At 66.4% G+C, this 57671-nt stretch carries 46 protein-coding genes (1 of these 46 running past the window's edge); 29 read left to right on the top strand and 17 right to left on the bottom strand.

From position 1 onward, the window contains the following. The 9 genes from IB243_RS08390 to IB243_RS08430 form a co-directional block, all read left to right on the top strand. Positions 1-1068: the 3' portion of an iron ABC transporter permease gene (locus IB243_RS08390; protein WP_225584847.1), read on the top strand. It extends 6 nt beyond the left edge of the window; only the last 1068 of its 1074 coding nucleotides appear in the window; its start codon lies beyond the left edge, outside the window; the stop codon is at positions 1066-1068. After that, a complete protein-coding gene (locus tag IB243_RS08395) occupies positions 1065-1886 on the top strand; it encodes a heme ABC transporter ATP-binding protein (protein WP_192426240.1) in 822 nt (273 codons plus the stop codon). The genes IB243_RS08390 and IB243_RS08395 overlap by 4 nt, the downstream gene beginning before the upstream one ends. Before the next feature lie 167 nt (positions 1887-2053). Further along, positions 2054-2458 (top strand): hypothetical protein, encoded by a 405-nt coding sequence (locus tag IB243_RS08400; RefSeq protein ID WP_192426242.1) that lies wholly within the window; start codon positions 2054-2056, stop codon positions 2456-2458. A gap of 179 nt (positions 2459-2637) precedes the next feature. Beyond that, positions 2638-3870, top strand: a complete 1233-nt coding sequence (locus IB243_RS08405) for a TolC family protein (RefSeq protein ID WP_192426244.1) — start codon at positions 2638-2640, stop codon at positions 3868-3870. 37 nt (positions 3871-3907) lie between these two features. After that, positions 3908-4465, top strand: coding sequence for a hypothetical protein (locus IB243_RS08410; protein ID WP_192426246.1), 558 nt, complete (start codon positions 3908-3910; stop codon positions 4463-4465). Then, the gene (locus IB243_RS08415; RefSeq protein ID WP_192426248.1) at positions 4462-5583 is read left to right on the top strand and encodes an efflux RND transporter periplasmic adaptor subunit; all 1122 of its coding nucleotides are present in this window, start codon (positions 4462-4464) and stop codon (positions 5581-5583) included. The genes IB243_RS08410 and IB243_RS08415 overlap by 4 nt, the downstream gene beginning before the upstream one ends. Positions 5584-5596: 13 nt before the next feature. After that, a complete protein-coding gene (locus IB243_RS08420; protein ID WP_192426250.1) occupies positions 5597-8716 on the top strand; it encodes an efflux RND transporter permease subunit in 3120 nt (1039 codons plus the stop codon). A 47-nt stretch (positions 8717-8763) separates the two neighbouring features. Continuing rightward, positions 8764-9162: a hypothetical protein gene (locus IB243_RS08425; protein WP_192426252.1), complete on the top strand. Its 399-nt coding sequence runs from the start codon at positions 8764-8766 to the stop codon at positions 9160-9162. A gap of 521 nt (positions 9163-9683) precedes the next feature. After that, a complete protein-coding gene (locus IB243_RS08430) occupies positions 9684-12905 on the top strand; it encodes a WD40 repeat domain-containing protein (RefSeq protein WP_192426253.1) in 3222 nt (1073 codons plus the stop codon). Between the two features lie 135 nt (positions 12906-13040). Here IB243_RS08430 and IB243_RS08435 read toward each other — a convergent pair whose 3' ends face one another. Both IB243_RS08435 and IB243_RS08440 read right to left on the bottom strand, forming a co-directional pair. After that, positions 13041-13262: a hypothetical protein gene (locus tag IB243_RS08435; protein WP_241777007.1), complete on the bottom strand. Its 222-nt coding sequence runs from the start codon at positions 13260-13262 to the stop codon at positions 13041-13043. Between the two features lie 581 nt (positions 13263-13843). Continuing rightward, positions 13844-14665, bottom strand: a complete 822-nt coding sequence (locus IB243_RS08440; RefSeq protein WP_010464085.1) for a pyruvate, water dikinase regulatory protein — start codon at positions 14663-14665, stop codon at positions 13844-13846. Positions 14666-14929: 264 nt separating this feature from the next. Between IB243_RS08440 and ppsA the strand changes: the two genes are divergently transcribed. The 4 genes from ppsA (at position 14930) to IB243_RS08460 (ending at position 20511) form a co-directional block, all read left to right on the top strand. Continuing rightward, entirely contained in the window at positions 14930-17320 is a 2391-nt protein-coding gene (gene ppsA, locus IB243_RS08445) for a phosphoenolpyruvate synthase (RefSeq protein WP_057227076.1), read from the top strand. A 66-nt stretch (positions 17321-17386) separates the two neighbouring features. Further along, a complete protein-coding gene (locus tag IB243_RS08450) occupies positions 17387-17740 on the top strand; it encodes a DUF4212 domain-containing protein (protein ID WP_192426255.1) in 354 nt (117 codons plus the stop codon). Further along, a complete protein-coding gene (locus IB243_RS08455) occupies positions 17733-19823 on the top strand; it encodes a VC_2705 family sodium/solute symporter (protein WP_192426257.1) in 2091 nt (696 codons plus the stop codon). Before IB243_RS08450 ends, IB243_RS08455 begins: the two co-directional genes overlap by 8 nt. 175 nt (positions 19824-19998) lie before the next feature. Beyond that, complete coding sequence (locus IB243_RS08460; RefSeq protein ID WP_192426259.1) at positions 19999-20511, top strand: hypothetical protein; 513 nt, start codon at positions 19999-20001, stop codon at positions 20509-20511. A 119-nt stretch (positions 20512-20630) separates the two neighbouring features. Here IB243_RS08460 and IB243_RS08465 read toward each other — a convergent pair whose 3' ends face one another. The 3 genes from IB243_RS08465 to IB243_RS08475 all read right to left on the bottom strand — a co-directional run bounded on the left by IB243_RS08465 (position 20631) and on the right by IB243_RS08475 (position 22552). Continuing rightward, a complete protein-coding gene (locus tag IB243_RS08465) occupies positions 20631-20990 on the bottom strand; it encodes an FKBP-type peptidyl-prolyl cis-trans isomerase (RefSeq protein WP_010464094.1) in 360 nt (119 codons plus the stop codon). Positions 20991-21135: 145 nt separating this feature from the next. Beyond that, positions 21136-21444, bottom strand: a complete 309-nt coding sequence (locus IB243_RS08470) for a helix-turn-helix domain-containing protein (protein ID WP_010464095.1) — start codon at positions 21442-21444, stop codon at positions 21136-21138. A gap of 202 nt (positions 21445-21646) precedes the next feature. Next, the gene (locus IB243_RS08475; RefSeq protein ID WP_057227082.1) at positions 21647-22552 is read right to left on the bottom strand and encodes a LysR family transcriptional regulator; all 906 of its coding nucleotides are present in this window, start codon (positions 22550-22552) and stop codon (positions 21647-21649) included. A 127-nt stretch (positions 22553-22679) separates the two neighbouring features. Here IB243_RS08475 and IB243_RS08480 point away from each other — a divergent pair, with 127 nt between their 5' ends. From IB243_RS08480 to IB243_RS08490, 3 genes are all read left to right on the top strand, one after another. After that, the gene (locus IB243_RS08480; protein ID WP_370540324.1) at positions 22680-23669 is read left to right on the top strand and encodes a hydroxymethylglutaryl-CoA lyase; all 990 of its coding nucleotides are present in this window, start codon (positions 22680-22682) and stop codon (positions 23667-23669) included. Positions 23670-23691: 22 nt separating this feature from the next. Then, positions 23692-24906 (top strand): CaiB/BaiF CoA-transferase family protein, encoded by a 1215-nt coding sequence (locus IB243_RS08485; protein ID WP_192426261.1) that lies wholly within the window; start codon positions 23692-23694, stop codon positions 24904-24906. An 82-nt stretch (positions 24907-24988) separates the two neighbouring features. Continuing rightward, positions 24989-26023, top strand: a complete 1035-nt coding sequence (locus IB243_RS08490) for a tripartite tricarboxylate transporter substrate binding protein (protein WP_192426263.1) — start codon at positions 24989-24991, stop codon at positions 26021-26023. A gap of 195 nt (positions 26024-26218) precedes the next feature. Here IB243_RS08490 and IB243_RS08495 read toward each other — a convergent pair whose 3' ends face one another. From IB243_RS08495 to dnaG, 4 genes are all read right to left on the bottom strand, one after another. Continuing rightward, on the bottom strand, positions 26219-27799 hold the full coding sequence (locus tag IB243_RS08495) for a methyl-accepting chemotaxis protein (protein WP_010464103.1): 1581 nt from the start codon (positions 27797-27799) through the stop codon (positions 26219-26221). Positions 27800-27871: 72 nt separating this feature from the next. Next, complete coding sequence (locus tag IB243_RS08500; protein WP_192426264.1) at positions 27872-28891, bottom strand: tripartite tricarboxylate transporter substrate binding protein; 1020 nt, start codon at positions 28889-28891, stop codon at positions 27872-27874. A 491-nt stretch (positions 28892-29382) separates the two neighbouring features. Beyond that, positions 29383-31758 (bottom strand): RNA polymerase sigma factor RpoD, encoded by a 2376-nt coding sequence (rpoD, locus tag IB243_RS08505; protein WP_029414108.1) that lies wholly within the window; start codon positions 31756-31758, stop codon positions 29383-29385. A gap of 258 nt (positions 31759-32016) precedes the next feature. Continuing rightward, positions 32017-34086, bottom strand: coding sequence for a DNA primase (gene dnaG, locus IB243_RS08510; RefSeq protein ID WP_192426266.1), 2070 nt, complete (start codon positions 34084-34086; stop codon positions 32017-32019). Positions 34087-34146: 60 nt separating this feature from the next. Here dnaG and IB243_RS08515 point away from each other — a divergent pair, with 60 nt between their 5' ends. From IB243_RS08515 to IB243_RS08525, 3 genes are read left to right on the top strand one after another with little or no spacing between them, the layout of a single operon-like run. Continuing rightward, a complete protein-coding gene (locus IB243_RS08515; RefSeq protein ID WP_192426269.1) occupies positions 34147-35250 on the top strand; it encodes a PotD/PotF family extracellular solute-binding protein in 1104 nt (367 codons plus the stop codon). A gap of 15 nt (positions 35251-35265) precedes the next feature. Next, positions 35266-36924, top strand: coding sequence for a diguanylate cyclase domain-containing protein (locus tag IB243_RS08520; protein WP_192426372.1), 1659 nt, complete (start codon positions 35266-35268; stop codon positions 36922-36924). A 49-nt stretch (positions 36925-36973) separates the two neighbouring features. Further along, positions 36974-38632 (top strand): acyl-CoA synthetase, encoded by a 1659-nt coding sequence (locus IB243_RS08525; RefSeq protein ID WP_192426271.1) that lies wholly within the window; start codon positions 36974-36976, stop codon positions 38630-38632. A 9-nt stretch (positions 38633-38641) separates the two neighbouring features. Here IB243_RS08525 and IB243_RS08530 read toward each other — a convergent pair whose 3' ends face one another. The 3 genes from IB243_RS08530 to IB243_RS08540 all read right to left on the bottom strand — a co-directional run bounded on the left by IB243_RS08530 (position 38642) and on the right by IB243_RS08540 (position 40495). Then, entirely contained in the window at positions 38642-38905 is a 264-nt protein-coding gene (locus IB243_RS08530) for a hypothetical protein (protein ID WP_192426273.1), read from the bottom strand. Beyond that, positions 38902-39027, bottom strand: coding sequence for a hypothetical protein (locus IB243_RS27420; RefSeq protein WP_370540325.1), 126 nt, complete (start codon positions 39025-39027; stop codon positions 38902-38904). The genes IB243_RS08530 and IB243_RS27420 overlap by 4 nt, the downstream gene beginning before the upstream one ends. Positions 39028-39589: 562 nt before the next feature. Continuing rightward, positions 39590-40495: an AraC family transcriptional regulator gene (locus tag IB243_RS08540; RefSeq protein ID WP_192426275.1), complete on the bottom strand. Its 906-nt coding sequence runs from the start codon at positions 40493-40495 to the stop codon at positions 39590-39592. A 149-nt stretch (positions 40496-40644) separates the two neighbouring features. Between IB243_RS08540 and IB243_RS08545 the strand changes: the two genes are divergently transcribed. Further along, positions 40645-41211, top strand: coding sequence for a carboxymuconolactone decarboxylase family protein (locus IB243_RS08545; RefSeq protein WP_192426277.1), 567 nt, complete (start codon positions 40645-40647; stop codon positions 41209-41211). 229 nt (positions 41212-41440) lie between these two features. Continuing rightward, entirely contained in the window at positions 41441-42070 is a 630-nt protein-coding gene (locus IB243_RS08550) for a pyridoxamine 5'-phosphate oxidase family protein (RefSeq protein ID WP_192426279.1), read from the top strand. Positions 42071-42368: 298 nt separating this feature from the next. Here the strand turns inward: IB243_RS08550 and IB243_RS08555 are convergent, their stop codons facing one another. Beyond that, positions 42369-43346, bottom strand: a complete 978-nt coding sequence (locus IB243_RS08555) for a LysR substrate-binding domain-containing protein (RefSeq protein WP_192426281.1) — start codon at positions 43344-43346, stop codon at positions 42369-42371. A 105-nt stretch (positions 43347-43451) separates the two neighbouring features. Between IB243_RS08555 and IB243_RS08560 the strand changes: the two genes are divergently transcribed. Beyond that, positions 43452-44210 (top strand): sulfite exporter TauE/SafE family protein, encoded by a 759-nt coding sequence (locus IB243_RS08560; protein ID WP_192426283.1) that lies wholly within the window; start codon positions 43452-43454, stop codon positions 44208-44210. A gap of 167 nt (positions 44211-44377) precedes the next feature. After that, entirely contained in the window at positions 44378-44818 is a 441-nt protein-coding gene (locus IB243_RS08565; RefSeq protein ID WP_225584801.1) for a cupin domain-containing protein, read from the top strand. Between the two features lie 198 nt (positions 44819-45016). Here IB243_RS08565 and IB243_RS08570 read toward each other — a convergent pair whose 3' ends face one another. From IB243_RS08570 to IB243_RS08585, 4 genes are all read right to left on the bottom strand, one after another. Continuing rightward, entirely contained in the window at positions 45017-46870 is a 1854-nt protein-coding gene (locus IB243_RS08570; RefSeq protein WP_225584802.1) for a gamma-glutamyltransferase family protein, read from the bottom strand. Positions 46871-47042: 172 nt separating this feature from the next. Then, complete coding sequence (locus IB243_RS08575; RefSeq protein WP_192426285.1) at positions 47043-48626, bottom strand: alkaline phosphatase; 1584 nt, start codon at positions 48624-48626, stop codon at positions 47043-47045. Positions 48627-48781: 155 nt separating this feature from the next. Next, positions 48782-50329, bottom strand: coding sequence for a GGDEF domain-containing protein (locus IB243_RS08580; RefSeq protein WP_010464145.1), 1548 nt, complete (start codon positions 50327-50329; stop codon positions 48782-48784). Positions 50330-50519: 190 nt separating this feature from the next. Further along, a complete protein-coding gene (locus IB243_RS08585; RefSeq protein WP_057227112.1) occupies positions 50520-51494 on the bottom strand; it encodes an NADPH:quinone oxidoreductase family protein in 975 nt (324 codons plus the stop codon). A gap of 138 nt (positions 51495-51632) precedes the next feature. Between IB243_RS08585 and surE the strand changes: the two genes are divergently transcribed. From surE to IB243_RS08615, 6 genes are all read left to right on the top strand, one after another. Then, a complete protein-coding gene (gene surE, locus IB243_RS08590) occupies positions 51633-52421 on the top strand; it encodes a 5'/3'-nucleotidase SurE (RefSeq protein WP_192426287.1) in 789 nt (262 codons plus the stop codon). Beyond that, positions 52421-53191: a protein-L-isoaspartate(D-aspartate) O-methyltransferase gene (locus IB243_RS08595; RefSeq protein ID WP_192426289.1), complete on the top strand. Its 771-nt coding sequence runs from the start codon at positions 52421-52423 to the stop codon at positions 53189-53191. The genes surE and IB243_RS08595 overlap by 1 nt, the downstream gene beginning before the upstream one ends. 12 nt (positions 53192-53203) lie before the next feature. Beyond that, on the top strand, positions 53204-54118 hold the full coding sequence (locus tag IB243_RS08600) for a peptidoglycan DD-metalloendopeptidase family protein (RefSeq protein ID WP_192426291.1): 915 nt from the start codon (positions 53204-53206) through the stop codon (positions 54116-54118). 26 nt (positions 54119-54144) lie between these two features. Beyond that, positions 54145-55167, top strand: a complete 1023-nt coding sequence (locus IB243_RS08605; RefSeq protein WP_370540326.1) for an RluA family pseudouridine synthase — start codon at positions 54145-54147, stop codon at positions 55165-55167. Between the two features lie 147 nt (positions 55168-55314). Then, the gene (scpB, locus tag IB243_RS08610) at positions 55315-56052 is read left to right on the top strand and encodes an SMC-Scp complex subunit ScpB (protein ID WP_192426293.1); all 738 of its coding nucleotides are present in this window, start codon (positions 55315-55317) and stop codon (positions 56050-56052) included. After that, positions 56052-57629 carry a pseudouridine synthase gene (locus tag IB243_RS08615; protein WP_192426295.1) on the top strand — a complete coding sequence of 526 codons (1578 nt, stop codon included), beginning with the start codon at positions 56052-56054 and terminating at the stop codon, positions 57627-57629. Before scpB ends, IB243_RS08615 begins: the two co-directional genes overlap by 1 nt. The last annotated feature ends 42 nt before the right edge of the window (positions 57630-57671 follow it).

Raw genomic sequence — 57671 nt, forward strand, 5'->3', positions numbered from 1 at the left:
TTGGCGCAGCCCGGCGCGCGCTGGAACGTGGGGCGCCTGTCGCCCCGCACCGCGTTGGCCATCGGCGCGGCGCTGGTGGTGCTGACTTTTGTCTGGGCCAGCACGCAAGGCGCATACGCCATTGCGCCAGCCCAGCTGTGGCAGGTGTTGCTGCAGGCCGTGGGCGCGGCGCCGTCGGCCGAGCAGGCGCCTGAATATCTGGTGTTCATCAACATCCGGCTGCCCCGGTTGTTGATGGGCGTGGCGGCTGGTGCAGGCCTGGGGCTGGCGGGTGCGCTGATGCAGGGATTGTTCCGCAACCCGCTGGCCGACCCGGGCCTGATCGGGGTCAGCAGCGGGGCCGCGCTGGCCGCTGCGCTCACCATCGTGCTGGGCAGCCACTGGCTGCCCGACCTGCCGCGCACGCTGGGCAGCTGGACGCTGGTGGGCATGGCCTTTGGCGGCGGCCTGCTGGTCACGGCGCTCATCTACGGGCTGGCACAGGCTGATGGCGGCACGCGCATGGGGCTGATGCTGCTGGCCGGCGTGGCGGTCAATGCGCTGGCGCTGGCGGGGCTGGGCTACCTCAACTTCATCTCCACCGACGAGCAACTGCGCAACATCCAGATGTGGCTGCTGGGCAGCCTGGGCGGCGCGCGCTGGAGCGCCGTGGCGCTGGTCGGCACCATCGTGGCCTTGGCCTGCGGGCTGGGCCTGGCGCTGGCGCGCCCGCTCAATGCGATTGCCCTGGGCGAGGCCCAGGCCGCGCTGCTGGGCGTGCCGGTGGAACGCACCAAGCGCCTGGCGGTGCTGGTCACCGCGCTGGCGGTGGGCGCTGTGACTGCGGCCACGGGCATCATCGGTTTCATCGGCCTGGTGGCGCCGCACTGGGTGCGCCTGGTGGCCGGGCCCGACCATCGCGTGGTGCTGCCGGGCTCGGCCCTGCTGGGTGCGGCGCTGGTGCTGGCGGCCGACGTGGTGGCGCGCACCATCGTCAAGCCGGCGGAGCTGCCGCTGGGCGTGCTCACGGCCTTTATCGGTGTGCCCCTGTTTCTGGCCATGCTGCGCCAGTTTCGGAGCAAGGTATGAGTGGCGCCACAATCGATTACCTTGTGTGTGACCAACTGGCCGTGGGCCTGCCCGGCCGACCGCTGCTAGCCGCCGTCCATGCCCGCTTGGCGCCGGGGCGTGTCACGGCCATCCTGGGGCCCAACGGCGCCGGCAAGTCCACCTTGCTGTCGATGCTGTCGGGCCAGCGCGCGCCGCACGCGGGCTCGGTGCGCCTGGCGGGCAGAGCGCTGGGCGACTGGGGAGCCCAGGCCCTGGCGCGGCACCGCGCGGTGTTGCCACAGGACACCGCAGTGGCCTTCGACTTCTCAGCGCAAGAGGTGGTGGAGCTGGGGCGTTTCCCCCACCGGCAGCACCCGAGCCGCCATGAGGGGCGCATCGTGCGCGAGGCCATGGAGTCCACCGGCGTGGCGCATCTGGCCGGGCGCAGTGTCAACACCCTGTCGGGCGGCGAGCGCGCCCGCACCCACCTAGCCCGGGCGCTGGCCCAGATCTGGGAACCTCTTCCAGACGGTGCGGCACGCTGGCTGCTGCTCGATGAGCCCACGGCCGCGCTCGACCTGGCGCACCAGCACCAGGCCATGGCCCTGGTGCGCCGCTGGGCGGTAGAGCAGGGCATTGGTGTGGTCGTCGTGCTGCACGACTTGAATCTGGCGCTGCGCTATGCCCACGACAGCCTGCTGCTCGCCCCGGGCGTGACCAGCGCGCGGGCCGTCGGCGCCACGGCCGACCTGCTGACCCCCGCCACCATCGCGCAGGTGTGGGGTGTGGAAAGCACGCCTGTGAGCGCTGCGGATGGGGTGCGGCAGTACCTTGTGGCCGTGCAGTCCATGGTCTAAATGGCCTGTAGCGCTTTATCAATGTCGATTGTTTGCTATGAAAATAAAAGCATTTGTGCCTTTCCATCACACTACCCGGGCGTGTGGCGGTGGCTGGGCTAAGCCCTGGGTTGCTGAGGGCCATGTGCAGGCGCCGGCTGCGCAGTCTGCTTAGAATCCCGTTGCCCATGCGCCGCTTGCTGCTCACATTCCTGTTGGTGTTCCTGCCGCTCCAGAGCATCTGGGCGGCCGCGTCGCCCTATTGCGGGCATGAGGCCGCGCCGCAGACTTCGCACTTTGGCCACCATGTGCACGAGCACCACGCGGATGCCTTTGGGGAATACGCCGAGTCTTCCGCGTCCCCAGGGGCGGGCGAGGCAATCGACCTCAAGGCCTTGGGCAGCACCGGACCAGGGGACATGGCCGACATCGACTGCCATGCCTGCCACGGTGCTGGCAGCGGCATGGCGTTGAGCACGAATGCCCAGGCCATTGTGGTCACGGTTGCGCACCCTGCGCACCAGGTGCCCCAGGCCTGGGTGCACCCCCCGCTTTCCCGCCCCGAACGCCCCAACTGGCCCGCCCTCGCCTGAGCGGCGAGGCGGGGCTGGGCAGCCCCTCTCCAACGATTGTCACGTTGCTGCACTAAGCGACGGCGGCGTGCGCTTGCGCACATTGCATCGTGCCTTGCCGATTTCAACCCCGTGGCCGCTGGCCACTGCAGAGGAATCGGATGCAACAAACGAGAAGAACCTATACACGACGGCCATCGATGCTCGCCGTGGCCCTGGGATGGGCGCTCGCCGGCAGTGCCGCGCTCGCTCAGCCCACCGCGGCGCCGGCTACCCCACCGCTCACGCTCAAGGCGCTGTTCGACAGGGCCTGGGAGCGCCAGCCCGAGGCGCAGTCCGCAGCCCTGCGGCGCGAGTCGGTGCAGGCCGCGCGCAGCGGTGCATCGTCCCTATTGGCCGACCCTGTCGCGCTGGAGCTGTCCCGCAAGAGCGACCGCCCCGGCAGCAACCAGGGTAGCAGGGAATACGAAGTGGGCATGGCCCTGCCGCTGTGGCTGCCCGGCGAGCGCGCGCGCAAGGCCGCACTGGGCGACGCCGAGATCAAGGCCGTGGAAAGCCGCCGCCTGGCCGCACAGCTGCAACTGGCCGCCACCGTGCGCGAGGCCTGGTGGACCCTGCAGCGCGCGCAGGCGGAACTGGGCCTGGCCCAGGACCGGCTGCAGAACGCGCAGCGCCTGGCGGCCGATGTGGCACGCCGATTCAAGGCGGGCGACATGTCGCGTGCCGACCAGACCCAGGCCGACGGTGCCGTGGCCCAGGCCGAAGCCGCGGTGGCCGAGGCCACGGGCGCACGCGATGTCGCCCAGGCAGCCCTGGCGGCATGGGGCGGCAGCGTGGTGTTGGCCGATGGCGCCGAGCCCGAAGCCGAAGCCGAAGCGCTGCCAGCAGCCGGCCTGCCTGCCGACCACCCGTTGGTGGCGGACTGGAACGACCAGGCCGCAGTGGCCCGCCGCGCCGCCGACCTGGCCGCCGTGCAGACCCGCGCCAACCCCGAGCTGACGGTGGCCGCCACGCGCGGGCGCGAGCAGGCCGGCGACCGCTACCTGCAAAGCTTCACCGTCGGCGTGCGCGTGCCCCTGGGCGGTGGCGACCGTGCCCGCGCCAAGGAGACCGCGGCCCGAGCCGACGCGCTCGACGCCGAGGTGCGTGCCCGCGTCGAGCAGGACCGCCTGGCCGCCGACGTGGCCGCCGCTGCGGCGCGTGTAAAGGCCACGCAGGCCCAGCGCGAGGCCATGGCCCGCCATGCGGCCCTGGCGCGCGACACGCGCGGCTTCATCGACAAGGCATTCCGCCTGGGCGAGGCCGACTGGCCCACGCGCCTGCGCGTGGAGCTCGAAGCCGTGCAGGCCGAGCGCCAGCTGGCACGCGCCCGCATCGATGCCGCCGCCGCCGTCTCCACCCTGCGCCAGACCCTGGGCCTGCTGCCGCAGTGAGCGCGCTGTTTATCCCCACCTCATTTTTGTGATCACCATGCAACTCCTCTCTCTCTTTTCCACACTGGGCCTGGCCCTGGTGCTGGGCCTCGTGTCGCCGGCAGCCTTTGCCGATGCGGGGCATGACCATGGCGAAGCCCCTGCCACTGCAGCCGGCCCTGCCATGCCGCGCTTTGCCGCCACCTCCGACCTGTTCGAACTGGTGGGTGTGCTCGACGGTCAAAAGCTGGCGCTCTACCTCGACCATGCGGGCGACAACAGCCCGGTGAATGAGGCGCAGTTGGAGCTCGACATTGCCGGCACGCGCGTGCCCGTCACCCGCGTGGCGGACGGCGAGTTCCAGGCCGCGCTGGCCGCACCACTGGCCGAGGGCGTGAGCCCCGTCACCGCCACCGTGGTGGCCGGCAAAGACACCGACCTGCTGGCCGGCGAGATCGACATCCATGCCGCAGCGCATGCCCATGCCGAGCCCCCGGGCCGGCGCAGTGCGCTGGTGGCCGGCGCCGTGGCCGCCGTGGTGCTGGCCCTGGCAGCGGTATGGGGCTTGCGGCGTGGCCGCACCGCGCGCACCCAGCGCCTGGGAGGTGCGGCATGAAGCGGCTGACCTCTCTTCATTCCGTGACGGCCCTGTTGATGGCCGCTGCGCTGTGTGCCCCGTTGGTGGCGCGCGCTGGCGAAGGCCATGACCATGGCGATGCTCCCCCCGTTGCCGATGGCAATGGCCCCAAGCGCCAGCCCGATGGCAGCGTGTTCCTGCCCAAGCCCGCGCAGCGCCAGCTGGGCGTGCGCACCCTGGTGACCGCAGAAGGCCAGCACCCCAAGGCCTTCGAGCTGGCCGGCACGGTGGTGATGGACCCCAACGCCGGCGGCAAGGTGCAGGCCGCGCTGGCCGGCCGGCTGGAGGCGGGCACCAAGGGCCTGCCCGGCGTGGGCCAGGCGGTGCGCAAAGGCGAGGTGCTGGCGTATGTGGTGCCGACGGCGGGTGCCATCGAGCGCTCCAACCAACTGGCCCAGCAGGCCGAGCTGCGCGCGGGGCGCGACCTGGCGGCGCGGCGCGTGGTGCGTTTGAAGGACCTGTCGGACACCGTGCCGCGCAAGGAGATCGAGGCGGCCGAGAGCGAGCTGCAAAGCTTCACCCAGCGCCTCGGCGCGGTGGGTGCCGGCCTGTCCACGCGTGAGGCGCTGGTGGCACCGGTCTCTGGCGTGATCGCCTCGGCGAACGCGGTGGCAGGGCAGGTGGTGGATGCGCGCGAACTGGTGTTCGAGGTGGTGGACCCTGCGCGCTTGCGTGTGGAGGCCCTGGCCTACGACACCGCGCAGGCCCACAGCGTGGCCGGTGCCGCGCTGGTCGTGGGTGCGCAGCGCGTGCCGCTGCGCTTTCTGGGCGCGGCGCGCAGCCTGCGCGACCAGGCGCTGCCGCTGCAGTTTGCGGGCGACTCGGCCGTGCTGGGCACTTTGGCTTTGGGTCAGCCGGTGCGCGTGTTCGTGCAATCCACCGAGCAGGCCGCAGGCGTGCAGGTGCCGGTGGCCTCGCTGCTGCGCAACCCCGCCAACCAGACCATCGTCTGGGTCAAGGAGTCGCCGGAGCGCTTTGTGCCGCGCGTGGTCACCTACGTGCCGCTCGACGGTGCCTCGGTGGCCGTGACGTCGGGCCTCAAGGCCGGCGACCGCGTGGCCACGCAGGGCGCCACGCTGATCAACCAGGTCCGCTGAAGGGAGTACCGCAATGTTCAAGTGGCTACTCGAAAGCAGCCTGGCCAACCGGTTGCTGGTGCTCATCGCGGCGGGCGTGCTCATGGCCTATGGGGCCTTCACGCTGTCGCGCACCCCGGTGGACGTGTTCCCCGACCTCAACAAGCCCACCGTCACGCTGATGACCGAGGCCGGCGGCATGGCCGCCGAGGAGGTGGAGCAGCTCATCACCTTCCCGCTGGAGACGACCATGAACGGCCTGCCCGGCGTGGAGAGCGTGCGCTCCACGTCCAGCGCGGGGCTGTCCTTCATCTACGTCACCTTCGACTGGAGCACGGACATCTTCCGCGCCCGGCAGATGGTGTCCGAACGCCTGTCGTCCATGGAGGAGGGCCTGCCCGCGGGCGTGACGCCGCGCATGGGGCCCATCAGCTCCATCATGGGCGAGATCATGCAGGTGGCGATCCCCATCGACGTGCAGCGCACCACGCCCATGGCCGTGCGCGAGTACGCCGACTGGGTGCTGCGCCCGCGCCTGCTGGCGATTGCCGGCGTGGCGCAGGTGATCCCCATCGGCGGCGAGGTGCGCCAGTTCCAGGTGCAGCCCAACACGGCGCGCATGGCCGAACTGGGCATCACGCACGACCAGCTCACAGGGGCGCTCAAGGGCTTCTCGGCCAATACCTCGGGGGGCTTTCTGGAGCTCAATGGGCGGGAGTACCTCATCCGCCACCTGGGCCGCACCTCGCGCCTGGAAGACCTGCAGAACCTGGCCCTTACCGCCAAGAACGGCCAGCCGGTGCTGCTGCGCCAGGTGGCCGAGGTGACCTTCGCCGCCGCGCTCAAGCGCGGCGACGCGGGCTTCGAGGGCAAGCCCGCCGTGATCCTCGGTATCCAGAAGCAGCCCACGGCCGACACGATTGCGCTCACGCGCAGCATCGAGGCGGCACTTGGTGACTTGAAAAAGTCGCTGCCCGCAGGCATGGAGGCGCCGCGCGTCACCTTCCGCCAGGCGAGCTTCATCGAGGCCTCGGTCACCACGCTGCAGGGCAAGCTCATGGGCGCCTCGGTGTTCGTGGCCGTGATCCTGTTCGTGTTCCTCGGCACGCTGCGGCCCACGGTGATCGCGCTCACGGCCATCCCGGTGTCGATCTTCATCACGGCGCTGGTGTTCAAGTACTTCGGCCTGTCGATCAACACCATGACGCTGGGCGGCCTGGCCATCGCCATCGGCGGCCTGGTCGATGACGCCGTGGTGGACGTGGAGAACGTGCTGCGGCGCCTGAAGATGGACCGCGCCAAGCATCCTAACCACCGCCTGCATCCGCTGGAGGTGGTCAAGCTCGCGTCGATGGAGGTGCGCTCGGGCATCCTCTACGCCACGGCCATCATCGTGCTGGTGTTTTTGCCGCTGTTCGCGCTGCCGGGCATCGAGGGTCGGCTGTTCGTGCCGCTGGGCATCGCCTTCATCGTGTCCACGCTGGCCTCGCTGCTGGTGTCGGTCACGGTCACGCCGGTGCTGGCTTTCTACCTGCTGCCGCGCATGAAGAACCTCGACCACGGCGACACGCGCGTGGTGGCCTGGCTCAAGGCGCGCTACCGCAGCGGCCTCACGGGCGTGCTCGCGCGGCCGCGCGTGGCCGTGGCCGTGAGCGCGGTGGCGGTGCTGCTGTCGGTGGCGGCCGTGCCGTTCTTTCCGACCACCTTTTTGCCGCCGTTCAACGAAGGCACGCTGCTCATCGGCATGCGCCTGAACCCGGGCGTGACGCTGGCCGAGTCCACCCTGCTCGCCAGCCAGGCCGAGGTGCTGGTGCGCCAGGTACCCGAGGTCACGCACGTGGGCCGGCGCAGCGGCCGGGCCGAGCTGGACGAACATGCCGAGGGCGTGCACGTGAGCGAGCTGGACGTGGGCCTGCTGCCCGCAGCCGAACTCAAACGCAGCATGGCTGAGGTGCAGGCCGACATCCGCAGCCGGCTCGCGCAGATGCCGGCGGCCATCGCCATCGGCCAGCCCATCTCGCACCGCATCGACCACATGCTCTCGGGCGTGCGCTCGCAGATCGCGATCAAGCTCTTCGGTGAAGACCTCGATACCCTGCGCGGCCAGGCCGATGCGCTGCGCGGGCGCCTGGCCACCATCGACGGACTGGCTGATCTGGAGGTGGAAAAACAGGTGTTGGCGCCGCAGATCACCGTGCGCGTGGACCATGCCGCAGCCGCCCAGTACGGCGTGCCTGCGGCCCAGGTGCTGGCCACGCTGCAAGGCCTGGTGGAGGGCGAGAAGGTCACGCAGATCGTGGAGGGCAGCCGGCGCTTTGCGCTGGTGGTGCGCCTGCCCGAGAGCGCGCGCTCACTCGAAGGCCTGGCGCAGATCATGATCGAGACCCCGCGCGGGCGGGTGCCGCTGTCGCGCCTGGCGAGCATCGAGGACGGCGACGGCCCTAACCAGATCAGCCGCGACGACGGCAAGCGCCGCATCGTGCTCTCTGCCAACGCGCAGGGCCGGGCGCTGTCCGACGTGGTGGCCGACATCCGCAAGGTGGTGGCTGACACGCGCCTGCCGGACGGCTACTTCATCACCCTGGGCGGCCAGTTCCAGGCCCAGGAGGAGGCCAGCCGCCTGGTGGGCATGCTGGCCATCGTCTCGCTGGTGCTGATGTTCGTGGTGCTGTACACGCGCTACCGCTCGGCCACGCTGTCGGCGCTGATCATGGCCAACATCCCGCTGGCGCTGGTGGGGGCCGTGCTGGGGCTGTGGATCTCGGGGCAACCGCTGTCGGTGGCAGCGCTGATCGGCTTCATCACGCTGGCGGGCATCTCGGTGCGCAACGGCATTTTGAAGGTGAGCCACTACCTGAACCTGATGCGCGTGGAGGGCGAGAACTTCGATCACGCCATGATCGTGCGTGGCTCGCTCGAACGCCTCTCCCCCGTGCTCATGACCGCCCTGGTCACCGCTTTCGCGCTGGCCCCGCTGCTGCTGGAAGCCGAGCGCCCCGGCACCGAGATATTGCACCCGGTGGCGGTGGTGATCTTCTCGGGCCTGATCAGCTCGACCCTGCTCGATACCTTCCTCACCCCGGCCCTGTTCTGGCTGTTTGGCCGCCGCGATGCCGAGCGACTGCTCGACGACAAGAACGCCGAGGCGTTCTGATGTTTCGATTCGTCCATGTTTTCCATCCACCCTTTGAAAGGTTCACCATGCAAACCACAACCCGTCTTTGCGCCGCCCTGGCCCTCGCCGTTTCTCTTTCCAGCACCGCCTTCGCCGCAGGCGACCACGCCCATGGCCACGAACACAAGCCGCTGCACGGCGGCATCGTGGTCGAAGCCAATGACATGGACTACGAACTGGTGGCCAAGCCGGACGTGATCACGCTGCACCTGCGCGACCACGGAAAGCCGGCCAAGACCGAAGGCGTGAGTGCCAAGCTCACCTTGCTCAACGGCACCGAAAAATCCGAAGCCATGCTGGTGTCCACAGGCGAGGGCAAACTGGAAGGCAAGGGCGCGTTCAAGGTGGCGGCGGGCACGAAGGTGGTGGCGCTGGTCGCGCTGCCGGGCAAGAAGGCGGCCAACGTGCGGTTTGTGGTGAAGTAAGCGGAACGGATGAAAAGGGGCCTGCCAGCAGCGGTGTGTGTCTGTTTTCACTGCTGCGCTGGGCGCCCCGCACCGTAGTCCTTAAATTTTTTAGAAGAAATACGGCCCTGGCGCTTATCAGGAATGCGCTGATAGCTATCAAAATGGGAGCAAATGCTATTTTGAAAGGAGCCTGCAGGGCCACCGTCTTGAAAGGCTCGACCCCCGGCTTCGGCGGTTGAGGCGCGCAGTGGGGGCAACCGCCGGACGATCCAGCACTGGACGGCGGACTGAGAGCAGTCTCCCCGTGTGCATCGGTCGCTGAAATAACAACAGGTGAGACACACGGTCGCTGTTAGGCTAAGCCAAGCCAGGTCATTCGCCCCACGACCACACAACCGTCCGCGGGCCTGTGCGGGCGGTTGCGGGTGACAAAAACTCTGTGGGCTCCATCCATTCATCAGCGCCTGGCGCCAACGAAGGCCTTCCTCCCGTGAAGGCCTGTTCAACGTTTGTTCGGCGCACAACGCCTTTTCTGCACCATGCCCATCCTGCGTTTTGTCACTTTGGCCGATGTGGCCCATCTGCTCCCCGTTGACGGTCCGATGGCCGAGCTCCAGGGTTCGGAGCCAGATGCCTGGGCCGATGCCACCGTGGCCTGGGTCGCGGGCGACGTGCACTGGTCCGAGCTTTCGCTGGACACCCCCTTGCAAACCGGCGGTGCCATGCGGGCCCTGGCGCAGGCCACCTCTGGCGCAAAAGGACCACCCCCCGGTGGTGTGCGCCTGATCCTCATCGAGGGCAACCTGCAGATCGATGGTGCGCTGACCTCCAGCGACACCTACGGGTCCAGCCACCTCGTCGTGCTTGGCAACGTGCAGGTGGCGCACGCCGTGGTGGGGGGGCAGCTGCTGCACGTGCAGGGTGCGTTGCAGGTCCACGGGTTGCTATGGGGCGATGGCGAGCCGGGGGAGTTGCGGGTGAACGGTGGGTTGTCGGCGCGTGTGGCGCTTTTCACCGAAGCCTATGCCTTGCACCTTGCTGGCGGGGAAGACGTGGAATTTTTGCTCGATGAGGTGCGGGGTGTGCCCAGCCTCGTGGAGTTTTCGAGCGAGGCTGCGGGCCTGGTGTTTGCGCCAGGGTTTTTCAACGGCATCGACGATGGAGAGGACGGCTTGGCAGACCTGTTCGATCGTGATCGTGTGGTGGCCGCCGTGCGCAGCGGCGAGAGCCCTGTGCGCAGCAGCAGTGACATCCACAACGACCTGCCCCTGGCCTCCGATCTGTTTACGGACGAGGCCATCAGCGTGGCTAACATCCTGGCTGCGGTGAACTCTGACGCGCTGGCGCCCGAGGAACACCATGTCCGCGATTGGTTTGGGCAGACCCATTTTTCACTGTGCCGCCGCCACGTGGACGGGGATGGAAACCCGCACGACGACAGGGTGTACATGACGGTGTGGAAGACCTGGGACTTCTACATGGGGGTCGTTCAAGAACCTGCGCCCCCAACCCGGCGGCCAGGGCGGGTGGCTGGCAAGCTGCAGCGCCCCGCGCCAGTGGTGCCAGCGGTGCCAGCGGTGCCAGTGGCCGAGCGCCTGTCTGTGCTGTACCGCCCCTACGACGATGGCGTGGCCGGCGACTGGAGGGGGCTGGACGAAGCCGCCGATCCAGAGGCGCACGAGGCCTGCACCCAGGCCTGGCGCGGCGTGATCGACTATGTGCGCCGGGCCGTGGGCCAGTCGCGCGCGGGCTACCCGCTGTACCGGCGATTGAAGGCAGAGATCACAACAAAGCGCATTGAGCGCTTCACCCAGCTGCCCGTATTCACGGAGGAGTACAACGACTGGTGGGATGCCGACAAGCGCGGCACCTGGTTTGACGACGTGTGGGTGGGCGCGCGCCAGCCTGGCATGCATGAAGGTGAGTTCTGGTGCCGCGCGCTCGATGTGAGCTGGGAGAACGGCGAGGATGCCCCCGGCGACGCGGAGCACGACGCCCATGGCGCTTACCAGATTGATATTGACAGGCCTGGCGAGGGCCGGGAGCCGGTGGAGTTCACCTACAGCCAGCGGCAAAGCGAAAACCGCCCGCCGTTGCCGTGTGGCGCTGCCGACCACATTGCGCGATTGCTGCGCCTGTATGGCATGGTGGAGGCGCCCTTGCTGCAGGCGTATGCCGAACAACTGGCCGAGCAGGCCCAGGAGCGCGCCGCGCAAGCCGAGGCCCGGCGCATAGAGGCTGCGGTGCACCTGCTGGCTACGCCGCCACTGGCCCATGGCTTGCCGGATGCGGCCGTGTTCCCGCCCGAATTGCTGGCACTGTCCGAGCAGTGGCAGGCCGGCGGCCAAGCCTATGTGGCGGCCATCCGCGCCTACCAGCTCGCGGAGCAGGTAGCCGCCGCTGCAGCCGAAGCGGCTGGCTACCAGGCACCAGGTTGGGACAACGATGAAGGCGCCGGGCGGAACGGCCCGAACGACACACTGCCCGACGACCCGCGCAAGGCCAGCGCCGCCACCGTGCTGCAGCTGGCCCGGGTGGTGAACCGCCATGCGGACGATGCCCTTACCGAACGGTTTCGCCAGCGCTTTGCCTTTGCCCCCGATGCCTATGTGCACCTGGCGGCCGACCAGGGGCCGTCCATCGGCCCGGTGTTCTGGCTGCCCGATGGCGATGGTGTGGTGGCGCGCATCGGAGCGGAACACAGCGATGACGCGCGCTGGGTGCGGTTGCAGGGCCCGGCGCTCACGCCGCTGCCCGCGCTCAAGGGCCTGGGCCGCTCGCACGACGGGCGCTGTTTTGCGCTGAGCGACGGCACCCATATCACCACGCACCAGGGCTTTGGCGGGCCACAGATCGCGCAATTGCCGCTGCCGCAAGGCAACGAAGGGCTGCCCGCATCGCTGGGCCTCGCCGCAGGCGAGCTGGGCCAGCGCTGCGATGAAGTCATCCCCTTCAACGACGGCCAGCGCGCTCTGCTGCGCAACCCCACGGGGGTGTACCTGCTCACGCCCGCCGGCGTGCAGCGCATCCACCCGCAGGAGTTCGACGAGGACGGCCCTTACAGCTGGCCCAAGAACCAGATGCAGGAGGTGGGGGAGAGCGACGACGATGACGACAACGAAGATGAGAACGGGGACGGAGACGACGATGGGGACGGCGGCGAGGACGAAAGGGAGAACACCGGCCCCCGCCAGCTGGCGCTGTGCATGCTGCACATGGCGCTCTCGCCCGACGAACGGCACATTGCCCTGGGCGACCAGGACAGCAGGCACATCCTGCTCGACGCCCAGGGCAAGGTGCTGCGTGCGCTGTTCACCGACGACTACCCGCACCACACCCGCTTCTCGCACGACAGCGCGCTGCTGTGGGCCAACTCCTGCCATTTCTACAACGGCTGCACCGTGGCCAGCCGAGTGGACGATGCGCAGGACAGCGAGGGCACGCTGATCGACTCAGAATGGCGCGTCTATGCATCGGCCACCCTGCCGGGCATGGTGATCGTGGGCGATGCCCATGGCTACCTGCATGCCCGCGACGACGCCGGCAAGGCGCTGTGGCGCCACCACATCGGCAGCACGATCAGCGCGGTAGAGGTATCGCCGGATGGCAGCCTGCTGCTCGTGGGAAGTTACGGCGGCTACCTGGTGCTGTTGCAGCGGTCAGAGACGGAGATGGATCGGTATTCCATCGGCAACTCGCCTTATGTGGAGCTGCGCCGCTGGATCTTCTGGGACGCCGAAGCCGCGCCGCTGCGCTGGTGATCTGCGGGCAGGCGGTGGCCCGCTGGGCCGCACCAAGCAAGTCTTGGTGAGGCCATACGGGGGCATGCCACGGATGGGGTTCAATGTCTTTGGATCAGGCTTTTTTTACCTGCCTGCGCGTGCTGCGACTTTGCCCTATTTCCACTGGCGGCCGTTGCCGGTAGCGCACCCGTAGGGCGGTACCGCGTTGGCAAAGCGTTCTTGCAACTGGGCGCAGCCCCAGCGGTTGAGTGGTTCCGGTGCTCTGGAGTTGAGTTCGATGCCCACCTCGTCGTAGGGCGACTTCGCTTTGCTCACATAGTCATACCAGCGCTTGCCGACATACAGGGTCACTACCGTGGCGGCTATCAAGGTCACTAAAACAACTTTGAGTGCTGGCGATTTTTTCAAAAGAAAACTCCGGGTGGGATGAGCGATGGGCGGTGGCCCGATCAAAAGGGGGTGGTGTGCCGTGCCGCCATGTGGCGCGGCCGAGGTGCGGGTGGGAGCCTACGGTGGAGCCTGTTCAAAGACTTGCTCGGCCGCGAAAAGCCCCAGGGGCCAGAAACGACCATGGTCCTGCGGGGCACGCAGTGTCGCACGTGTTGGGGGTTGCCACGCTTCCAGGGCTTGCGATGGGTGAACGCCGACAGGCTGCTGTGGCGCCCGCCGCGGGCCGCAGGTCGAGAGCGCCACCGGCGATGGTTCCCCTGGGGTGACCACCTGCGTGTCGAATCGGCCCACGCAGCACACATGCGCTTCCTTGGCTTGTGCTCGGGGCCATGATGACGAACTGCGGGCGGTCAGCCTCCGCCCTTCATCAGTCATCTTGGATGCAGCGAATTCGGAGTGATTTTGCTCTGCTATTGATAGCTAAAAATGCTCGTGGATAGAGCGCAAGGGGCCATTTTTTCTGAAAATACCAGTCACCTCGCTGCAGGCACCGACCGTCACCGCCCTCAATACACCAGCCGCTCCGGCCGGATCTCCTGGAGGATGGTCGTGGCAATCTCTTCGATGGACTTGGTGGTGGTGGACAACCACCGGATGCCCGCCCGCCGCATCATGGCCTCTGCTTCGGAGACTTCCATGCGGCAGTTCTCCAGGCTGGCGTAGCGGGAGTTGGGGCGGCGCTCGGCGCGGATTTCGGCCAGGCGGTCGGGGCTGATGGTCAGGCCAAAGATCTTGCTGCGGAACGGCACCAGCGCAGGCGGCAACTGGCGGCGCTCGAAATCCTCGGGGATCAGCGGGTAGTTGGCGGCTTTCAGGCCACATTGCATGGCCAGGTACAGGCTGGTGGGCGTCTTGCCGCTGCGGCTCACCCCCACCAGGATCACGTCGGCACCGGCCAGGTCTCGGTTGCTCTGGCCGTCGTCGTGGGCCAGGCTGAAGTTGATGGCCTCGATGCGGTCGGTGTATTCCTTGCTGCGGCTCACGTCGCTGAAGCGGCCCACGCGGTGGTGCGATTTGATCCCCAGTTCTTCTTCCAGCGGGTGGACAAAGGTGCCGAACATGTCCAGCAGCATGCCCTTGCAGCCTTCCTGGATGACCTTGAGCACCTCCATATTGACCAGGGTGGTGAAGACCACAGGCTTTTTGCCCTCGACCTCGCCGGTGTGGTTGATCTGCCGCACGGCCTGGTGGGCCTTGTCCACGGTGTCGATGAAGGGCAGGCGCACATGGCGCGGCTTCATTTCGAACTGGGCCAGGATGGCATTGCCGAAGGTTTCTGCGGTAATGCCGGTGCCGTCAGAGACAAAAAATACGGTGCGCGAGTGCATGGGGCTCCTTTTTTTGGATGCGGCTTGCGCCAGCAGGGTTGCCACCACAAAGAAGTGGTGGTGGCCCGATTTGCGTAAGTCGCGTGAAAGCGTCAGCCCGTTGCCAGATGCGCGGGCCTACAATTGTCACAATTATCCAATTCTCACCATGCACACCGTCGGCCTACAACCACAACGACAAAGCTGCAGCCTGTGCATGGCCGCTCGCCCATCGCTCCAAGGGGGCGGGCGCGCAGACCCGGTTTCAACTTCTGGAGCTTTCCCATGTCTGCACTTTTCAGCCCGACCGCCCTGGTCGTACCGTTTGAAAACCTGAGAATGACCGATGTCGAGGCCGTAGGCGGTAAAAACGCCTCCCTCGGCGAGATGATCTCCCAACTGCCGCAGGGCGTTCGGGTGCCTACGGGCTTTGCCACCACCGCCCACGCGTTCCGCGAGTTCCTGGCCTACGATGGCCTGGCTGACAAGATCAGCGCCAAGCTCAAGAGCCTGGACACTGAAGACGTGCGTGCGCTTGCCGCCGTGGGCGCAGAAATCCGCGCCATGGTCGAGGCCCAGCCTTTCCCGGCCGACCTGCAAAAAGCCATTGCCGACGAATTTGCCAAGTTGAGCGCTGGCAACCCCGCTGCCTCGTTTGCCGTGCGCTCGTCCGCCACGGCCGAGGATTTGCCTGACGCATCGTTCGCTGGCCAGCAGGAGACTTTCCTGAACGTGGTGGGCATCGACGAAGTCATGCACAAGATGAAGGAAGTGTTCGCGTCGCTGTACAACGACCGCGCCATTTCCTACCGCGTGCACAAGGGTTTTGAACACGATGTGGTGGCCCTGTCGGCCGGCGTACAGCGCATGGTGCGCTCTGACCTGGGCGCTGCGGGCGTGATGTTCACCATCGACACCGAGTCCGGCTTCGAAGACGTCGTCTTCATCACCAGCAGCTATGGCCTGGGCGAGACGGTGGTGCAGGGCGCCGTGAACCCCGACGAGTTCTATGTGCACAAGCCCATGCTCCAGGCGGGCAAGAAGGCGTTGATCCGCCGGAATCTGGGTAGCAAGCTGATCCAGATGGTGTTCTCCACGCCCGAAGAAAAGGCTGCCAGTGGCAAGCTCGTCAAGACGGTGGACGTGCCCACTGAACAGCGCAACCGCTACTCGCTGACCGATGCCGACGTGGAGCAGCTGGCGCGCTATGCCCTGGTGATCGAGCAGCACTACGCTCGCCCCATGGACATTGAGTGGGGCAAGGACGGCACCGACGGCCAGCTCTACATCCTGCAGGCCCGCCCTGAAACCGTGAAGAGCCAGGCCAAGGGCCAGGCCGAGCTGCGCTACAAGCTCAAGGGCCAGGGCGCCGTGCTGGCCGAAGGCCGCGCCATTGGCCAGAAGATTGGCACCGGCCCGGTGCGCCTGGTGCACAACATTTCCGAGATGGACAAGGTCCAGCCCGGCGATGTACTGGTGACCGACATGACCGACCCCAACTGGGAACCCGTGATGAAGCGCGCCAGCGCCATCGTCACCAACCGCGGCGGCCGCACCTGCCACGCCGCCATCATTGCACGCGAACTGGGCATTCCGGCCGTGGTGGGCTGCGGTGACGCGACCGAGCTGCTCAAGGACGGCACGCTGGTCACGGTGAGCTGCTCCGAGGGCGACACGGGTCGCATCTATGACGGCCTGCTCGAGACCGAAGTGACGGAAGTGCAGCGCGGCGCCATGCCCCCCATCAAGACCAAGATCATGATGAACGTGGGCAACCCGCAGCTGGCCTTCGACTTCTGCCAGCTGCCCAACGAAGGCGTGGGCCTGGCGCGGCTGGAGTTCATCATCAACAACAACATTGGTGTGCACCCCAAGGCCATCCTCGACTATCCCCAGATCGATGCCGATCTGAAAAAGGCCGTCGAATCCGTGGCCCGTGGCCACGCCAGCCCCCGCGCTTTTTACGTGGACAAGGTGGCCGAAGGTGTGGCCACCATTGCCGCCGCCTTCTGGCCCAAGCCGGTTATCGTGCGCCTCTCGGACTTCAAGTCCAATGAGTACCGCAAGCTGATTGGCGGCAGCCGCTACGAGCCCGAGGAAGAGAACCCGATGCTGGGCTTCCGCGGCGCGGCGCGCTACATCAGTGAAGACTTCGGCGAAGCCTTTGCGATGGAATGCGAGGCCTTGAAGCGCGTGCGCAACGACATGGGCCTGACCAACGTGCAGGTGATGGTGCCCTTCGTGCGCACGCTGGGCCAGGCCGAGCGCGTGACCAAGCTGTTGGCCACCCATGGCCTCTCGCGTGGCAAGGACGACCTCAAGGTCATCATGATGTGCGAGGTGCCGAGCAACGCCATCCTGGCGGATCGCTTCCTGGAGTTCTTCGATGGCTTCTCCATCGGCTCCAACGACCTGACCCAGCTCACCCTGGGCCTGGACCGCGATTCGGGCCTGGAGCTGCTGGCGCAAGACTTCGACGAGCGCGACCCCGCCGTGCAGGCGCTGATCCACCAGGCCATCAAGGCCTGCCTGGCGCAGGGCAAGTACATTGGCATCTGCGGCCAGGGCCCCAGCGACCACCCTGACTTTGCACAGTGGCTGGCCAAGGAGGGGATCTCTTCGATCTCGCTCAACCCGGACAGCGTGATCGCGACCTGGCAGCAACTGGCAGGTTGATGCCCTCGGGGGCTGCCATGCGCCATCCGCACCACTTCCCACAGCGTCCGTGATGCCGTGCCCGTGATGCAAGCGCCACAGCAGCAGCCCCCACGTTCTGCAGATGCCGAAATGGCGGGCCCGTTCCCGCCCGATCTGCACGATGTGCGGCACCTGAAGCTCAAGGCCGGCTTGCTGTTGCTGTGGGCGCTGGTATCGTTTGGTGCCACCTATTTCGCCAGAGACCTGCAGGTGCTGGTTTTTGGGGGCTGGCCTTTGGGCTACTGGATCGCGGCCCAGGGGGCAGTGCTGGTGTTCATCGGTATCGTGGTGGCTTATGGCTGGGCCATGAACCGGTTCGAGCGCCAGGACGCAGAGCACCGTGCAGCCACGGCCGCTGCTGAAGTGGTCCCGGGCGATGCGTCTCGCTCCCATGGCTGACCACAGTTCCTCCGGCGCAGACCGGGCCTATCTGTGGCGGCTGCACCGCATCTTTGCGCTGTACGTAGCGGGGGTGCTGGCCTTCTTGGCACTGATGACCTGGGCGGAGCACCAGGGGCTCTCGCGGCACTGGATCGGCCCTATTTTCCTGTTCCTCACGGTGATGGTCTATGCGGGTATCGGCGTTTATGGCCGCACCACCGACCCGGAGGAATACTACGTGGCTGGCCGGCGCATTCCGCCCATGTACAACGGTATGGCGGCGGCGGCAGACTGGATGAGTGCCGCGTCGTTCATCAGCCTGTCGGGGGCGCTCTACCTTCAGGGCTTTTCCGGCACGCCGGGGCAGGCCGGAGGGCTGGCCTATCTGCTGGGGTGGACGGGTGGTTTCTGTCTGGTGGCGATGCTGATTGCACCGCACTTGCGCGCCATGGGCCTGTACACCGTGCCCGATTTTTTCCATGTGCGCTTTGGCGGCCGGTGGCCGCGCATGATTGCTGCGCTGGCCGCCGTGCTGTGTTCTTTCACGTATGTGGTGGCGCAGATCTATGGCGTTGGGCTGATTGCCTCGCGCCTGACTGGCGTGCAGTTCGAGATCGGCATCATGCTCGGCTTGGGCGGGGTCCTGCTGTGCTCGTTTCTGGGGGGCATGCGCGCCATCACCTGGACACAGGTGGCGCAGTATGTGGTGCTGCTGCTGGCCTTCCTGATCCCGGTGTCCTGGCTGGCTTACAAGCAGCTTGGCAACCCGCTGGCACCGCTGGTTTATGGCGAGCAGATCAGCAAGATCGCTGATCTGGAGGCGCAGTTGCTCGACTCCCCTGCAGAGCACCAGGTGGTGCAGACCTACCTGCGGCGCGCCCAGGATTTCGAGGCCCGGCTGCGTGATGTGGAGGGCGCCCTGGAGCGTGAGCGCGAGAAAGGGCGCGAGCGCATTCGTGCGCTGCGCGCCCAGAACGCCGATGTGGGCCTGATCGTCTCGGCCAGCCGCGAGCTGGCGGCCCTGCCGCGTGATGCTGCTGCGGCCCGCGAACGCTGGACCCGCGAGATGCGCGAGAACTACGAACGCGCCCGTCCCCTGGGCGGCTTGCCCTTGCACAGCCAGGCGTATGTGGGCGACCCGCAAGGCACGCCCGAGGAGCAGCGCGAATACGAGCTGACGCGCCGCAATTTCCTGGCGCTCATGTTCTGCCTGATGGTGGGCACGGCGGGCCTGCCGCACCTGCTCACCCGCTACTACACATCGCCCACTGTGTCGGCGGCGCGCGCGTCGGTGGCATGGTCGCTGTTCTTCATCGCCTTGTTGTACCTTAGCGCGCCGGCGCTGGCGGTGCTGGTGAAGTTCGAGGTCATGCAGAACCTCGTGGGCAGCAGTTTCGAGGCCTTGCCCAACTGGATGGCCCAGTGGGCGCGTGTCGATGCCTCGCTGCTGTCGGTGGAAGATGTGAATGGCGATGGAATCGTGCAGTTTGGCGAGATCCGGCTGGGGGCCGACCTCATCATGCTGGCTACGCCAGAACTGGGGGGGCTGCCTTATGTGGTCTCCGGCCTGGTGGCGGCGGGTGGGTTGGCAGCGGCGCTGTCTACCGCCGATGGGCTTTTGCTCACCATCAGCAATGCCCTGGTCCGCGATCTGTATTTTCAGGATGCCAAACGCGAGGCGTCGCCCGAGCAGCGTGTGATTCTGAGCAAGTTCGCCTTGCTGGCGGTGGCCTTGTCGGCGGCTTTTGTCGCGGCGCTCAAACCCTCCGAGATTCTGCCCATGGTGTCGGCGTCGTTCTCGCTGGCCGCATCGGCTTTTGTGCCGGTGATGGTGCTGGGCATCTTCTGGCGCGGCACCACGCGGCAGGGCGCGGTGGCCGGCATGGTGGCGGGGCTTGGCGTGGCGGTGTATTACATGCTTTCGCATGTGTCCGCCATGCGCGCGCTGCCCAGCTGGATGCTGGCGGACGGGCTCTGGCTTGGCATCCAGCCCATCTCGGCCGGCGTGTTTGGCGTGCCGACCGGGCTGGCGGTGGCCGTGGTGGTGAGCTGGTTGACGCGGCCCGCACCGGATCTGCCGCGCATCCGGTCCGAGATGTAGCGGGCACAAGATCGCGTGATAAACGTGCGCCTTGCGCGCGGGGTCGCCGTGGTTGTGCGTAAACCCTGATGACCAATGGTGTACAAACGTGAGAATCTGGGCTTCCAGGGGCTCGTTGGCCGTAGGGTTGTCCTGCTGCATTCCCCTGTTGTTCCGTTTCAGTTCAAGGAGATTCATGGTTCTCGTCAAAACGCCGGCAGGGCAAGAAGCGCTCAAGGATCGGCGCGGCAGCCTCAGCTCGCGCCAGCGCTCGGCTTTCATTCTTTTTGACGGTAAACGTTCCACGGGCGAGATTCTGGCGGCCACGGCCGCCATGGGCATCACGCAGGACGATGTTCAGGCCATGATTGCCCAGGGGTTGCTGGCGCCGCTGTCGGGGCACTCCTTGCCTGCGTCTGCGGCCAGCCAGCCCGTTTCAGAGGCAGATGCATCGGCAGCGGCTGCCATGGATCTGGGCACGGTGGCATCTCCCGTGGAGGGTTCCGGGCGCACACCGAAAGAGCGTTATGAAGCGGCCTATCCGATTGCCACTGAATTGACGGCGGGCATGGGCTTGCGGGGATTCCGGTTGAATCTGGCCGTGGAAGGGGCGGGTAGTTTCGAGGACCTGGCGGCGCTGGCCCCGAAGATCCGGGAGGCCGTGGGGGATGCGAAGTTCGCACGGCTCGACAAGGCGCTTTTTGATTGATGCGTGGGAGCCGATTGCTGGCGAGGAGGAGGCTTCCCTCCGCCGCACAGCAATGAAAAAGGCGGCTTGGTAGCCGCCTTTTTTGATCCCCTGGCCAAAACTGGCCGGAGCTGCAGGCCTTAGCGGCCGACCTTCAGCAGTTCCACATCGAACTTCAGCGTGGCATTCGGCGGGATCACGCCGCCTGCGCCGCGTGCGCCATAGCCCAGGGCTGCAGGAATGATCAAGGTGCGCTGGCCACCGATCTTCATGCCCTGCACGCCTTCGTCCCAGCCCTTGATGACCATGCCGCCGCCCAGCGAGAACTCGAAGGGGTCGTTGCGGTCGCGGCTGGAGTCGAACTTGGCGCCTTGCTCGCCGTTGTTGTACAGCCAGCCGGTGTAGTGCACCGACACGTTCTGGCCCTTGGTGGCTTCGGCGCCTTCGCCCACGGTGGTGTCTTCGTATTGCAGGCCGGATGCGGTGGTGGTCAATGCCATGGATGAAATTCCTTGTTTGCTATTAAAAATATAGTTATCTGCGCTTGATGGATAAGCGCCAGAAGCATTTTTTACCCCTATTTTAACGAAAGCCCCGCTCGGAGGTCCGGCGGGGCTTTTCCCTGGGTGGAGCAGGGGTGTGGCTTCAGGCCTTTTTGGCGCGGCCAGCGACCCAGCGGGTGGCGAAGGCTTGCACGTCCGACAGGCGCTTGAGCAGGTCGGCGCCCGAAGGGGTGACGGTGTAACCGTCGCTGCCGTGGTCTACAAAACCGGCTTCGCGCAGTTCCTTGATGCGGGTGTTGAGCGTGTTGGGGGTGATGCCCCCCACGCTGTCCTGCAGCAGGCGGAACGTCTGGGGGTGGCCGTCCTTCAGGGCCCACAGCACGCGCAGCGCGTAACGGCATTCGAGCCGCTCGAACAACTGGTTGATGGCGGCATTTTCTTTGGAGCTCATGGACGCTTCTCCTCGCGCAAGTGTTGGATCAAATTTTCATTCGGGTGGGCGAATGCCGGGCCCGCTGATGCGCTGAGACTATAGCGCGGAACCCATTTTGCTACAAGTTTAGTAGCTCAGAACGCACACCACACATGCGCTACGCCCCGAAAAACCCGTGTTACAAGTCAAACTGTTGCAGCAGGGCCACGGTTGGAGTCAGTCATTCCTGGCGGCCCAGCCCCGCCAGGTGGCTGACCAGCAACTGTGCGGCGGGGGCCAGCATCTGGGCGCTGCGGTAGCAGATGGCAAAACGCCGCTGGGCCCATGGATCGCTCAGCGGAATCACCCGAACGGGGGCGGTTTGCGCAAAGGGCAGGGCCACTTCGCGCGGCACGACGCTGATGGCCAGGTTGGCGCGCACCACCCGCAGGGCAGCGTCGAAGTTGGACACCAGCACCCGGTGCGCCAGCATTTTTCCCTCCACGGCTGCAGCGCGCGCCAGCAGCACCTGCACCGCGCTCAGCGCGGGCATGCTGACGAATTCATGGTCCAGCACGTCGGCAAAACGCACGCTCTGGTGCTGGGCCACCGGGTGCAGCGCATGGGCCACCACGGCCAGGTGGTCGGTGCGGTAGGCGCAGGTTTCCAGGCCCGTGAGGTCGGCCGCGTCCCAGCAGATGCCGATGGAGGCGCTGCCGTCGCGGATGCCCTGCACCACGTCCGGGCTCACGCGCTCTTCCAGGCTCACCTGGATGTCGCGGTGCGCCGGGTCTTGCAGAAAAGCAGCCACGTCGTCGGCCAGCGACTCGGCCATGACCGAGGCGGTGACCAGCATGCGCACATGGCCCCGGGTGCCGGTGGCATAGGCGGCCATGTCGCGCTCGATCTGACCCACGCTGGCCAGCATGGTGCGCGCGTGCTCCAGGAGCGTTTCCCCCGCCGGGGTCGGAACCACGCCGCGCCGCTTGCGCACCAGCAGCGCTGTGCCCACCGTGTCCTCCAGCTGGGCCAGCCGCTTGCTGATGGCCGAGCCCACGATGGACTCCTGCTCGGCCACGCGCGCAATGCTGCGCTGCTCGCACACGGCGGCAAAGAGCCGCAGGGTTTGCAGGTCGAGATCGCGCATGACATCCCTTTCGACGGAATGGGTGTGATATTCCGTTTGGGAATCATATGGCTTCCGAGATGTATTTTCTGATTATTTCTGGAATTTCTAGAATGACCCCAAGAACACACCCAGCCGGAGACGACCTGTGAGCACACTCTCTGTTTTTCCCGCGACCCACGCCGCGCCCGATGGCGCCTCTGCTCGGGCCGTGGTGCGCGAAGTGGGCTTGCGCGATGGCCTGCAGAGCATCGCCACCCTGGTGTCCACCGCGCACAAGATCGAATGGATCAACGCTGCCTACGCTGCAGGCCAGCGCGAGATCGAAGTGGGCTCCTTCGTGCCCGCCCGCCTGTTGCCCCAGCTGGCGGACACCGCCGAAGTGCTGGCGCATGCCAAAACCCTGCCGGGCCTGCTGGCCTCGGTGCTGGTGCCCAACTACAAAGGCGCCGAGCGTGCACTCGAATGTGGTGCTGACCTGATGGTGGTGCCCCTGTCTGCCAGCTATGCCCACAGCCTGGCCAACCTGCGCAAGACACCCGATGCGGTGGTGGCCGAGGTGGCCCGCATCCGCGCGCTGCGCGACGCCAGCGGCAGCCGCTGCCTGATCGAGGGGGGCGTGGGCACGGCCTTTGGCTGCACGTTGCAGGGCGAGGTGCCCCAGAGTGAGGTGCTGCGCCTGATGCAGGCCCTGCTGGATGCCGGGGCCGATCGCGTGAGCCTGGCCGACACCGTGGGCTATGCCGACCCGGCCTGGGTGGCCCGCCTGTTCGAGAAGGCCCGCGCGCTGGTGGGCGACCGCCTGTGGTGCGCGCATTTCCACGACACCCGTGGCATGGGGCTGGCCAACGCCTACGCCGCGTGGCAGGTGGGCATCACGCGTTTTGACGCCTGCCTGGCCGGCATTGGCGGCTGCCCGCATGCGCCGGGCGCCAGCGGCAATGTCACCACCGAGGACCTGGTGTTCATGCTGGAGCGCATGGGCGTTGCCACCGGCATCGACGTGGCCGCGCTGCTGGCGCTGCGCCAGCGCGTGGCCGGATGGCTGTCGGGTGAGACCCTGCACGGCACGCTGTGGCAGGCCGGGCTGCCGCAGAATGCCGCACGCACCGCGCTGCGAGAGGCAGCAACGGCCTGATCTTCTTATCCATTCTCCGAACATGAACGACACACCACACGCACCCTCGTCCCCCCGCCTGCCGCTCGAAGGTCTGCGTGTGGTGGAGTTCACCCACATGGTCATGGGCCCCACCTGCGGCATGGTGCTGGCCGACCTGGGCGCCGAGGTCATCAAGGTCGAGCCCGTGGACGGCGACCGCACGCGCCACCTGCTGGGCGCAGGCGCAGGCTTTTTCCCCATGTTCAACCGCAACAAGAAGAGCATCGCACTCGACCTGCGCAGCCCCGAGGGGCTGGAGGTGGCGCGCAAGCTGGCCGCCTCGGCCGACGTGGTGGCGCAGAACTTCAAGCCCGGCGTGATGACCAAGTACGGGCTGGACTACGCGGCCCTGAGCCCGCTGAACCCGCGCCTCATCTATGTGAACCACACCGGTTTTCTGCCTGGCCCGTACGAGCACCGCACGGCGCTCGACGAGGTGGTGCAGATGATGGGCGGCCTGGCCTACATGACCGGGCGGCCGGGCGACCCGCTGCGCGCCGGCAGCAGCGTGAACGACATCATGGGCGGCATGTTCGGTGCCATCGGTGCCATGGCGGCCCTGATGCAGCGTGGCATCACCGGGCGGGGGCAGGAGGTGGACTCCGCCCTGTTCGAGAACAACGTGTTTCTGGTCGGCCAGCACATGATGCAGTACGCAGTCACCGGCAAACCGGCGGCCCCCATGCCCGACCGCATTTCGTCGTGGGCGCTGTACGACGTGTTCAGCGTGAAGGATGGCGAGCAGATTTTCCTGGCTGCGGTGAGCGATGCGCAATGGACCACCTTTTGCGACGCCATGGGGTTTTCCGACCTCAAGGCCCACCCGCAACTGGCCACCAACAACGACCGCGTGCGCGCCCGTGCCACGCTGATGCCCGACCTGCGCCAGCGTCTGGCCGCCTACAGCGCTGCCGAGCTGGCGGCGGTTTTTGAAAAACACGGCCTGCCCTTTGCTCCCATTTCGCGGCCCGAGCAGCTGTTTGACGACCCGCACCTGAACGCCACGGGAGGCCTGGCCGACATCACCCTGCCCGATGGCGAACGGGCTGGGCAGACCGCACGCACCACGCTGTTCCCGCTGCGCATGGACGGCAAGCGGCTGGGCGTGCGCCTGCAGCCGCCGGTGCTGGGGCAGCACACCGCAGCGCTGATGGAAGAGCTGGGCTACACACCCGAAGAGGTGCGGGCCCTGCAAAAAAAGCATGCCGTGGCCTGAGCGGGTTGAAGGACCCGGCATCTCCCTGTGGAGATCTGCGCCTGGCATTCGATGAATGAATACAACGACGGAGACAAACGCCATGCACCACGACAGCCCACTCCCTGCCTTCCTCCCTGCAAGCCCGTTGCAACCCCCGGGTCTGCGGCGGCGCAGCGCGCTGCTGGCTGCCCTGGCCAGCCTCGCCGGTAGCGCAACAGTGCCCTCGGCTGCCTGGGCCCAGGCAGCCGACCGCCCGGTCCGCATGATCCTGCCTGTGAGCGCAGGCTCGGGGGTGGACGGCGTGGCCCGCGCCTTGGGGCCCAGCCTGGGCAAGGCGCTGGGGCGCCCGGTGGTGGTGGAGAACTTTCCCGGCGCGGGGGGCATCACTGGTACGTCGATGATCGTCAAGGGCACCAAGGACGGGTCAGCACTGGGCATGGTGTCCAACAACCACGTGGTCAACCCCAGCGTGTTCAAGAACATTCCCTACGACGCGGTGGACGACATCACGCCCATCACCGTGATTGGCGCCACGCCCTTCGTGCTGGTGGCACATCCCTCGGTGGCCGCGAGGAACGTGCGCGAACTCATCGCGCTGGCCAAGGCGCAGCCCGGGGCTCTCAACTATGGCTCTTCCGGCAACGGGACCATCCTGCACCTTGCTGCGGAAATGTTCGTGCATGAAGCGCAGGTGGACATCAAGCACATTCCCTACCGGGGCATGGGGCCGCTGACGGCCGATGTGCTGGGTGGGCAGATCCAGCTGGCGTTCATCGCGGTGGCCGTGGCCGTGCCACATGTGAAGGCTGGGACGCTCAAGGCCATCGGGCTGTCGTCCACCACGCGCTCAGCGCTGTTGCCCGACCTGCCCACCATCGCCGAACAGGGGCTGGCGCAGTATGCATTGGACGGCTGGGTGGCCGTGGTGGGGCCGGCGGGCTTGTCCAAGGCGGAAACGGAACGGGTGTACCAGGCGGTGCGGGCCACCCTGGCGGTGCCGGAGGCACGAGACGCCTTGCTGGCGCAGGGCTACCAGCTGCAAGGCACTACGCCGGAGGCGACCACGGCCTTCTTTCGGACCGAAGTGGCGCGCATGGCCAAGCTGGTCAAGCAGTCCGGGCTCAAGATAGATTAGAGAACATCCCCATATCTGGGGCGCTGCGCGCCTTTCCCCGCGCTCGCTTCGCTGCGGGGCCCAGGTCCATGGATGGGAGAGATCCTCCGTTTCAGCACTGGAAAACTAAAAAAAATTGGTGCCTAGCGCTTTCTGGGTATCGTTTTGTTGCTATATAAAATGTAGCAACCAGGTTTGTACATCCCTGGTACGCATTCAATGTGCCGCAGGTGGCAGTGCCAGGGTGCGGTGGCTGCCGCGCAGGCGGAACACCTCCACGGCCTCCACCAGCTGGCGGGCCTGGCCGCTCAGGCTGCCGGCTGCGGCAGCACTTTCTTCCACCAGCGCGGCGTTTTGCTGGGTGGTTTCGTCCATGCGCACAATGGCCTGGGTGACGCGCAGCATGTCGGAGGTCTGGGCAGCACTGGCCTGGCTGATCTCGTCCATGAGCGTGCTCACGCCCTGGATCGAGGAAACGACTTCACCCATGGTGCTGCCCGCATTGCGGGCCAGGTCAGAGCCGGCCTGCACGCGCTCCACGCTGGTCTGGATCAGCGCCTTGATCTCGCGCGCGGCGCTGGCGCTGCGGGTGGCCAGGTTGCGCACCTCGCTGGCCACCACGGCAAAGCCGCGCCCCTGCTCGCCTGCGCGCGCAGCCTCTACGGCGGCGTTGAGCGCCAGGATGTTGGTCTGAAACGCGATGCTGTCGATGACGCCAATGATGTCGGAAATGCGGCGCGAGCTGTCCTGGATGCCCTGGACCACCGTCACCATCTGCGTCACCACATCGCCCCCGCGCTGGGCCACCGACGCGCCATTGCGGGCCAGCTCGCTGGCGCGTTGGGCGTTGGAGGCGTTCTGCTGCACGGTGGCCTGCAGCTGCTGCATCGAAGACGTGGTTTCGTCCAGCGACGATGCCTGCTCTTCGGTGCGCATGCTCAGGTCCACGTTCCCTTGGGCAATTTCGGCGCTGGCACTGGCCACGCCCTCGGCGTTGCTGCGCACGCCCGACACCACGTTTTCCAGGTTTTCCTGCATGGTGCGCAGGGCTTCCAGCAGCCGCGCGGGTTCGTCCTTGCCGTCGACCAGAATGGTCGTGGTCAGATCGCCCGCCGCCACCTTGTTGGCCACCGAGACCGCTACCCGCAGCGGGCGCACCACCGACCGCGTGAGCAGCCAGCCCGCGCAGCCGCCCAGGGCGGTGACCAGTGCCAGCGCCACCAGGCTGCTGATGAGTGCACGCCGCGCATTCAGCGCCGCCTGTTCGGCAATGGCCGCACTGCTGGCGGCCACCTGCTCGCTCAGTGCGGTGAGCAGCTTGGCAGGGCCCTGGTCGATGTCGGCCACGTCCGCGTCACCCGCAGAGGGCACGAAGCCGAGCGACTGGAACACTTCAAAACCTTTGCGGTAGCCCTGCGCCATTTGCGCATGGGCCTGGGTGAATTTCTGCAGCGCCGCCTTTTCCTGGGCGTCGGTCAGTTGGGGCTCCAGCGCCTTGGCGGCGTCGGCCACGCGCTTCTCACTGGCCTGGAACGCCGCCCAGTGCAGCTCGCGCTTGCGCGAATCCTCACCCCGCAGCAGGGTGTTTTTCCACTCCTGCACCTGGGTCTTGAACTCATTTTCCATGCGGCTCACCGCGCGTTCCTGGGCTACGCGCTCCTGCACCGTGGTCTCGTAGGTGCCCAGGCTGCGGTACAGGGCCGCGATGCCGAACAGCGCGGCGCCCAGCAGCAGCGCAAGCACCAGGCCCAGCGCGGTCGCCATGCGTGCGCCGATGGAGTGGTTGGACATTTTCATCAGCGGCTCCTTAGAGGCGGAATTCCCCTGGAGTGAACAAGCGCAGCAGCGCGAAGCGACTCAGGGAGTGGTTCAAGCCTTCAGCTTGAGCAGGTACACCATGACGCGCGCCGTGGTGAGGTCCAGTTCCATGAACTCTGCCAAATCCTTGCCCGTCAGCCAAGAGGGTTCCCAACGATTGCTTTTGAGCGTGCGCAGCCAGGATTCATGGGCGGTGGCGGCCTCCACGGCGGCCAGCATCTCGGCCATGCGGGAGGCTGGCACCCCCTTGCCGGTGAGCACGCCCCGCCAGTTGGCCATGGTGGCGTCCAGCCCCTGCTCGCGAAAGGAGGGCAGGCCGAAGGCGCTGCGGCGGGACGACACCCCGATGGCGCGCAGCTTGCCCGCCGCAATCGCATCGCTGAATTCGCTGTAGCCCGACAGCCCCATGGCCGCACTGCCAGACACCAGGGCATCCACTACCTCGGAGCCGCCGGGGAAAGGCTTGTAGACCAGGTCTTCCGGCTTGGCCTTGGATGCTCGGGCCAGCACCCCGGCGAAGATGTGGTCCACCCCGCCAGCCGAGCCGCCGGCCACCGGCAGGGCGCGCAGGTCGGCGCGCATGGCGTCGGCCAGATCCTTGGTGTTCTTGATGGGGGACTTGGCTGCCACGGCTGCCACCAAGTAGTCACTGGTGAGCCGTGCCAGGGGTTGTATGTGGGTCATGTCCACAGCGGGCTTTTGCAGCGCCACTGCGCCCACCATCACCATGCCGCCCATCAGCAGGGTGTTGGCATCGTTGCCGTATTTCTCGGCGTACTTGGCCAGGCCAATGGTTCCGCCCTTACCGCCGATGTTTTCGTACTCAATCTGGTCCGCCGCACCCACGGCGGCGAGGGCTGCGCCCAGCGCCCGGCCCGTCTGGTCCCAGCCACCGCCCGGGTTGGCGGGGATCACGATGCGCAGGGTGCCCGCCAGTTTGGGGGGCTTGGCTGGAGCGGCACGGCCTGCCGTGGTGTTGGCTTGTGACCAGGCGGCCGGGGTGAATGTGGTCCACGCCGTTGCTGCGAGCACAGCGTGGGCGAGTGCCTTGCGGCGGTCAATGGGGGTCATGGTGTACCTCGTGAAAACACAGGGATGGGAAGCATGTCCTTCACGCAACCGGACAGCACGGCCGACTTCGTTGCGCAACCGTTTCCAGGAGCCTGTCGGACTTGGAAATCGTCGGCTGAAAATTGACCGCAGCGGTCCATTTTTCCACCGTCTTTTTGCCCCATAGCCGGGCTATGGGGATGCAAATCCGGCAAAAACTGTCCTCGCTGTGGCCAATTTTGGTGAAACCTACGGTTTTCGCGTTCGACACTCCAAGTCCGACAGACTCCCAGAAGGGGCGGTGGATACTGCTGCATGGAAGTCTCCCCATTCTTGATGGAATGTGATGGCAATGGTCACCATCCAAGCTGTCAGTCTGCTGTCGAGAGTATCAGGGTAAACACGCCCGGCCCGCGTGGCCCGCCATGAAAAACGCCCTGCTCCGCAATGGCGGGGCAGGGCGTCGGGCTGAACGGCTGTATGGATTCAGCGTGTCGTGGGCAGCGCCAGAATTACAGCGAGTCGATGAAGCTGCGCAGCTTGTCCGAGCGCGAGGGGTGCTTCAATTTGCGCAGCGCCTTGGCTTCAATCTGGCGGATGCGTTCGCGGGTCACGTCAAACTGCTTGCCCACTTCTTCCAGCGTGTGGTCGCTGGTCATCTCGATACCGAAGCGCATGCGCAGCACCTTGGCTTCGCGGGGCGTGAGGCCATCCAGGATGTCCTTGACCACGTCGCGCAGGCCGGCCTGCATCGCGGCTTCGATGGGGGCGGTATTGGCACCGTCCTCGATGAAGTCGCCCAGGTGGCTGTCGTCGTCGTCGCCGATCGGCGTTTCCATGGAGATCGGCTCCTTGGCGATCTTCATGATCTTGCGGATCTTGTCTTCCGGGATCTCCATTTTGGCCGCCAGGATGGACGCATCGGGCTCGAAGCCGAACTCTTGCAAGTGCTGGCGGCTGATGCGGTTCATCTTGTTGATCGTCTCGATCATGTGCACCGGGATACGGATGGTGCGCGCCTGGTCGGCGATCGAGCGGGTGATGGCCTGGCGGATCCACCAGGTGGCGTAGGTCGAGAACTTGTAGCCGCGGCGGTATTCGAACTTGTCCACGGCCTTCATCAGGCCGATGTTGCCTTCCTGGATCAGATCGAGGAACTGCAGGCCGCGGTTCGTGTACTTCTTGGCGATGGAGATCACGAGGCGCAGGTTGGCCTCGATCATTTCCTTCTTGGCATCGCGCGAGGTGGCTTCACCTTCGTTCATGCGCTTGTTGATGCCCTTGAGCTCGGTCAGCGGCACCACCACGCGCGACTGCAGGTCCATCAGCTTTTGCTGCAGATCCTGGATGGGCGGGATGTTGCGCGCAATGATGGACGACCAGGGCTTGCCGGCGTTGGCCTGCTTCTCGACCCACTGCAGGTTCAAGAGGTTGGGCGGGAAGTCCTTGATGAAGGTTTCCTGCGGCATGCCGCACTTGTCCACGATGATGCGGCGCAGCTCGCGCTCCTTCTTGCGCACGTCGTCCACCTGGCCGCGCACCATGTCGCACAGCTTCTCGATGGTCTTGGCGGTGAAGCGGATGGTCATCAGCTCGGCGGACAAAGCGGCTTGCGCCTTGACGTAGGCGGGCGTGCCGTAGCCTTCCTTGTCGTACACCTTGTGCACTTTTTCGAACAGCTCGCGCAGCTTGTCAAAGCGCTCCAGCGCCTGCTTCTTGAGTTCTTCGAGCTTCTTGGTCAGCGCCTTGGAGCCGCCCTTGCCGTCGTCGTCATCGGCTTCGTCGAATTCGTCGAAGTCTTCTTCGGCCACATAGTCGTCGGCCTCGTTGGGGTTGGAGAAGCCGTCCACGATGGTCGAGATGACGACCTTTCCCTCGCGGATGTCTTCGCCCATGTTCAGGATCTCGGCGATGGTGGCGGGCGATGCGCTGATCGCCTCCATCATGGCCATCAGCCCGCCTTCGATGCGCTTGGCGATCTCGATTTCGCCTTCGCGGGTCAGCAGCTCCACGGTGCCCATTTCACGCATGTACATGCGAACCGGGTCGGTGGTGCGGCCGAATTCCGAGTCCACGGTGGACAGGGCGGCTTCGGCGGCTTCTTCGGCTTCTTCCTCGGTGGCGCCGGCGGGGGCGTTGTCCGTGATGATCAGCGCTTCGGCGTCGGGCGTCTGCTCGTACACCGCCACACCCAGGTCGTTCAGCGTGGTGATGACGGCTTCGAGGGTTTCGGCGTCGACCAGCTTGTCGGGCAAGTGGTCGTTGATTTCAACGTGCGTGAGGTAGCCGCGGGTCTTGCCCAGCTTGATCAGTGCCTTCAGGCGCGCACGGCGCTTGGCCATGTCTTCTTCGGACAGGACGGTCTCGTCCAGGCCGAATTCCTTCATCAAGGCGCGTTCCTTCGCCTTGCTGATCTTCATGCGCAGGGGCTTGACCTTCTCGACCGTGGCTGCGGTTTCGGTGGTCTCTTCGACTTCACCTTCCAGGTCGGCTTCGATGTCGGACAGGTCGGTATCGTCGCCGCCTTCGTCACCACCAGCAGCCGCAGCCTTGGGCTTGCGGCCACGTTTGGCGGGGGCAGCCTTGGCGTCTGCGGCACCTGCGGCCTTGGCAGGACGGCCGGGGCGCTTCTTGGGGGTCTCGTCGTCGTCCGATGCGGCCGCCTTGGCGGTTGCGGGCTTCTTCTTCAGCAATTCATCAGCAGCTTTTGTCAGCTCGGCAGAACTTTTCACAGGCACAGTTTTCACTTTCTTGGCAACCGGGGCGGGCGCGGCGGCGGCTTTTTTCGGAGCAGCCTTGGCCGGGGCTTTGGCAGCGGTTTTGGAGACAGCCTTTGCGGCAGGGCCTGGAGCAGACTTGGATGGCTTCGCGGACTTTTGAGCGGGCATGGAACAACCTCAGGATCAAAAACGGACACAAAGAAAACGCAAGCGCCTCAGGTCCCGGCGCGGGTGGCAACGCAAAGCTACAAGGGCTTCGCGCTTTGAGGGGAGGCCCTCAGGGGCAAGATGTCTGGGCGATCATTTGGTGTGCAGTCCTTGCGATGGTTGGGCTGGTTGTGCGCGTTTGTCACGGTGGCCCGGTTCGGAGGTGCTGCTGTCGCTCTTGCCGCTAACTAACCCTACATTATACCGCTTGACGGGATTTCAAGCGGCCTTGACAGCCACTCCCAGCAAAACCCTGCGTTTTTGTTCCAGCGCACGGTAGCGCTCCAGGGCGGTCGGGTCCGTGGCGGCTTGCAGCATCAGCAGTTTTTGCTGATCCTCTATGTCTTCGATCTGCATGCGGCTGAGCAGGTCCCGCAGTTCCGTGCGCAGCTCCTGCAGGTCGCCTTCGGTTTGGGCGTGCGAGCCTGTCATCACCTTCACGGCCAGCGCCTCGCACTCGTGCTCGCGCAGGCTCTCGCGTAGCACGGCCCAAGCTAGGGGGCCGTGTTCGTGAAACTGCGCCTCCAGCCAGCCAAAAAGCGGGCCGTGGGGCGGCTGCAGCGCACACAGGGTGGCGTGGTCGTCGTGGGTCAGCTCTTCCAGAAACGCCATATGCGACAGCAGCAGGCGCGCGGCATGGTCGGTGCGGCTGGCGGTGGGCGTGCGTGGCAGGCGTGGCTGGGGTGGCCAGGGGGCGTCCTTGTCCCTTTTTTTCCAGTTGCTCTTCCAGTCGCCGCCCTTGCGGAACGGAGGCTTGTTGCCGTAGCTGCTGCCATGGCCACCGCTCCCGTTGCCACCGCCGCCGTAGCCGCCTTGGTATCCGCCGTCATATCCTCCGCCCGGTTCCCCCTGCGGCGGCCATGTGCCGGCGTCGGGCGGGGCGTCCCAGGACGGCGGCTCGTGATCATAGGAAGCGGGGGCCTGCCGGGCTGGCGCACTACCTGCGCTGGTGTGGCCGGAGTAGGAGGACCGCGGTGCCTCGCGCGCCGTGGCCTGGCCCCACAGGTCTGCCAGGTCCTGCGCCTTGAGCTGGGTCAGGTCCGCCAGTTCGCCCAGCACCTGGCGCTTGAGCACGCCGTCGGGCAGGGCTGACCACAACGGGCGCGCGTTGCTGGCCATGTGGGCGCGGCCCTCGGCCGTGGCCAGGTCGCAGCCGTCGCTTGCCGATTCGACCAGGAAGCGGCTGAGCGGCACAGCCTCGCTCACGTGCCGGGCAAAGGCATCGGTGCCGTGCTCGCGAATGAAGCTGTCCGGGTCGTGCTCGGCCGGCAGAAACAGAAACTTGATGCTGCGCGTGTCGGTGGCGTGGGGCAGGGCGCCGTCCAGCGCCTTGCGCGCGGCGCGCCGGCCGGCGGCGTCTCCGTCGAAGCTGAACACCACCGATTCGGTAAAGCGCAGCAGTTTTTGTACATGCTCGGGCGTGCAGGCCGTGCCCAGCGTGGCCACCGCGTTCGGAAACCCGAGCTGCGCCAGGGCCACCACGTCCATGTAGCCCTCGGTGACCAGCGCGTAGCCATGCTCGCGGATGGGGGTACGGGCCTCGAACAGGCCGTACAGCTCGCGGCCCTTGTGGAACACCGGGGTTTCGGGAGAGTTCAGGTATTTGGGCTTGTCGTCGCCCAGCACGCGGCCGCCAAAGCCGATGCATTCGCCCTTGACGTTGCGGATGGGGAACATCACCCGGTCGCGAAAGCGGTCATAGCGCTTGTCCTGCCCGTCTTCGCCCACGATGACCAGGCCGCTTTCTTCCAGCAGCGGGTCGTCGTAGTGCGGAAACACACTGGCCAGGCTGCGCCAGCCTTCGGGGGCATAGCCCAGGCCGTAGCGCTTGGCCACCGCACCCGAGACGCCACGGCCCTTGAAGTACGCGATGGCGCGCTGCGACTCGCGCAACTGGCGGCGGTAGGCATCGCCCGCCTTCTCCAGCACATCGGTCAGCGTGGCCTGCTTCTGGCGCGCGGCGGCGGCGCGCTCTTTCTCCTGGGGAGAGATGTCGTCGTCGGGCACCTGCAGGCCCACCTGTTGGGCCAGGTCCTGCACCGCCTCGACGAAGCCCATGCCCGCGTGCTCCATCAAGAAGCTGATGGCGTTGCCGTTCTTGCCGCAGCCAAAGCAGTGATAGAACTGCTTGGCGGGGCTGACGCTGAAGGATGGAGATTTTTCGCCGTGGAAGGGGCATAGCCCCATGAAATTGGCGCCGCCTTTCTTCAGTTGCACGTAGCGGCCCACGATGTCGACCACGTCGACGCGGGCGAGCAGTTCCTGAATGAAAGACTGTGGGATCGTCACACCGCCTATTGTCCGCGTAAACTATTTGTTACCAGATATTGCAGAAGCGGGGCTTTCGGCATGGCAGTCACGTGGCGGCAGCAGGCGGTGGGTGGGACGGGCACTTCGGCGCAGCACAGGCTGCGGCGCCGGGATGTGGCTGTGCTGCTGCCGCTGGCGGCGGCAGGCCTGTGGCCAACGGCCGCGCAGGCGGCGCCGGTGCTGCGTGTGCTGTCCTGGCCTGGGTATGCCGACCCCGATATCGTGGCGGTGTTCGAGAAGCGCCATGGCGCCAAGGTGGAGATCACCACCGTCGCTTCTGACGACGTGTTGCGTGCCAAGCTGGCCAACCCACAGGGGGCCGGTTTTGACCTGGTGGCCGCCAACACGGCCGAAATTTCGCGGCTGGTGGCCCGCCGCCTGCTTGCACCGTTGCCCATACACAACATTCCAAACACCGGGCGCCAGCTGCCACGCTTTCGGCAACTGCATGCCATCGCGGGCATTGCTCAGGGCACGGACGTGTACGCGATGCCCTACACCTATTCCGAGATGGGGCTCATCTACGACCGCCAGCAGATCAGCACGCCCCCCAACTCCATCGCCGTGCTGTGGGACCCCCGCTGGCGGGGCCGCGTGCTGGCGTTTGATGGCAGCAGCCATGGCTTTTCCCTGGCGGCGATGCACCGGGGGCTCCCGCCGTTCCAGATCCCCGCTGCGCAGTTTGGACCTCTGGCGAAGGACCTGGTGGCCTTGCGCCGCAACGTGCGCTCGTTTTACAGCCTGCCCGAAGAGTCGCTGGAGCTGTTTCGCAAACACCGCATCGCGGTCATGCATGCCAACTACGGCCAGCAGCAGCTCAAGCAATTGCGGGATGCGGGGTTGGATGTGGGTTATGTGGTGCCGCGCGAAGGCGCGCTGGCCTGGCTGGACTGCTGGGCTATCACCCGCCGGTCCACCCAGGTGGCGCTGGCCACCGAGTGGATCAACTACATGCTCGATCCTTCCGTCAGCCGCGAGTTGACCCGGCGCCAGGGGCTGGCCAACACCCTCGACGAGCCGCCCGCGCTGTCTGACGATGCCCCTGCGGGCGCCATCGTGTGGCTGGAGCCCGTGGAAGATGAGGCCCGCCGTGCACAACTGTGGCAGCGCATCCTGTCGGGCGACCGACCGAACCGGTTCTGAACCATGAAAACCCGCATGAAATGGGGCATTGCGCTGCGGCTGGGGGTGCTGCTCGCGTCCTTCAGTGTCTTTGCGGCCGTTCTGGCGGGCTACTACACCTTTGATTCCAGCCGGGTACGCCTGCAGGGGCGGGCCGAACAGTCGCTGCTGGCCACCACGCAGGTGCTGGCGCGCCACATGCAGGCCGGTTTCGGCACCGTGTCGCGCGATACGGCCTTTCTGGCCAGTGTGGCGGCCATCGAGCAGGACAAAAACGTGCTGGCCGATGTGTTCCGGGCCAGCCTGATCACCCACCCGAGCTACCAGCAGATCCGCTTCATCGGTGTGCAGGACTTTGGCCTGGAGCTGGTGCGTATTGACCGCAGGGGCGATGCCTGGATACGTGCCAGCGAGGAAGAACTGCAGGAGAAGGCCCACTTCCCCTTTGTGTTTGAAACCCTGGCGCTGGCGCCGGGCGAGGTCTACGTGTCGGAGTTCGGCATCAACCACGAAGGCGCTGCCGATGCCGAACCGCTGCCCGTGTTCAGCATGGCCTCGCCCGTGGTGCGGGGGGGGCAGGTGCGTGGTGTGGTGGTGGTGCGTGTGGCGGCGCAGCAGTTTTTGCGCAATTTCAACACGGCATTGCCCGCGCCCTATGGCTTCTTCCTCAGCAACCGCTGGGGCGACTTTCTGGTGCACCCGGACGCCAGCCAGGCCTTCGGGTTCGACCGGGGCCAACGGATCCTGATCCAGGACAGCTTTGCGCCCGTGGCTGCACTGGTCGAGGGCCGCCAGGAAGAGGTGGTCCTCAGCCAGCCTGGCACTGACGATGACGAGGCCCGTGTCTTCTCGTTCGTGCGCATGCCTTTCGGGCGCCAGGGAGAAGAGCGGTTCATGGTGGTGGGGCTCTCGCAGCCGCTGGCTGCGGTGCAGGGGGAGGTGGTGAATCTGGGCAACAGCATCCTCAAGATCCTGCTGGTGCTGAGCGCCGTGGGCGTGGTACTGGCGGGGTGGGTGTCGCGCGTGGTCACGCAGCCGCTCAAGACCATGGTGCGGGCCACGCAGGCTCTGACGCAGGGCCGCTCGCACGATGTGCTGCCCGTGCAGCGCGAGGATGAGGTGGGCGAGCTTGCGCGCAGCTTTCAGGACATGGAGCAGCAGATCAGCCGCCAGATGACGGAGCTCAACGCCAGCCGCGATGCCATGGCCCATCTGGCGCACCACGATGCGCTCACTGGCCTGCCCAATCGCCGCATGTTCGAGCAGCGCCTGGCGCAGGCGCTGGAGCTGTCGCGCCGCAGCGGACGGGACTGTGCCCTGCTGTTTGTGGATCTGGACGATTTCAAGGCCGTCAACGACGAGCGGGGCCATGCCGTGGGCGATCTGGTGCTGCAGGCCGTGGCCCGCACCATCGTGGGTGCCGTGCGCCAGGCCGACACCGTGGCCCGGCTCGCGGGCGACGAGTTCACCGTGCTGTGCGAAAACGTGGATTCCGAGGACGCCGCTTTGCAGATCGCCGCCAAGCTGGAGCTTGCTTTCGAGGCCCCGCTGCAGATCGAAGGCCAGCCGCTGCCCATGCGCGCCAGCATTGGCGTGAGCCTGTTCCCGCGCGATGCCCAGGATGCGCACACGCTGCTGGCCAGCGCCGACGCGGCGATGTACCGTGTCAAGCAGAGTCGCCGCCGAAGGGTTTGAGTCAGCCTGGGGCGGTAGTCTGTGATCTGTTCACCCACACCCGCCGCCCATGACCTCCATTTTTGACCAGCACCTGCCTCGCACCGAAGCCAACTTCGCTGCCTTGTCCCCCCTGTCGTTCATCGAGCGCACGGCTGAGGTCTACCCCGACCGCCTGGCCATCGTGCATGGCCCGCTGCGCCAGACCTGGGGGGCAACCTACGCGCGCTGCCGCCAGCTGGCCAGTGCCCTGGTGCAGGCAGGTATCGGCAAGAACGACACGGTGGCCGTCATGCTGCCCAACACCCCACCCATGGTGGAGGCACACTTTGGCGTGCCCATGGCAGGCGCCGTGCTCAATGCGCTCAACACCCGGCTGGACCCGGAGGCCATTGCCTTCATGCTCGACCACGGCGAGGCCAAGGCCGTCATCGTGGACCCCGAGTTCACCGGCACCATGGCCAAGGCGCTGGCCCTGCGCACTGGCACCACGCCCATCCGCGTGATCGAGGTGCAGGACGTGCTGTACGGCCCTGCCGCGCAGAGCCTGGGCGGCACGGACTACGAAGCCTTTGTCGCCACGGGTGACCCGACTTTTGCCTGGAGCCTGCCCGACGACGAGTGGGATGCGATTGCGCTCAACTACACCAGTGGCACCACGGGCAACCCCAAGGGCGTGGTCTACCACCACCGGGGCGCGGCCAGCAATGCCATCAGCAACGTGCTGGAGTGGGACATGCCCAAGCACGCCGTGTACCTGTGGACCTTGCCCATGTTCCACTGCAACGGCTGGTGCTTTCCCTGGACGGTGGCGGCCCGCGCGGGCGTGAACGTGTGCCTGCGCCGCGTGGACGCCCAGGCCATCTTCGACGCGATCCGCCAGCATGGCGTGACGCACTACTGCGGCGCGCCCATCGTGCACGGCCTGCTGGTCAATGCGCCGGATGCAATGAAGGCCGGTGTGCAGAACCTCGCACAAGGGGGCGTCAAGGCCATGGTGGCGGGTGCCGCGCCCCCGGCGTCGATGATCGAAGGCATGGAGAAGATGGGCTTCGACCTGACCCATGTCTACGGCCTGACCGAGGTGTACGGCCCCGCCACCGTGTGCGCCAAACACGAGGCCTGGGACCTGCTCGACATCGGCGAACGCGCCCGCCTCAATGCCCGCCAGGGCGTGCGCTACCACCTGGAGCGCGACGTGCGCGTGCTGGACCCGGAGACCATGTTGCCCGTGCCGCAGGACGGCGAAACCATGGGCGAGATCATGTTCAAGGGCAACATCGCCATGAAGGGCTACCTCAAGAACCCCAAGGCCACCGACGAGGCCTTTGTGGGCGGATGGTTCCACAGCGGCGACCTAGCCGTGCAGTACCTCGACGGCTACATCAAGATCAAGGACCGCAGCAAGGACATCATCATCTCGGGCGGCGAGAACATCTCGTCCATCGAGGTGGAAGACGTGCTCTACCGCCACCCCGACGTGCTGGCCGCCGCCGTGGTGGCCAAGCCCGATGCCAAGTGGGGCGAGACGCCCTGCGCGTTTGTCGAGCTGAAGGCGGGCGCCCAGACCACGGCCGAAGACATCGTGGCCCACTGCAAGAAGCACCTGGCGGGCTTCAAGGTGCCGCGCGCCGTGGTGTTTGGCGAGCTGCCCAAGACCAGCACCGGCAAGATCCAGAAATTCGAGCTGCGCAAGCTGGCCGGGTCGGCAGCGGCCATCAACGTCTGATCACCCGGCTCAGCCAAAACCGCACGCCAGCGTCTGCCGGCCGCCATCCAGGTTGTATTCGGACTTCCAGTAGTGCCGGTCTTCGATGGCGGTGAACTCCACGCCAGGCCCGATCGGGTAGGCCGTCGCGAACGGGCGGCGCAGGATGACGAGCAGCTCGCACACGGGAGGCCAGTCCGCCACTTCGTCGATGACGTTGCCCCGCGCCAGCTCGGCCTCCAGGATCGCGCGCAGCGGGGCGGCCAGCGCGGCAGGAATCTGCTGGCGGCTCATGCGCGGGGCTGGCTGGCGGCAACAGGCTTTGCCGACCGTTCGGACGGAGCATCGTCCAGCAGCCGCTGCAATGCCAGCACCTGCCACTGGTGCTCCGGCTCGAAGGCCGAGAGGTCTTGCACCGCATACCCCCATACGCGTACACCGTGGCATAGGCCGCGTAGCTGGCGGCCTCCAGCGCCCGGCTCGCCAGCGCGTTGGCCACGGCGTAGGTGGCAGACACGGCGGCATGGGCCGACCCGTCCAGCGACTGCGAGCCCCGGTGGTGCGAGGCCACTTCCTTCAGCCGGGCGGCTGCGTTGGCCAACGTGGCGGCATCCACCGTGCCTGCCGTGAACGCGGCCAGGGTGTCCAGGCCCGCGATGGCCTCCGGGTCTTCCAGCAGGTGGCGCACGCGTCGCACACAGGCCAGGCCAAACGCGAGGCGCAGCGGGGTCTGGGCGTCGCTGGCCAGCCCACAGTCGGCAGCCAGTTGGGTGAGAGCGGCGTTCATGGCGTGCATCCTTTCCGGCAGCTGATCCATTTGCGGATTTTTGCTATCAATTAAATAGCTTCTTGCGCAATCAGTACAAGCGCCAGAGCCTGTTTTAACCTAAAAAAAGTGCTTTGCGGCAGGCGCAGGACATTGTGGCGGCCCGTGGTCTCCGCGTCGAGGTGGGCAGGGGGATCGGCTTTGCCCGCTGGCTATGCGGCAAGGCCCTCCAGCCAGACCCGGGGCGACATGCCCAGCTTCTGCGCAAACACGCGCGACAGCGCCGAGGGGTTGGCATAACCCAGCTCGTTGGCAATCGACTTCAACGACCGGCCGTTGCGCAGATGGGCCTGCGCCAGCGTCAGCCGCCAGTGCGCCAGGTAGTCGGCGGGGGTGTCGCCCACCACCGCCTTGAAGCGCGCCGCAAACGCGCTGCGCGACATGCCCGCCTGCGCCGCCATCTGCGCCAGGCTCCAGGGCTGGCCCGGGGCATCGTGCAGGGCGGTGAGGGCGCGGGCCAGGGGCGGGTCGGCCAGGCCCGTGAGCAGGCCCGGTGGCATGGCTGCCTCCTGGGGGTGGTCCAGCAGCCAGCGCAACAGCTGCAGCAGCACCACTTCAAAGAGCCGGTCGGCCAGCACACGGTGCCCGCAGCGCAGGCGGTCGGTTTCGGCAAACAGCAAGTCCAGGGACTGCTGCAGCCCGTCCACCTTGCCCAGGGGCAGCAACACCAGCGGGGGCAGGGCGCGGGCCAGCGGGTGGCTGGCGCCGCCGTCAAAGTCCAGTGCGGCGCAGGTGAAGTCCGAGCCCTCGGTGGGCGCGTTGTGGAAGAAGTGCTCCAGCGGCCGGGCATAGAAGAGCAGGCTGGGCTCGCGCACCTCCAGCCGCTCCGGTGGGCCCGCCTGGGGCTGGTGGGTGACCACCATTTCCCCGTGCCGCAGCACATGCAGAAAGCCACGCCCGGGCGCCGCCGCAAAGTGCGTGACGCCGCACAGCGGCCCACTGTGGAACAGATGGGCGCGCACCCGAAAGCGCTCCAGCAGCGACGACAACCGGTCAAACGGCACGGGTGCCGGCGCCGGTGTTGGCAAGGGCGTGGTGCAGTTGTCTAGGGTATTCATGGTGTTTGGATGATTTGGTATGAATTGTGGATTATTTATGCCAAATTGTGCGACGCCACCCAAGACACTGCAGAGGTGCTGTGTTTCAGCACCCGGCCTTCACAACGGCGCCGGTCACCCAACCTGCCAACACTTTCAAGGAAAACACAATGTCCGCTACCGCCCTCTCCACTGTCCGCGTTGCCCTTGTGGACCGCACCACCGCCACCGGCCCGGCGCGCGCGCTGCTCGATCAGATCCACGGCGCTTTCGGCGCCACACCCAACATGTTCCGCGCGGTGGCCAACTCGCCGGCGGCGCTGCAAAGCATGTGGGGCGCCTTCGGTGCGCTGGGCGGTGGCCAGATCGGCGCTGCACTGGGCGAGCAGATCGCCGTGGCCGTGGCCAACCGCAATGCCTGCGACTACTGCCTGGCCGCCCACACGGCGCTGGGCCGCAAGGCGGGCGTGAGCGGCGATGACCTGGCCGCCGCGCAGTCGGGCGAATCGGCCGACCCGCGCACCGCCGCCGTGCTGCGCTTTGCGCTCCAACTGGTCAACGAACGCGGCCAGGTCGATGCCGCCGACGTGCAGGCGCTGCGAGGCCACGGCTTGAGCGACGAGCACATCGTCGAGATCGTCGCCCATGTGGCGCTCAACCTGTTCACCAACTACGTGAACGTGGCGCTCGCGGTGCCGGTGGATTTCCCCGGCGTCAAGCTGCGCCCCGCGCGCTGACCTGCGGGGCTGCGCGCAGTTCAAGGTACTGCCGGCCCCGCGACGTGGCCTGCATCCGCCGCAACTGCCGCGAAAACCCCTGGGACAGGGAGCGGGGCAGATTCTGGGGCTTGCAGGGCTGCATGCGTGCGGTTTTGTCACGCATGCCGGGCGGGAATGTCGTTTGTCAGTGCGGCAGCCGTGCCGCACCATGGCCTGTCCCTTGTCCTCCCCCGAAAGAGAAACCGCCATGACCACGCCCCGCGACGAGTACGCCATTGACACCCTTGCGCGCCTGGATGCACTGCTGGGGGCCCTCAGCGATGCCTCCCTGCACAAGGAGGTGCCCCACGTGCACCCGGCCTACCGCGCCATGATCGAGGCCTCGCCGTTCGCGGTGCTGGCCACCACCGGCCCGGGTGGGCTCGATGCATCGCCGCGTCGTGACCCTCCGGGCTTCGTCCAGCTGCAGGACGATAAAACCCTGCTGCTGCCCGAGCGTCGGGGCAACAACCGCGCCGACAGCCTGCGCAACATCGTGGTCGATCCGCGCGTGGCGCTGCTCTTTCTCATCCCCGGCGTGGGTGAAACCCTGCGCGTGAACGGCCGCGCCCGCATCAGCGTGGCGCCCGATCTGCTCGCGCGCTTCGTCGTGAACGGGCAGCCGCCCAAGTGCGTGATCGTGGTCGATGTGGAGACGGTGTTCTTTCAGTGCGCCCGCGCCATCCAGCGCTCGCGCCTGTGGGATGCCGTGCCGCCTGGCACCCCGCGCCCGGTGCCGACGCCCGGCGCCATCCTTGCGTCCATCACGCACGGTGCATTCGATGGCGCGGCGTATGACAAGGAGCTGCCAGCGCGGCAGCAGGCGACGTTGTATTGAGAACCTGTTCAAGATCTTTTCGGGGTCGCACAAGTGTCTTGCCGGGATGGAATGCAAGGCGCGGGGTGCAGCCAATAGCTCGGCTATTGGCAAGCACCGCAACGCCGCAGACCGCCCGGCAAGGCACTTGTCCGAAGGGTTGGAGTGAAATCGGGCGATTGGACGCCCCGGCTGCTTGCGTGGGCACGAGCCCATGCGGCGCATCCGAAGCATCCACTCATCCCGATTGCGCTCCAATGCGATCCGCGAAAAGATTTTGAACAGGTTCTGAGGGGATCGGCCGGAGGGGCTCGAACCCTCAGGCCTGCTCCGCCGTGAACGCCGCAGCCGCCTCGCGCAGCGCCTGCGCAAACTGGGCCACCTCGGCATGCTGCGCGTCCCGCTGGCGCTGGAACAGCGTAATGGGCGGCAGCGTCCAGCCGAAGCGGTGCGGCACGATGGCCACGCCGGCGATGCGCACCAGCTCCTGGGCGATGTCGGCCGGCACGATGGACACGGCCCGTTCGCTGGCCGCCACCAGTTCGCCGATGACCTTGGACGACAGGCTTTCCACATACGGCTGCGGCGGCACCACGCCCGCGCGCAGGAAGAAGTCGGTGATCTGCTCGCGCATGGGCGTCTGCCGCGCGCCCAGCACCCAGTCCAGGTCGGCCAGCTCGGCCCAGGCCAGGGGCTTGCGGGCCAGGCGCGCCGACAGGCGGCGGTGGGCGATGAGGCGCGGCTCCTGGTGGTAGAGCACCTCGTGCACCAGCCCGTGCATGTCGAGCACGGCGGAGGTGCGGCCGATCACGCAGTCGAGCTCATGACCGCGCAGGCGCTGCAGCAGGTGGTCGCTGGTGCCTTCGTGGATGCTCACCGTGGCACGCAGGCCGCGGGGCCGCGTCTGGCCAATGGCCGCAGCCAGCAGGCGCCCCGGCACGAACGGGATCACCCCCACCTGCAGGTGCGCCGCGCGGCCAGCGCTGGCGGCCTCCATGTCGCGCGCCCAGTGGCCCAGGTCCTGCAGCAGGGTGCGCGCACGGGCCAGCGCCACGGTGCCCAGCGCCGTGGGCACCATGCCGCGCGTGGACCGCTCGAACAGCGGCGCGCCGAAAATCGCCTCCAGCTCGGCCAGCGCATGGGTGATGGCCGGCTGGCTCGTGGCCATGTGGTGCGCCACGCGGGTCAGGGTGCCATGCGCTTCGATCTGCTGCAGCAGCACCAGGTGGCGCATCTTCAGGCGCGAGGCCAGGCGGGCCTGGATGGCGTCGGGATCAAGCGGCAAATGCGCAGGCATGGCTGGTTTTTGGCTATTAGTAAATCAATATGGCTTGATATTAATTGCTGATGATTTGATTATGAGAACTCTCCACAATGCACAGCAACAACGGAGGGGAAGGCGATGGACTCATCAGTGCTGTGGGTGGTGGCCCTGGGGGCGGTGGCGGCGGGATTTGTGCAGGGCCTGTCGGGCTTTGGCTTTGGCATGGTGGCCATGTCGTTCTGGGTCTGGACGCTGGAGCCGCGCCTGGGTGCGGTGCTGACGGTGTGCGGCGCGCTCACCGGCCAGCTGGTGGCGGCGTTCTCGGTGCGCCGCGGCTTTGACAAGGCGCGGCTGCTGCCGTTCGTGCTGGGCGGCCTGGCGGGCATTCCGCTGGGCGTGGCCGTGCTACCGCGCCTGGATATGGACGCCTTCAAGCTCGTGCTGGGCACGCTGCTGGTGCTGTGGTGCCCGGCCATGCTGATGGCAAAACAGTTGCCCCGCATCACCCGCGGCGGGCGTGTGGCGGACGCGGTGGTCGGCCTAGCCGGCGGGGTGATGGGCGGCCTGGGCGGCTTCACCGGCGTGCTGCCCACGCTGTGGTGCACCCTGCGCGGCATGGACAAGGACGTGCAGCGCGCCATCATCCAGAACTTCAACCTGGCGATGTTGCTGGTGACCTTCGGGACTTACGCGGCCACGGGCCTGATCACCCGCGAGGCCCTGCCCCTGCTGGCCATCGTGGTCCCCGCCATGCTGGTGCCCACGCTGCTGGGCGCCCGGCTGTACCACGGCATCAGCGACGCGCGGTTCCGGCAGATCGTACTGGGCATGCTGACGCTGTCGGGCGTGGCGATGCTGGTGGCGAGCGTGCCGAAGGTGCTGGCGCGGTGGCTGTAGTGGTACACCGTCAGAACCCTGACGGCTTGGCAGCGAGGCGGCGCGTTCGGGCCTAACATGCTCCCCGGCACACGCCCCGCTGCACGCAGGCGTGGCCGCCGCACCAGGCTGCATCGACGTCAAAGTCAACACCAACGCAGCGCGGCTTCATCCACCGAGGAGACTTCATGACAACAACACACAACACAACCCTGGCCCGCGCTGCAGGCGCCGCCATCGCACTGGCATTGGTTGCCGCACCGGCGCTGGCCGACGTGTTCACCAAGGAAGATCTGATCAAGGCCAACAAGGAGGCTGCAGGCGGCGGCAAGGGCACGCTGGTCGGTGAATACGCCTTCATGCGCGACAAGGCGCTCAAGGATCACGCGATCAAGGAGATCAGCTGGCTCACGCTGCAGCCGGGCGACTCCATCGGCTTTCACAAGCACACGACCAACGAAGACACCTACATCATCATTTCCGGGCGCGGCACCTTCCGCGACAAGGACGGCAAGGACGTGGCGGTGAAGCCGGGCGACGTGACCATCGTGCGCAAGGGCGAGTCGCATGGCCTGGTCAACACCGGCACCGAGCCGCTGGTGTTTGTGGATGTGATTGCCGAGCAGTGAGGTGCTGAGCCTGTGGTGCGGTGACGCAGTAGTGTGAAGTGCGGTCGATTGCCAGCACTGCACCCGCACCCTGGCAGCCGCCCGGCGTGCACAGCAAAAAGAGCGTTCTGCAACACGGACTGCAGAACGCTCTTTTTTTTATAGCTGCTGGCGCTTATCCAGAAAGCGGTAGCGGTATTTTTTGCTTGAAGTTGATCCTCAGTCGCCCATCACCACGCCCTCGCGCCGTGGGTCGGCGCCGCCCATCCACAGCTTCTTGCCATGGGCGTTGCCCAGCGTGATCGCCTGCAGGCCGCTGGTCATGTTCATCTCGCGCACCTCGGCGCCGCGGGCGCGCAAGGCTTCCACCGTGGCGGGCGGGAAGCGCTTTTCCTCCAGCAGCGTCGGCCCGTTCATGGAGCCGAAATTGGGCAGGTTGATGGCCTGCTGCGGCATCAGGCCCCAGTTGAAGACGCCGTAAAGCGTCTTGGCTGTGTAGTGGATGATGGCCGCGCCGCCGGGGCTGCCGCCGCTCATCAGCAACTCGCCTGTGGCCTTGTCGAACACCAGCGTGGGCGCCATGGACGAGCGCGGGCGCTTGCCAGGCTGTACGCGGTTGGCAATCGGCTGGCCCTGCGCGTCGGCGGGCGCGAAGCTGAAGTCGGTGAGTTCGTTGTTGAGCAAAAACCCTTTGACCATCTGCCGTGCGCCAAACTGGTCTTCGATGGTGGTCGTCATGGCCACCGCGTTGCCGAACGCGTCGACGATGCTGATGTGGCTGGTGCCGTACTCGGGCTGGTCGGGCATGGGGGCGTAGCTGGTCTTCACCGCGCCGGGGTTGCCGGGCTGTGCGACCTTCATGCTCTGCGTGCCGATGAGCTTGGCACGCTCGGCCAGGTAGGCCGGGGCGAGCAGGCTGCTCCAGCTGCCGGCGGGCGGCTGCACGAAGTCCGGGTCGCCTACGTACTGCGCGCGGTCGGCAAAGGCCAGGCGGGCGGCTTCGGTGTACAGGTACAGCCAGTCCGCCGAGGGGATGCCGTCCTGCAGCGGCTTGGCGGCGGCGTCGGTGTTCTTGAGGATGCCCAGGATTTGCCCGATGGCAATGGCGCCCGAGCTGGGCGGCGGAAAGCCGCACACGCGGAAATCTTTGCTGGCCACCTGGTAGTCGTGGCACAGCGCCTCGCGCTTTTTGGGCTGGTAGCCGGCCAGGTCGGCCATGCTGAGCTTGCCGGGGTTGGTGGGGTGTTTTTGCACCTTGTCGACGATGGCCTGGGCGATCTCGCCTTCGTGCAGGGCCTTGCTGCCTTCGGCGGCAATCTTGCGCAGCACGGCGGCCAGCTCGGGGTTGCGCAGGTTCACGCCCACGTCGCGGGCGTCACCGTCGGCCTTGTAGAAGTAGGCTGCGGCCACCGGGTCCTTCTTCAGGTGTGCATCGGCCGCCACCAACGTATTAAGCCGCGCACTCACCTTGAAACCACCCTCAGCCAGGGTGATGGCGGGCTGGAACAGCGTGGCCCAGGGCAGCTTGCCGTGCTGCTTGTGCGCCAGCTCCAGCATGCGCACGGTGCCGGGCACGCCGACCGAGCGGCCGCCTACCACGCCGTCATAAAAAGGCACGGGTTTGCCATCAGCGCCGAGGAACAGTTTTTCGTCGGCGGCAGCGGGCGCGGTCTCCCGGCCGTCATAGGCCTCCACGGTTTTGCCGGTGCTGTGCAGCAGGAAGGCGCCACCACCGATGCCGCTCGATTGCGGCTCGACCAGGGTCAGCACCATCTGCACGGCAATCGCCGCGTCCACGGCCGAGCCCCCGGCCTTGAGGATCTGGTAGCCCGCATCGGTGGCCAGGGGGTTGGCAGCGGCCACGGCGAATTTCTCGGTGGCCCAGCCGGGCTTTTCGGTGTAGCCCGACGAGCCTTCGGGTTGGGCGGGCACGGTGTAGGCGAACTGCGAGGGGGCGCTGGCACAGCCCGCGATGGCGACCAGGGTGATGAGGGCCGCAGTGGCGAGCAGTGTTCTGTTGAATGCGCGTGGAGAGGGCGTGGCGGGCGTTCTGGGCGTGGGTGCTTTTGACATGGCGGCTCCTTCGGTGCAAGAAGCGGCCATGGTAAGTCGCCTTCGCGGTGGGGCGCCGCAGCGTTACATCACGCTACAGGCTTTGAAAATATGAATGTTTTTGGCCTCTGGCGATTGATGGAAAAGCGCTGGAAGCTATTAAAACAGGAGCAATTGCGCTGCGGGCGTGCGCTCAGGCACGTACAGGGCCAGGCCGCTTGTCTTCCACCACAAACTGGGCGAGCGTGGTGGCGGTGCTGTCCACGCGCAGCGGGTCATCCAGCACGCGCAGGGCGGTGGTCCAGCGCGCGGGCGTGATGTCGGCCAGGCCATAGCCGCGCTGGTCGCAGCGGGCCAGCAGCACGTGCGGGTTGTGCCGGACGATGGCATCCACCTTGTCCTGCGTGGTGCCCGAGCGCGAGCTGATGGAGGTGCCGCAGAACTCGCTGGCGATGACGGGCGAATCGGAGCGGTCGGGATCGGCGTGCACGCGGCACACATAGTTCTGGTGGATGTCGCCGCCCAGCAGCACGGTGTTGCGCGGAGCATGCTGGCCCACGGCCTGCAGCAGGCGTGCGCGGGCGGTGGGGTAGCCGTCCCAGCTGTCGGTGGACGTGACGCCCGAGGGGTAGTGGCGTGGCGAAAACAGGGTTTGCTGCGCCAGCACGCTCCAGCGCGTGGTGTCCTGGTCGCGGGCGTCTGTGGCCAGGCCCGCGTGCAGCCACTGCTCTTGCGCCGTGCCCAGCAGTGTCCGGGCGGGGCTGGCAAGGTCGGCGCAGTCGGCGGCGCGCACGGCACCGGCGCTGGCGGATTGGGGCGAGCGGCAGGCCTGCCAGCTGCGGTACTGGCGGCTGTCCAGCAGGTGGATGTGGGCCAGACGCCCCCAGCGCAGTCGGCGGTACACCTGCAGCGCATCCCTGCGGGTGTCGGGGGATGGCCGGTTCAGGCTGGCGGCGCGCAGCGGCATGTTTTCGTAAAAGGCCTGCCAGGCGGCACCGCGCAGCGCCAGGAAGCTGGCGTCGTCGCCCCGGCCCGCATGCCCTGTGCTGGCGGCGTAGTCGTTTTGCACCTCGTGGTCGTCCCAGGTCACGGCCCAGGGGCAGGCGGCGTGGGCGGCCTGCAGGGCGAGGTCGCTTTTGTGCAGGGCGTAGCGGTCACGGAAGTCGGCCAGCGTGCTGGCCAGGCGCAGGCTGTGGGTACGGGCCAGGTCGGTGGTGTTCTTGGGCGTGGCGTACTCGTAGATGTAGTCGCCCAGGAACAGCACCAGGTCGGGCTGGTCGGCCACCAGATGGCGCCACGCGGCGTAGTGGCCGTGTTCCCAGCGCTGGCAGGATGCAAACGCCAGGCGCAGCGCGTCTGGCAGGTCACCGGGTGCCGGGGCCGTGCGCGTGCGGCCCACCGTGCTGATGGCATCGCCCAGCATGAAGCGGTAGTGGTACCAGCGGCCTGGTGCCAGGCCCTGCAGCTCCACATGCACGCTGTGGCCGAGCGTGGGCAGGGCGGTGGCTTCGCCTTTTTGCACGATCTGCGCAAAACGCACATCGTGCGCCACCTCCCACCGCACGGTGTGGGTGGCCTGCATCTGCGCCGGGTCGGCCAGCACCAGTCGCGTCCACAGCACCACACCGTCCGGTGCCGGATCGCCACTGGCCACGCCCAGCGCAAACGGGTTGAATTGCAGAGACGGCGGGTTGCTCCACGCCCAGCGGGGCAAGGCGACGGCAGCGGCAGCCGAGGCGGCGTGCCGCAAAAAGATTCGTCGCTGCTCTTGCGTCATTGCGGCGAGCTGGATATATGCGCTGCGCTTAAAACGGGCGCAGTCCAGGCCAGCGGCCACCGCGCAAGGGCCGCCCCGCCGCGCTGGCGGCGTCCCCCTCCCGAAGGAGAGGGGGAAGGCGCCGAAGGCGACTCAGGGGGGGGTGTTTCATCACCCTATGCGGCCATGACGCGGTTTTTGCCCGATCGTTTGGCCAGGTACATCGCCTGGTCGGCACGGCGGATGGCATCGGCGCTGTCTTCGCTGTCGTGCAGCTGGGCGACCCCGGCGCTGAAGGTGATGAGCACTTTCTCGCTGCCCTGCAGGAAGAAGCGCGTGGTCAGCTCGCGCTGCAGCCGCGTCATGGCGGCCACGCCGCTTTCCGCCGGGGTGTCGGGCAGCACCAGCACGAATTCCTCGCCGCCATAGCGTGCCAGCAGATCCTGTGGCCGCATGACCTCGCGCGTGACCTGGGCCAGGTGCACCAGCGCGGCGTCCCCGCCCGAATGGCCCAGGCGGTCGTTGATGGTCTTGAAATTGTCCACGTCCAGCAGCGCCAGGCACAGCGGCGAGCCCAGGCGGCGTGCGCGGGCAATTTCTCGCTCCATGGCTTCGTCCAGGCCCTTGCGGTTGAGCGAGCCCGTGAGCGGGTCGTGCCGGGCCTGGGCGCTGGCGCGGTCCAGCTCTTCTTGCAGTCTGGCGACTTCGGCGCGCTTGGCTTCGGTGCGTTCGCGCAGGTCGTGCAGTTCGTCGTGCGCCACGCGGCTGTCCAGCGCCATCGAGCGGGTGGCGGTCATCACTTCCTGCAGCACGGGGGCGATTTCTTCGAGGGTGTTGGCCTTGCCGATCAGGTCGGCGCAACGGGCCATCGTGCCCTGGTAGGTGGTGCTGGATGCGGTGATCTTGGCCAGGCGTTCGATGAACGTGGCCAGCATGTCCTTCATCTGCTCCTGCGCCTCGACCGTGCGGGCCTTGGCCTCGGTCTGCTTGAAGATCACGTCCTTGAGCCGGCGCTGCACATCGTCCAGGCGGCGCAGCGTGAGCGGCGGGGTGGAGGCGGCCATCAGTGCCTCGGCCTGACCGTGCAGCCAGCGGTCTTCCACGCTGAGCACAGCGATGTTCTCGAACACCATGTGCAGCAACTCCAGCAGGCTGGAGCGGATGGCGGCCTGGTCTTCGGTGGCAAACGACAGCCGGTAGGTGAAGTTGCCCAGCATGAGCTGGACGGTGGAGATGGGCGGTGCGGGTTCTTTCAGAAAGGCGATGAGCTTTTCCGCCATCTCGATCACGCGGGCATCGTCCTCGCCCAGCGCGGGCATCGTGTTGTCGATGAGGCGGGCCAGCATCTGCGCAAACTCGTCCGGCAGGACGCCAGGGTTGGCGGTGCCCGGGGCATCTGCCGCTGTCTCTACTGGGGTGGCCGCCGCCGCCGCCGGGTTCAGCCCCAGGTTGGCGTAGCCGACCAGCACACTTTGTAGCGAAGTCCAGTCTTTGTTGTTGACGGCGCGCTCAAATTGCCCCAGCAGTCGCTTTTGTGCGGGGGTTTGGCCTGGCAACACCCTCAGGATGTGGTGCAGCGGGCCTTCCGGGAACGGCTGGGGGCTGCGGGTTCCTGATATCTCGTCGTACAGCGCCAGGTAGTTGTCGGGCGTCGGGGGCAGACGGCGGGCGGTCAGCTGCTTGAGCGTCTCGCGCGCAATTTCGGAAGGTGGTCGGTCGGCCATGTACGGACACCAGTGTCAGGGGAAATCAGGAGGCACGAGTGTGACACAGCGGCTCGCACATTGCCCCACCTATTGGGGGGGCGTTGTGGATCGCACTGGCGCGGCGGTAGACCTGCAGGCGCCGTGGAATGGGCCTGGCCTGGCTACTGGCGTCCCCCGGGGATGACGTCGCAGCCGCTGCAGGGGATTCCTAGTTCACCATCACGAGCTTGCCCATCACCCCCCGCGAACCCATGTGGGCGTAGGCGGCGGGCAGCTCGGCCATGGGCATGGTGCGGTCGATCACGGGCTTGATCTTGCCCTGGGCGTACCACTGCGCCAGCTCGCCCATCATGGCGGCGTTGGCCTTGGGCTCGCGCTTGGCGAAGTCGCCCCAGAACACTCCCACGATGGAGGCACCCTTGAGCAGTGCCAGGTTGAAGGGCAGGGCCGGGATGGGGCCGGACGCAAAACCCACCACCAGGTAGCGGCCGCGCCAGGCGATGGAGCGGAAGGCGGGCTCGGCAAAGTCGCCGCCCACAGGGTCATAAATTACGTCGGGGCCCTTGCCGTCGGTGAGCGTTTTGATGGCGTCGCGCAGGTTGTCTTTGCTGTAGTTGATGGTGGCGTCCGCGCCGATGGAGGTGCATAGCGCACACTTTTCGTCGCTGGAGGCTGCTGCAATCACGCGCGCGCCCATCGCCTTGGCAATCTGGATGGCGGCTGTGCCCACGCCCCCGGCGGCGCCTAGCACCAGCACGGTTTCGCCGGCCTTGAGCTGTGCGCGGTCTACCAGCGCATGGTGGGATGTGGCGTAGATCATGATGAACGCGGCGGCGTCCACATGCGAAAAACCGTCGGGCAGTGGCATGCACAGGGCCGCGGGGGCAAGGGTGTGGGTGCCAAAACCACCGGTGCCCGACAGGCAGGCCACGTTTTGGCCGACCTTGAGGTGGGTGACCCCATCGCCTACCGCCGCGACCACGCCTGCGTATTCAGAGCCGGGCACGAAGGGCAGCGGCGGTTTCATCTGGTACTTGTTCTGCACGATCAGCAGGTCCGGGAAGTTCAGGCTGGCGGCCTTGATCTCGATGAGCACCTCGCCCGCCTTGGGCGAGGGCGTGGGCAGTTCGGTCCAGGCCAGGGCGTCAACGCCGGTGGGGTTGGTGCAAAGCCAAGCGTGCATGGAAAAATCTCCTGTCAATGTGGGCTGCATGATAGGCGGGGCAACCGGGCGCGCGATGTCCCACGAGCGACGGGGGCTGGCCGTGGGGCCAAGGCCGGACGCCCCACCTACAATCCGTTGCAAGCTCCACCGCAACCCATGAAAATTCTGATTTCCAACGACGACGGCTACCAGGCTCCGGGCATCGTTGCGCTGCACGATGCCTTGAAAACCCTTGATGGGGTGGAGGTGGAAGTGGTCGCGCCCGAGCACAACAACAGCGCCAAGTCCAATGCGTTGACGCTGCACTCGCCGCTGTATGTGCACAAGGCCTTCAACGGTTTTCGCTATGTGAACGGAACGCCAGCCGACTGCGTGCACATCGCCCTGACGGGGCTGCTGGGCTACCGGCCCGATCTGGTGGTGTCGGGCATCAACAATGGCGCCAACATGGGCGATGACACCATCTATTCGGGCACGGTGGGCGCGGCCATGGAGGGCTATCTGTTTGGCATTCCAGCTATTGCCTTCTCCCAGGTGGACAAGGGGTGGGGCGAGATCGAGGCCGCTGCGGCCAAGGCGCGCGAAATCGTTGCGCAGATGCTGGCGCAGAAGCTCGTGAACGAAACCCCGTGGCTGCTGAACGTGAACATTCCCAACATGCCCCTCGACGCGCTGAAGCCCCTCAAGCTGTGCCGCCTGGGGCGCCGCCACGCGGCCGAGCGTGTGATCGTGCAGGAAAGCCCTCGGGGCGAGGCGATGTACTGGATCGGTGGCGCAGGAGCGGCCAAGGATGACGCGGAGGGCACGGATTTCCATGCCACGGCGCAGGGCCATGTGTCCATCACGCCGCTGAAGGTGGATCTGACCGACCACGACAACCTTGGCTACTGGGCGCAAACGGCGTCCCGGCTTGCGGCAGGGGCGGCTGGCGCCCCTGGACTCTGATGCAGCGCCGCCCAGGATTTCCAGCCCGATTGCCGGGGTCCGGACATGCTCCAGCCCGGACCGCGCCGGTGGCGACGCCTGCCCGCAATCCAGTGGCGGCAGCCCCGGTAGGCGTCGGGTTGGACTCTGCGGCGGTCCGCGCGCGCATGGTGCAGAAACTGGCGGCTGGAGGTATCACGTCGGCGGCGGTGTTGCAGGCCATGGGCTCTGTGGAGCGCCATCGTTTTGTGGACAGTGCCCTGGTCAATCAGGCGTACGAGGACACCAGCCTGCCGATTGGCCTCGGGCAGACCATCTCCAAACCTAATGTCGTTGCCCGCATGTGTGAATTGCTTTTGGGGGCTGAAGGTGCGCGCACGGGTGGGTTGGGGCGCGTGCTGGAGATCGGCACGGGTTGCGGCTACCAGGCCGCCGTGCTGAGCCACCTGGCACGCGAGGTCTACACGCTGGAGCGCCTGCGTGGCCTGCATGACAAGGCGCGCCACAATCTGCGCCCGTTTCGCTTGGCCAATGTTCATTTGCTGTTCGGTGACGGCATGCTGGGCTACGCCAAGGGCGCACCCTATGCAGCCATCATTGCCGCAGCTGGTGGCGATGCCGTGCCCCAGGCTTGGTGCGATCAATTGGCCGTTGGTGGCCGGCTGGTTGCACCCATGGCGCTGGCGGGTGGTCAGCAGATGTTGCTTGTGATCGACAAAACTCCGCACGGATTGAAACAAAGCGTGCTGGAGCCTGTGCATTTTGTCCCTCTAAAATCGGGGATTGCCTGAAGGGAATTGCTTATGTTCGTATCGCGTGGTCTTGTGGTTGGGTTGACTGTGGCACTGGCGGGTTTTGCGCTCACTGGCTGCGGTACCCGGCTGAACAAGGCTCCAGTGGAAGACCGAGGCACATCCTCCTCCACACCTTCTTCCTCCGCACAACCTGGTGTGGTGGTTGGCGCCCCTGTTAAGCCGCTGCCTGGCGCCGAGAACGCGGGCAAGCCAGGCTACTACACGGTCAAGCCAGGAGATACCCTTATCCGCATCGGGCTGGAATCTGGCCAGAGCTGGAAAGACATTGCGCGCTGGAACAGCCTTGACAATGCAAATCTGATCGAAGTCGGCCAGGTGCTGCGCGTGGCGCCGCCGGTAGCTGCTTCGCAGGCAGTCGCCTCGGACAGTGGCGTGGTCACGCGGCCTGTCACGTCCTCCACCGTGACGCCTGCAGCGCCTGCCAGCACACCGGCGCCAGCAGCCAGTGCGGCCAAGCCAGCTACTTCGGCGGCCTCCGGCCCTGTAGTGGCAGTGGCACCCGCCACGCCAGCGACGCCGCAGGCTGCTGCAGAAGATGACGTGGCGTTTATCTGGCCGGCCCCAGGTTCGTTGATTGCCGGTTTTGACGAGGCGCGCAACAAGGGGTACGACATCGCTGGCAAGGCCGGGGACCCGGTCCTGGCCGCTGCCGACGGCCGTGTTGTGTATTCAGGGGCGGGGCTGCGTGGATATGGCAATCTTGTCATCCTCAAGCACAACAACACGTTTTTGACGGCGTATGCCCACAACCAGACCCTGCTTGTCAAGGAGGATCAGGCTGTGCGCAAGGGGCAAAAAATTGCCGAGATGGGTAGCACCGACGCCGACCGGGTCAAGCTGCACTTCGAAATCCGTCGCCAGGGCAAGCCTGTCGATCCGTCGCGTTACCTGCCTCCCCGTTGAATCCCGCTGTTGTGGCTGTACCGCCCGTGGGTGCAATCGGTGATGTGCAGGACCCGGCCCGAACCGTGGATGACCTGCTGAACGAAGAGTCGGAGGGGCTTGCGGACGAATCAGGGAGCGAACTTCGCTCTGCGCAGATCGGCGCTGGGCAACATGCCGCACGGCTGGACCGGGCGCTGGCCGATCTGGTTCCCGAGTTCTCGCGCAGCTATCTGCAACAGTTGCTGGCGCAGGGGCTGGTCAGCCTCAATGGCAAGCCGGTCACCAAGGTCGCTACCCGCGTGAAGGTAGGCGATCAGGTGGTGCTGGAAATGCGGCCCACCCTACAAAGCCAGGCTTTCCGGCCCGAGCCCATGGAGATCGAGGTCGTCCATGAGGACGCACATCTGCTGGTAGTGAACAAGCCAGCAGGCCTGGTGGTCCATCCAGCCCCCGGGAACTGGAGTGGCACCTTGCTCAACGGCCTGCTCGCCCGCGACGAAAAAGCACTGACCGTGCCGCGTGCCGGCATCGTCCACCGGCTCGACAAGGACACGAGTGGCTTGATGGTGGTGGCACGGGATCGCTCCACCATGGACGCGCTGGTCGCACTGATCGCGGAGCGCAAGGTGCAGCGCCAGTACCTGGCCCTGGCCCACGGCGCATGGTCAGGTTCCAAGAGCCGCACGGTGGATGCTCCCATCGGCCGAGATCCACGCAACCGACTGCGCATGGCTGTGGTGGACCTGGCGCTCCATGCGGGCAAGCTGGCGCGGACCGACGTGCGCTGGTTGGCTGGTTCGGACGAAGGCTGTTGGGTGCAATGCACGCTGCACACCGGGCGTACCCACCAGATACGGGTGCACATGGCATCCCTGAAGCACCCGCTGGTGGGGGACAGCCTCTATGGGGGCGCGCCGGTTGGCGCGATGCAGCGGCAGGCCCTTCACGCCTACCGCCTGGCTTTTGTGCATCCAGTTACGGGCGAGGCGCTGGAATTCCATGCGCCCGTGCCCGAAGACATGCGCCAGGCCCTCTCCTTGTGGGGGCTGGGCTACAATGCGCCCTGACGGCCAGACTGGCCCCAGCCCGTAGACGGAATCCCGCCGGGCTCTTGCGTCGCGCCAGCGCCCTTGCACAGCGCGCCATTGATTGCCCCCTGCTGTTGATGTGCCACCCGTTGCAACGCGTGGCACTTTTCCAGGAATCGCTGAACCATGAACACGGTGGATGCCAAACGGGTCCTCGAAACTGCGCTGATCTGCGCGCAGCAGCCTGTGCCCCTGCGCGAGCTGCGAGTGCTTTTTAATGATGCATTGGGGTCGGACACGCTCAAGGTGCTGCTGCAGGAGTTGCAGCTGGAATGGGCGCAGCGGGGTGTAGAGCTGGTTCAGGTGGCCACAGGGTGGCGCTTCCAGAGCCGTCCCGAAATGCGTGAATACCTCGACCGGTTGCACCCCGAAAAGCCTCCGCGCTATTCGAGGGCCACCATGGAGACACTGGCGATCATTGCATATCGCCAGCCCGTAACACGGGGCGACATTGAGGACATCCGGGGGGTGACGGTCAATAGCCTGATCGTCAAGCAGTTGGAAGACCGTGGCTGGGTCGAGGTCATCGGTCACCGGGAAACGGTGGGGCGCCCGGCGCTGTTTGCAACCACCCGGCAGTTCCTGGATGACATGGGATTGCAGTCGCTGGATCAATTGCCGGTGCTCGATGATCCCTCAGGCAATGCGAACGTGTTGGAGGCAATGGCTGCTGCTGCGCAGGGAGTGATAGAGCCAGAGGCTGAGCTGGTGGCGGTGGGCGCAGATGCCCAGTCACTTGAGTCTTCAGAGACTGCTGCTGCCAGTGGGCAGTGGCCGCAGGTGGACGATTTTTTTCAGAATGTGGAGACGGATCTCCGCGATGACGATGCCGATACCCCGGGTGGTATCCAGGGAAATACTTGATGAACGACTCGACCCCCGAAATTCCGGCTGATCTGCCGGAGGCTGATCCTTCAGCGGCTGCCGCAGCGCCCAAAAAGGTCGCTGCCAAACGTGCTCCGCGCAAGAAGAAGGCCGAGCCAGTGGACAACGTGGAAGCCGAGGGCGGCGCTGTTGCGGATGGGCGGGATGCTGCCACGGCACCAGCCCCGGCCGTCGAGTTGCTGTCCCGGTCTCTTCAGCAGAATGTGCCTGTGGATGCACTGGTTGTGGCCGAGCCTGCAACGGTTCAGGCAGGTGTTCCTGACGCGATGAACGCGCCAGGCCAAGGCGAGCGCCAGCACCGTGGGGACGCCAGGGGGCGGCAACCACGCGCCGAAGGGACTGCTCGGGACAAGCGCAAAGCCGTTGTGCCTGCTGTGCAGGGTTATGAGTTTGAAGATGTGGTGTCGGGCCGCTTTGACGAGGACGATGCCTCTGCAGAGACGGTTCCCGCCAAGCGCGTGTTGTTGCCCCAGGTGGAAACTCCGAAGCTCCACAAGGTGCTGGCCCAGGCGGGGTTGGGCTCGCGTCTGGAGATGGAGCAGCTCATTCTGGAAGGTCGCATCTCGGTGAACAATGAGCCTGCCCATATCGGGCAGCGCATCCAGTTCGGCGACCAGGTCAAGGTCAATGGCAAACCCATCCGCTACCGCATCGACCCTCCCCCTGCGCGCGTGATTGCGTACCACAAGCCTGTGGGCGAAGTGGTGACCCATGACGATCCGCAGAACCGGCCCACCGTCTTTCGTAAGCTTCCCCGGCTCATGCAGGGCAAGTGGCAGTCGGTTGGACGTCTGGATCTGAATACCGAAGGCCTGCTGCTGTTCACCAGTTCGGGCGAGCTGGCCAACAAGTTGATGCATCCCCGTTTCGGACTGGAGCGCGAATACGCCGTGCGTGTGCTCGGCGCCCTCAGCAACGAGGAGAAGCAGAAGTTGCTGGATGGTGTGCGCCTAGACGATGGCATGGCGTCGTTTGGTTCTATCGAGGACGGTGGCGGCGAAGGGTCTAACTGCTGGTACAGGGTCACCATTTCCGAAGGGCGCAACCGTGAGGTGCGTCGCATGCTCGAATCTGTGGGTCACGCGGTCAGCCGACTGATCCGTATCCGTTATGGGGCCATGGTTCTACCGCGTGGACTCAAGCGTGGCGCCTGGCTGGAGCTTGACGAGGGTGATATCCGCGCCCTGGTACAGGCGGCTGGTGCGGGGCGCCCGGAGGCTGTTGAAGGCCGTCCGGAAGAAGGTTCGGAGGCTGCTGGGGGGCGGGGGGGTGGCAACAAGCGCAACCGTGGGCGCAGTGGCCCCCGTGTGGGTGATGGTCCGCGCCGCGACATGTCGCAGGGGGCATCGGGTGGTCCCCGTGGTCAGAAACCGCGCCGCGACGGAGGGCAGGGTTCCGACCGTGGTAACGGTGGTGGTGACCGCCAGCGCGGAGCCGCACAACCCGACCCGATGAAAACATCGGTAGGCTATATCGGCATGGACAGTCTTTCGCGGCACCGCCAGGACAAGCGACGCCCCGGTGGGGGGGGGCCTCGTCGCGGAGGCGGGCGCTAAGCGCGCGTAGCGCAGGTCTCCCCGGTTAGAATCGAGGGCTTT

This window comes from Acidovorax sp. ACV01 (assembly GCF_014851495.1).
Lineage (GTDB): Bacteria > Pseudomonadota > Gammaproteobacteria > Burkholderiales > Burkholderiaceae_C > Acidovorax > Acidovorax radicis.

Bases quoted from the DNA above. Each gene is read 5' to 3' on its own strand.
- IB243_RS08395 (WP_192426240.1), top strand. From the start codon at position 1,065: ATGAGTGGCGCCACAATCGATTACCTTGTGTGTGACCAACTGGCCGTG.
- IB243_RS08400 (WP_192426242.1), top strand. From the start codon at position 2,054: ATGCGCCGCTTGCTGCTCACATTCCTGTTGGTGTTCCTGCCGCTCCAG.
- IB243_RS08405 (WP_192426244.1), top strand. From the start codon at position 2,638: ATGCTCGCCGTGGCCCTGGGATGGGCGCTCGCCGGCAGTGCCGCGCTC.
- IB243_RS08410 (WP_192426246.1), top strand. From the start codon at position 3,908: ATGCAACTCCTCTCTCTCTTTTCCACACTGGGCCTGGCCCTGGTGCTG.
- IB243_RS08415 (WP_192426248.1), top strand. From the start codon at position 4,462: ATGAAGCGGCTGACCTCTCTTCATTCCGTGACGGCCCTGTTGATGGCC.
- IB243_RS08420 (WP_192426250.1), top strand. From the start codon at position 5,597: ATGTTCAAGTGGCTACTCGAAAGCAGCCTGGCCAACCGGTTGCTGGTG.
- IB243_RS08425 (WP_192426252.1), top strand. From the start codon at position 8,764: ATGCAAACCACAACCCGTCTTTGCGCCGCCCTGGCCCTCGCCGTTTCT.
- IB243_RS08430 (WP_192426253.1), top strand. From the start codon at position 9,684: ATGCCCATCCTGCGTTTTGTCACTTTGGCCGATGTGGCCCATCTGCTC.
- IB243_RS08440 (WP_010464085.1), bottom strand. From the start codon at position 14,665: ATGCACTCGCGCACCGTATTTTTTGTCTCTGACGGCACCGGCATTACC.
- ppsA (WP_057227076.1), top strand. From the start codon at position 14,930: ATGTCTGCACTTTTCAGCCCGACCGCCCTGGTCGTACCGTTTGAAAAC.
- IB243_RS08450 (WP_192426255.1), top strand. From the start codon at position 17,387: ATGCAAGCGCCACAGCAGCAGCCCCCACGTTCTGCAGATGCCGAAATG.
- IB243_RS08455 (WP_192426257.1), top strand. From the start codon at position 17,733: ATGGCTGACCACAGTTCCTCCGGCGCAGACCGGGCCTATCTGTGGCGG.
- IB243_RS08460 (WP_192426259.1), top strand. From the start codon at position 19,999: ATGGTTCTCGTCAAAACGCCGGCAGGGCAAGAAGCGCTCAAGGATCGG.
- IB243_RS08465 (WP_010464094.1), bottom strand. From the start codon at position 20,990: ATGGCATTGACCACCACCGCATCCGGCCTGCAATACGAAGACACCACC.
- IB243_RS08470 (WP_010464095.1), bottom strand. From the start codon at position 21,444: ATGAGCTCCAAAGAAAATGCCGCCATCAACCAGTTGTTCGAGCGGCTC.
- IB243_RS08475 (WP_057227082.1), bottom strand. From the start codon at position 22,552: ATGCGCGATCTCGACCTGCAAACCCTGCGGCTCTTTGCCGCCGTGTGC.
- IB243_RS08485 (WP_192426261.1), top strand. From the start codon at position 23,692: ATGAACGACACACCACACGCACCCTCGTCCCCCCGCCTGCCGCTCGAA.
- IB243_RS08490 (WP_192426263.1), top strand. From the start codon at position 24,989: ATGCACCACGACAGCCCACTCCCTGCCTTCCTCCCTGCAAGCCCGTTG.
- IB243_RS08495 (WP_010464103.1), bottom strand. From the start codon at position 27,799: ATGAAAATGTCCAACCACTCCATCGGCGCACGCATGGCGACCGCGCTG.
- IB243_RS08500 (WP_192426264.1), bottom strand. From the start codon at position 28,891: ATGACCCCCATTGACCGCCGCAAGGCACTCGCCCACGCTGTGCTCGCA.
- rpoD (WP_029414108.1), bottom strand. From the start codon at position 31,758: ATGCCCGCTCAAAAGTCCGCGAAGCCATCCAAGTCTGCTCCAGGCCCT.
- IB243_RS08515 (WP_192426269.1), top strand. From the start codon at position 34,147: ATGGCAGTCACGTGGCGGCAGCAGGCGGTGGGTGGGACGGGCACTTCG.
- IB243_RS08520 (WP_192426372.1), top strand. From the start codon at position 35,266: ATGAAATGGGGCATTGCGCTGCGGCTGGGGGTGCTGCTCGCGTCCTTC.
- IB243_RS08525 (WP_192426271.1), top strand. From the start codon at position 36,974: ATGACCTCCATTTTTGACCAGCACCTGCCTCGCACCGAAGCCAACTTC.
- IB243_RS08530 (WP_192426273.1), bottom strand. From the start codon at position 38,905: ATGAGCCGCCAGCAGATTCCTGCCGCGCTGGCCGCCCCGCTGCGCGCG.
- IB243_RS08540 (WP_192426275.1), bottom strand. From the start codon at position 40,495: ATGAATACCCTAGACAACTGCACCACGCCCTTGCCAACACCGGCGCCG.
- IB243_RS08545 (WP_192426277.1), top strand. From the start codon at position 40,645: ATGTCCGCTACCGCCCTCTCCACTGTCCGCGTTGCCCTTGTGGACCGC.
- IB243_RS08550 (WP_192426279.1), top strand. From the start codon at position 41,441: ATGACCACGCCCCGCGACGAGTACGCCATTGACACCCTTGCGCGCCTG.
- IB243_RS08555 (WP_192426281.1), bottom strand. From the start codon at position 43,346: ATGCCTGCGCATTTGCCGCTTGATCCCGACGCCATCCAGGCCCGCCTG.
- IB243_RS08560 (WP_192426283.1), top strand. From the start codon at position 43,452: ATGGACTCATCAGTGCTGTGGGTGGTGGCCCTGGGGGCGGTGGCGGCG.
- IB243_RS08565 (WP_225584801.1), top strand. From the start codon at position 44,378: ATGACAACAACACACAACACAACCCTGGCCCGCGCTGCAGGCGCCGCC.
- IB243_RS08570 (WP_225584802.1), bottom strand. From the start codon at position 46,870: ATGTCAAAAGCACCCACGCCCAGAACGCCCGCCACGCCCTCTCCACGC.
- IB243_RS08575 (WP_192426285.1), bottom strand. From the start codon at position 48,626: ATGACGCAAGAGCAGCGACGAATCTTTTTGCGGCACGCCGCCTCGGCT.
- IB243_RS08580 (WP_010464145.1), bottom strand. From the start codon at position 50,329: ATGGCCGACCGACCACCTTCCGAAATTGCGCGCGAGACGCTCAAGCAG.
- IB243_RS08585 (WP_057227112.1), bottom strand. From the start codon at position 51,494: ATGCACGCTTGGCTTTGCACCAACCCCACCGGCGTTGACGCCCTGGCC.
- surE (WP_192426287.1), top strand. From the start codon at position 51,633: ATGAAAATTCTGATTTCCAACGACGACGGCTACCAGGCTCCGGGCATC.
- IB243_RS08595 (WP_192426289.1), top strand. From the start codon at position 52,421: ATGCAGCGCCGCCCAGGATTTCCAGCCCGATTGCCGGGGTCCGGACAT.
- IB243_RS08600 (WP_192426291.1), top strand. From the start codon at position 53,204: ATGTTCGTATCGCGTGGTCTTGTGGTTGGGTTGACTGTGGCACTGGCG.
- scpB (WP_192426293.1), top strand. From the start codon at position 55,315: ATGAACACGGTGGATGCCAAACGGGTCCTCGAAACTGCGCTGATCTGC.
- IB243_RS08615 (WP_192426295.1), top strand. From the start codon at position 56,052: ATGAACGACTCGACCCCCGAAATTCCGGCTGATCTGCCGGAGGCTGAT.